Annotated in this window: 45 protein-coding genes (2 of these 45 cut by a window edge); 22 read left to right on the top strand and 23 right to left on the bottom strand. The window is 65.9% G+C overall.

The genetic code is table 11. The features are described from left to right. From ACYOEI_RS34130 to ACYOEI_RS34070, 13 genes are all read right to left on the bottom strand, one after another. Positions 1-377 carry the 5' portion of a sigma-70 family RNA polymerase sigma factor gene (locus tag ACYOEI_RS34130; RefSeq protein ID WP_462854622.1) on the bottom strand. The gene continues 256 nt to the left of window position 1, outside the view, so the window shows 377 of its 633 coding nt (coding positions 1-377); its start codon is at positions 375-377; its stop codon lies off the left edge, out of view. After that, entirely contained in the window at positions 374-1,354 is a 981-nt protein-coding gene (locus ACYOEI_RS34125; protein WP_462854621.1) for a ParB N-terminal domain-containing protein, read from the bottom strand. Before ACYOEI_RS34125 ends, ACYOEI_RS34130 begins: the two co-directional genes overlap by 4 nt. Positions 1,355-1,460: 106 nt before the next feature. Beyond that, the gene (locus tag ACYOEI_RS34120) at positions 1,461-1,709 is read right to left on the bottom strand and encodes a hypothetical protein (RefSeq protein WP_462854620.1); all 249 of its coding nucleotides are present in this window, start codon (positions 1,707-1,709) and stop codon (positions 1,461-1,463) included. Positions 1,710-2,350: 641 nt separating this feature from the next. Continuing rightward, entirely contained in the window at positions 2,351-2,584 is a 234-nt protein-coding gene (locus ACYOEI_RS34115; protein WP_462854619.1) for a prepilin-type N-terminal cleavage/methylation domain-containing protein, read from the bottom strand. Between the two features lie 425 nt (positions 2,585-3,009). Then, positions 3,010-4,929, bottom strand: a complete 1,920-nt coding sequence (locus tag ACYOEI_RS34110; protein WP_462854616.1) for a hypothetical protein — start codon at positions 4,927-4,929, stop codon at positions 3,010-3,012. Between the two features lie 628 nt (positions 4,930-5,557). Continuing rightward, the gene (locus tag ACYOEI_RS34105; RefSeq protein ID WP_462854614.1) at positions 5,558-6,724 is read right to left on the bottom strand and encodes an Mrp/NBP35 family ATP-binding protein; all 1,167 of its coding nucleotides are present in this window, start codon (positions 6,722-6,724) and stop codon (positions 5,558-5,560) included. Between the two features lie 114 nt (positions 6,725-6,838). After that, positions 6,839-7,333, bottom strand: a complete 495-nt coding sequence (locus tag ACYOEI_RS34100; protein ID WP_462854613.1) for a hypothetical protein — start codon at positions 7,331-7,333, stop codon at positions 6,839-6,841. Positions 7,334-7,504: 171 nt separating this feature from the next. After that, entirely contained in the window at positions 7,505-9,415 is a 1,911-nt protein-coding gene (locus ACYOEI_RS34095; RefSeq protein ID WP_462854612.1) for a hybrid sensor histidine kinase/response regulator, read from the bottom strand. 1 nt (position 9,416) lies between these two features. Beyond that, positions 9,417-11,579 (bottom strand): ATP-binding response regulator, encoded by a 2,163-nt coding sequence (locus ACYOEI_RS34090; protein ID WP_462854611.1) that lies wholly within the window; start codon positions 11,577-11,579, stop codon positions 9,417-9,419. Next, a complete protein-coding gene (locus tag ACYOEI_RS34085) occupies positions 11,576-12,616 on the bottom strand; it encodes a SpoIIE family protein phosphatase (RefSeq protein WP_462854610.1) in 1,041 nt (346 codons plus the stop codon). The genes ACYOEI_RS34090 and ACYOEI_RS34085 overlap by 4 nt, the downstream gene beginning before the upstream one ends. Then, a complete protein-coding gene (locus ACYOEI_RS34080; RefSeq protein ID WP_462854608.1) occupies positions 12,607-13,011 on the bottom strand; it encodes an anti-sigma regulatory factor in 405 nt (134 codons plus the stop codon). The genes ACYOEI_RS34085 and ACYOEI_RS34080 overlap by 10 nt, the downstream gene beginning before the upstream one ends. Further along, positions 12,992-13,387, bottom strand: a complete 396-nt coding sequence (locus ACYOEI_RS34075; RefSeq protein WP_462854607.1) for an STAS domain-containing protein — start codon at positions 13,385-13,387, stop codon at positions 12,992-12,994. Before ACYOEI_RS34075 ends, ACYOEI_RS34080 begins: the two co-directional genes overlap by 20 nt. An 11-nt stretch (positions 13,388-13,398) precedes the next feature. Beyond that, on the bottom strand, positions 13,399-14,268 hold the full coding sequence (locus ACYOEI_RS34070) for an STAS domain-containing protein (RefSeq protein WP_462854605.1): 870 nt from the start codon (positions 14,266-14,268) through the stop codon (positions 13,399-13,401). Positions 14,269-15,017: 749 nt separating this feature from the next. Between ACYOEI_RS34070 and ACYOEI_RS34065 the strand changes: the two genes are divergently transcribed. The 5 genes from ACYOEI_RS34065 (at position 15,018) to yidD (ending at position 17,308) form a co-directional block, all read left to right on the top strand. Further along, positions 15,018-16,013, top strand: coding sequence for a DnaJ C-terminal domain-containing protein (locus ACYOEI_RS34065; RefSeq protein ID WP_462854603.1), 996 nt, complete (start codon positions 15,018-15,020; stop codon positions 16,011-16,013). Between the two features lie 87 nt (positions 16,014-16,100). After that, complete coding sequence (locus ACYOEI_RS34060; RefSeq protein ID WP_462854602.1) at positions 16,101-16,412, top strand: chaperone modulator CbpM; 312 nt, start codon at positions 16,101-16,103, stop codon at positions 16,410-16,412. Continuing rightward, entirely contained in the window at positions 16,405-16,683 is a 279-nt protein-coding gene (locus ACYOEI_RS34055) for a hypothetical protein (RefSeq protein WP_462854600.1), read from the top strand. Before ACYOEI_RS34060 ends, ACYOEI_RS34055 begins: the two co-directional genes overlap by 8 nt. Next, positions 16,680-17,057, top strand: a complete 378-nt coding sequence (gene rnpA / locus ACYOEI_RS34050) for a ribonuclease P protein component (protein ID WP_462854599.1) — start codon at positions 16,680-16,682, stop codon at positions 17,055-17,057. Before ACYOEI_RS34055 ends, rnpA begins: the two co-directional genes overlap by 4 nt. Beyond that, positions 17,054-17,308: a membrane protein insertion efficiency factor YidD gene (yidD, locus tag ACYOEI_RS34045; RefSeq protein WP_462854597.1), complete on the top strand. Its 255-nt coding sequence runs from the start codon at positions 17,054-17,056 to the stop codon at positions 17,306-17,308. Before rnpA ends, yidD begins: the two co-directional genes overlap by 4 nt. A 57-nt stretch (positions 17,309-17,365) precedes the next feature. Here yidD and ACYOEI_RS34040 read toward each other — a convergent pair whose 3' ends face one another. Both ACYOEI_RS34040 and ACYOEI_RS34035 read right to left on the bottom strand, forming a co-directional pair. Further along, on the bottom strand, positions 17,366-17,950 hold the full coding sequence (locus tag ACYOEI_RS34040; protein ID WP_462854595.1) for a peroxiredoxin family protein: 585 nt from the start codon (positions 17,948-17,950) through the stop codon (positions 17,366-17,368). Positions 17,951-18,293: 343 nt separating this feature from the next. After that, on the bottom strand, positions 18,294-19,130 hold the full coding sequence (locus tag ACYOEI_RS34035; protein ID WP_462854593.1) for a spondin domain-containing protein: 837 nt from the start codon (positions 19,128-19,130) through the stop codon (positions 18,294-18,296). 782 nt (positions 19,131-19,912) lie between these two features. Between ACYOEI_RS34035 and ACYOEI_RS34030 the strand changes: the two genes are divergently transcribed. From ACYOEI_RS34030 to ACYOEI_RS34015, 4 genes are all read left to right on the top strand, one after another. Continuing rightward, complete coding sequence (locus ACYOEI_RS34030) at positions 19,913-20,551, top strand: sigma-70 family RNA polymerase sigma factor (protein ID WP_462854591.1); 639 nt, start codon at positions 19,913-19,915, stop codon at positions 20,549-20,551. A gap of 3 nt (positions 20,552-20,554) precedes the next feature. Then, positions 20,555-20,911 carry a hypothetical protein gene (locus ACYOEI_RS34025; RefSeq protein ID WP_462854590.1) on the top strand — a complete coding sequence of 119 codons (357 nt, stop codon included), beginning with the start codon at positions 20,555-20,557 and terminating at the stop codon, positions 20,909-20,911. Positions 20,912-21,130: 219 nt separating this feature from the next. Beyond that, positions 21,131-22,822: a hypothetical protein gene (locus ACYOEI_RS34020; protein ID WP_462854588.1), complete on the top strand. Its 1,692-nt coding sequence runs from the start codon at positions 21,131-21,133 to the stop codon at positions 22,820-22,822. Positions 22,823-22,904: 82 nt separating this feature from the next. Then, on the top strand, positions 22,905-24,470 hold the full coding sequence (locus tag ACYOEI_RS34015; RefSeq protein WP_462854587.1) for a hypothetical protein: 1,566 nt from the start codon (positions 22,905-22,907) through the stop codon (positions 24,468-24,470). Between the two features lie 584 nt (positions 24,471-25,054). Here ACYOEI_RS34015 and ACYOEI_RS34010 read toward each other — a convergent pair. After that, positions 25,055-26,578: a DUF1501 domain-containing protein gene (locus ACYOEI_RS34010; protein ID WP_462854586.1), complete on the bottom strand. Its 1,524-nt coding sequence runs from the start codon at positions 26,576-26,578 to the stop codon at positions 25,055-25,057. Between the two features lie 51 nt (positions 26,579-26,629). Beyond that, positions 26,630-29,425, bottom strand: a complete 2,796-nt coding sequence (locus tag ACYOEI_RS34005; RefSeq protein WP_462854585.1) for a PSD1 and planctomycete cytochrome C domain-containing protein — start codon at positions 29,423-29,425, stop codon at positions 26,630-26,632. 444 nt (positions 29,426-29,869) lie between these two features. Between ACYOEI_RS34005 and ACYOEI_RS34000 the strand changes: the two genes are divergently transcribed. The 3 genes from ACYOEI_RS34000 (at position 29,870) to ACYOEI_RS33990 (ending at position 32,089) form a co-directional block, all read left to right on the top strand. Further along, positions 29,870-30,610 (top strand): RNA ligase family protein, encoded by a 741-nt coding sequence (locus tag ACYOEI_RS34000; RefSeq protein ID WP_462854584.1) that lies wholly within the window; start codon positions 29,870-29,872, stop codon positions 30,608-30,610. Further along, positions 30,607-31,719: an AAA family ATPase gene (locus tag ACYOEI_RS33995; protein ID WP_462854582.1), complete on the top strand. Its 1,113-nt coding sequence runs from the start codon at positions 30,607-30,609 to the stop codon at positions 31,717-31,719. The genes ACYOEI_RS34000 and ACYOEI_RS33995 overlap by 4 nt, the downstream gene beginning before the upstream one ends. A 115-nt stretch (positions 31,720-31,834) precedes the next feature. Next, positions 31,835-32,089 (top strand): acyl carrier protein, encoded by a 255-nt coding sequence (locus ACYOEI_RS33990; protein ID WP_462854579.1) that lies wholly within the window; start codon positions 31,835-31,837, stop codon positions 32,087-32,089. A 94-nt stretch (positions 32,090-32,183) separates the two neighbouring features. Here ACYOEI_RS33990 and ACYOEI_RS33985 read toward each other — a convergent pair whose 3' ends face one another. From ACYOEI_RS33985 to ACYOEI_RS33975, 3 genes are all read right to left on the bottom strand, one after another. Then, positions 32,184-33,860 (bottom strand): TolC family protein, encoded by a 1,677-nt coding sequence (locus ACYOEI_RS33985; protein ID WP_462854577.1) that lies wholly within the window; start codon positions 33,858-33,860, stop codon positions 32,184-32,186. A 370-nt stretch (positions 33,861-34,230) separates the two neighbouring features. Next, positions 34,231-34,455 carry a hypothetical protein gene (locus ACYOEI_RS33980; protein WP_462854575.1) on the bottom strand — a complete coding sequence of 75 codons (225 nt, stop codon included), beginning with the start codon at positions 34,453-34,455 and terminating at the stop codon, positions 34,231-34,233. 295 nt (positions 34,456-34,750) lie between these two features. Next, positions 34,751-37,735, bottom strand: coding sequence for a sigma-70 family RNA polymerase sigma factor (locus tag ACYOEI_RS33975; RefSeq protein WP_462854573.1), 2,985 nt, complete (start codon positions 37,733-37,735; stop codon positions 34,751-34,753). 314 nt (positions 37,736-38,049) lie between these two features. Here ACYOEI_RS33975 and ACYOEI_RS33970 point away from each other — a divergent pair, with 314 nt between their 5' ends. The 3 genes from ACYOEI_RS33970 to ACYOEI_RS33960 all read left to right on the top strand — a co-directional run bounded on the left by ACYOEI_RS33970 (position 38,050) and on the right by ACYOEI_RS33960 (position 39,944). Then, on the top strand, positions 38,050-38,280 hold the full coding sequence (locus ACYOEI_RS33970; protein ID WP_462854571.1) for a type II toxin-antitoxin system Phd/YefM family antitoxin: 231 nt from the start codon (positions 38,050-38,052) through the stop codon (positions 38,278-38,280). A gap of 182 nt (positions 38,281-38,462) precedes the next feature. Next, positions 38,463-38,807: a type II toxin-antitoxin system VapC family toxin gene (locus ACYOEI_RS33965; RefSeq protein ID WP_462854569.1), complete on the top strand. Its 345-nt coding sequence runs from the start codon at positions 38,463-38,465 to the stop codon at positions 38,805-38,807. Between the two features lie 213 nt (positions 38,808-39,020). Next, positions 39,021-39,944: an alpha/beta fold hydrolase gene (locus tag ACYOEI_RS33960; RefSeq protein ID WP_462854568.1), complete on the top strand. Its 924-nt coding sequence runs from the start codon at positions 39,021-39,023 to the stop codon at positions 39,942-39,944. A 213-nt stretch (positions 39,945-40,157) separates the two neighbouring features. On the opposite strand, the gene ACYOEI_RS33955 is transcribed toward ACYOEI_RS33960, so the two are convergent. Together ACYOEI_RS33955 and ACYOEI_RS33950 are read right to left on the bottom strand one after the other, a co-directional pair. Continuing rightward, a complete protein-coding gene (locus ACYOEI_RS33955; RefSeq protein ID WP_462854564.1) occupies positions 40,158-40,523 on the bottom strand; it encodes an RNA polymerase sigma factor in 366 nt (121 codons plus the stop codon). 161 nt (positions 40,524-40,684) lie between these two features. Further along, complete coding sequence (locus ACYOEI_RS33950; protein WP_462854562.1) at positions 40,685-42,733, bottom strand: ABC transporter permease subunit; 2,049 nt, start codon at positions 42,731-42,733, stop codon at positions 40,685-40,687. 445 nt (positions 42,734-43,178) lie between these two features. Between ACYOEI_RS33950 and ACYOEI_RS33945 the strand changes: the two genes are divergently transcribed. The 4 genes from ACYOEI_RS33945 (at position 43,179) to ACYOEI_RS33930 (ending at position 49,819) form a co-directional block, all read left to right on the top strand. After that, entirely contained in the window at positions 43,179-43,544 is a 366-nt protein-coding gene (locus ACYOEI_RS33945; RefSeq protein ID WP_462854561.1) for an ankyrin repeat domain-containing protein, read from the top strand. A 179-nt stretch (positions 43,545-43,723) separates the two neighbouring features. Continuing rightward, on the top strand, positions 43,724-44,281 hold the full coding sequence (locus tag ACYOEI_RS33940; RefSeq protein WP_462854559.1) for a hypothetical protein: 558 nt from the start codon (positions 43,724-43,726) through the stop codon (positions 44,279-44,281). A 284-nt stretch (positions 44,282-44,565) separates the two neighbouring features. Beyond that, a complete protein-coding gene (locus ACYOEI_RS33935; protein ID WP_462854557.1) occupies positions 44,566-45,435 on the top strand; it encodes an alpha/beta hydrolase in 870 nt (289 codons plus the stop codon). A 361-nt stretch (positions 45,436-45,796) separates the two neighbouring features. Continuing rightward, the gene (locus ACYOEI_RS33930; RefSeq protein ID WP_462854556.1) at positions 45,797-49,819 is read left to right on the top strand and encodes a PAS domain S-box protein; all 4,023 of its coding nucleotides are present in this window, start codon (positions 45,797-45,799) and stop codon (positions 49,817-49,819) included. 77 nt (positions 49,820-49,896) lie between these two features. On the opposite strand, the gene ACYOEI_RS33925 is transcribed toward ACYOEI_RS33930, so the two are convergent. Continuing rightward, complete coding sequence (locus ACYOEI_RS33925; RefSeq protein WP_462854555.1) at positions 49,897-50,685, bottom strand: hypothetical protein; 789 nt, start codon at positions 50,683-50,685, stop codon at positions 49,897-49,899. An 852-nt stretch (positions 50,686-51,537) separates the two neighbouring features. On the opposite strand from ACYOEI_RS33925, the gene ACYOEI_RS33920 reads away from it, so the two are divergent. The 3 genes from ACYOEI_RS33920 to ACYOEI_RS33910 all read left to right on the top strand — a co-directional run. Beyond that, entirely contained in the window at positions 51,538-52,104 is a 567-nt protein-coding gene (locus ACYOEI_RS33920) for a sigma-70 family RNA polymerase sigma factor (protein WP_462854553.1), read from the top strand. Next, the gene (locus ACYOEI_RS33915) at positions 52,091-55,570 is read left to right on the top strand and encodes a protein kinase domain-containing protein (RefSeq protein ID WP_462854552.1); all 3,480 of its coding nucleotides are present in this window, start codon (positions 52,091-52,093) and stop codon (positions 55,568-55,570) included. Before ACYOEI_RS33920 ends, ACYOEI_RS33915 begins: the two co-directional genes overlap by 14 nt. Positions 55,571-55,927: 357 nt before the next feature. Next, positions 55,928-57,671 carry the 5' portion of a sigma-70 family RNA polymerase sigma factor gene (locus tag ACYOEI_RS33910; RefSeq protein ID WP_462854551.1) on the top strand. Its footprint extends 1,298 nt past the window's final position, so only the first 1,744 of its 3,042 coding nucleotides appear in the window; it begins with the start codon at positions 55,928-55,930; its stop codon lies beyond the right edge, outside the window.

Genomic DNA, 57,671 nt, shown 5'->3' with positions numbered 1-57,671 from the left:
GGATCGGTGTCGTCCTCGGGGATAGCGGCCGTCGTCACTTCGTCGCTGACGTACGACGCATTGCGAACAGCCAAGGCATCGGCGACGCGGAGCCGTGACCCCTTGGGGACTCCAAGGTCATCACATGCGGCTTCGACGGATACCGTTTGGCCCACGGTCGAGGCGAGCTCGCGAGAGCGGCGGGCGACCCGGTTCACAAGCTCAAGGGTCTTCCGAGGGATGCGCATGGTCCCCCCGGACTGGGCCACCTCCTCGTAGAGGTGCCTCGTAATCCAAGGGACCGCGTACGTGCTGAAGCGGTACCCTCGCGACGGGTCGAATCTCCGAGCCGCCTCGAGCAACCCCATCGCCCCGGCTTGGTGGAGGTCGTCGATCAAGCCCCCTTACAGTCACCGCAGACGATCCAGCGGCTTGGGTCGCGGCGGCCGATGTAATGGAGGTGGCGGGACATCCAGGGGCCGATATGGCCTCTGCCATCCTTCTTCGCCTTGTTCGTGATAGGGCGGCAGGCGGCGGCGAACTTGAGGCGATGGGGGGTCACTGCCCGGAACGCCAGGGCATCCAGATCGAACCGAGAGCGGCAGGAGTCGGAGAGGTGGGATCGGGCCGGGAGGGTGGCGAGCCAGTCCTCATCGGAGAGGGGAGCCTCGTCCTCGGCCGCGTCGCCTTCGACGTCACCGAGACCGAGGGCCTCAGGTTCGCCACCGACATGCTCGACCGTGACCTCGACGCCAGCCGGTATGGTCCCCTTGTCGGCGGTCGCGGTCTCGTCCTCATCGGCGTCCGGAGCGTTTTCCGAGGCGGCCGCATCGTCAGGCGAGGCTGGCGAGGGCGTGGACCGCTTTCCGATGTTGGCCGTGTCGATCCGCCGACCGTCGGCACCTAGGCGAATGGTGCTGGGCTCTCCACTGTCCGCGCGGACAGTCGCTCGGAGCGTCCCGACGAACCCCGCCGAGACCCCCACGTGCTTTGCGATGGCCCGGTCGCTCATTGCCGCCCACCCCTCGTCGGCCAGGAGGGTGGTGACGATCTTCTTCTTGTCGGCCGCCGAGCGTGGCAACCCATGCGCCTGGTTAGTACCGAGGCTGTAGAACAGGGCATCCCGTTCCGTTCCTTCGTGGACTTCGGCAAGGATCTCGGTTCGACCCACCTGCCTGGCGGCTCCACGACGATGGAATCCTCCGGCAAGCACGTTCCTCCCATCCGGGGTCCTGAACACGACAACGGGCGGGAATTCGACTCCTTCGGCCATCGCCTCGGCGTAGTCGGCGATAGTCGCTTCGTTGATCTCGGCGCGACTGTTGAGGTGATCGGATTCCTCAATGTCCTCCAAGCGGAGCATTTCGTTCTGCATGGTTGCTCTCGATCCTTGAGTTGATGTGGCTGGCGGCGTTGCCAGCATGGGGCGGGAAGGGCAAAGACGCGAGGTGGGGCGGGCCGATGACGGGCCGCCCTTGGGGTTATGCGGAGGCGGCGGCCGAGACGGGAACGGTCGACTGCCGAGCCAGAGCAGCCTCCTCGGCTTCCTTGGCGATCTGGGCAACGAGGGCATCGACATCCGGAATCGAGTACCTCATCGGGACGCCGGGCAGCATGAGTGTGCGAACCCGACCAGCGGCGACGTACTTGAGGAGCGTGTAGCCGGACACCTTCAGCTTCCGCATGGCCACGCTCTGCGGGCACCAATCTTGATCGATAGCTTTCACCATCTGGCGATCTCCTCTAAACACGGCTCACGTTTGGCCATCATCCCAATCATACGTTTGTACAGTTGCGGCGATAACGCGACTAATCCTAAAACAAGCGTACCCAGTACGATGACATAGGGACGACAGCGATCTGCGCCCTATAAAACGAGGCATGCCACGAAACTATGGAAATCGAAGAGGCGCTCACTCGAAAACGCACACGCTCGCGCAAGTGCCGTTGCCAAAACCCCTTAAATCCAAGTTGGAGGGGCGTGAGAGGGTTTTCGATACGCTTGGTTTAGGACTAATGCTCGGAATTCCTATGGTGACCACAACGGACCCGCCAGACATGCCAAGACGTGACACCCGTGGGTGTCATCCTGGGTTGGCGGTGAATCGAGGGAGTTGGGATGGTGTGGGCCGAGGCGGATCGGCGGAGTCGAAGCGGAGGGCGCAGAGGGGTTCCGAGGATGGGTTGACCGCGACTGGAAACGGGGCTAGAACAAATCAACGAACCTTGGCCGCGATGCCACCAAGGCCGCTACCAAGCGGCGTCTATTCGTGGGCGCAATTGGCCAAAAAGGCTCGTTTGTTCAGGCAGATTTTAGGACCGTCGCCGCCAAAAAGTCGCACCGTCAGACGGTGCAACCTGCAACGTCGCATTAGGTTCGGTCGCGACATATGGTCACATCAAGGCCGGAAACGCGCGTGTTGCTCTTGAAATCCGCCAAGGCTTGGCCGAGCGCAGTGATTTCGGCCGAGACGCTGGCTTCGCGTGCGGTCCTCACGGCTCCGTTGATGGCCGGGAGAAGGAGGGCCAGGAGCAGAGCCAGGATCACGATCACGACGAGCAATTCGACTAGTGTGAACGCTCGTCTCCTCGTCGGGCGCCGCATGGCGGAGTTCCTCCACAGTCGTTGGATTCTTCGCCCGATCCGATGCGGGTCGGCGAGGAAGTCTCTTGTTTCTTGCTAAACCGATTGTAAGTGACGGACGGCCAGGATTGCAAAAGGCCGCCTTGAGAATGGCGACCGTCGTGCAGGCACGGAAGACCTCGAGGTGAGTCCAGCGATCTTAGGACCTTCCTCCACGGAGACCTCGTCCTTCGCGAGCCGCAAGCGAACGAATGGAGGTCGAGATGGAGAAGGGTTTTTGCCCGCTTGAATACGCCCACCGTATCATCTCGTGACATGGGCGGCAAGAATCGGATCCATCTTGCAGATCCTGTGGTCCCGGTCCCGTAAGGTCGGCACACCCTTAACATTGGCGGAAGGAACGCCAGGAAGGCGACGGCCGCCCTACGGGACTTGTGGGTGGCGGGTCATCGCGGCAGGGTTGTGGATGCCGTCTCGATCTTGCCTACGAGCGTCTCGACGGCGGATCGGAGCGAGGCAGCCTCGGCGTCGCGGCCCTTGGCGGCGTAGAGGTAGCCGAGCTTCAGGGTGTCCTGCAGTCGGCTCGAGTGGTCGGCTTCCAGTTGGGCCACGGCCGCGTCGAGGCCGCCACTCCGACGCAGGGTCGTCGCATAACGCTCGCCGACCCACCAGTCGCGGGACCAGGCGTCGGTGGCGACGGACTGTTGCCGGTGGCACGTCCGGCAATCCTTCTCCTGGAGTGCTTTGACTCCCTGGTCGAGCACGAGGCTGTATTGCTCGGCGGCCGCACGATCGTCGCCCAGGGCCTCGAGGGCTCGGCCCCAGGCTCGGTAGACACGCTGGGCGTCGCACGTACCCTGGGGCACCAAAACGTGGACTTGCCTCAGGAGCGCCGCCGCGGCCTCGCCTTCGGCACGCGCCTCGGCGTCGAAGCCCAGATCTTTGAGAAGGCTCGCCAACCGCGCACGGACCTGGGCCGGCTCTTCATTCCAGACCATGCCACCCGGATTCCAGCCCATGACATCGGGCGTGGGCGTCGTCTTCACCTTCTCGCTCGTGCAGACGGCGGACCTTAGGTCGGTCACGAAGTCGGCCATGAGGAGCCGACGGCAGGTCTGCTTGACCTGTTCGTCTCGGCTCGATTTCAGGACGCGGCGAAGGATCGGCTCGACGTAGCGGCCCTGGGTTCTGAGGGCGTTGAAGGCCGCGAGACGTCGCGCCGGGTCGGTCGAGGCGAGGTCGCGCACGGCGCCCTCGGCGAGTTGCTCGCGCTCGGGTGTGAGGAGTTCGAGGCGGCCGACCATCACCCGCACGAGGTCCTTCGGCTTCGGCGTGATCGTCAAGGGGATGAAGGCGTCGGTCCAGCGCCGCGGGAGGACGAAGAGGGAACGCACGCCTTCGGTCTTGAAGTAGCTCGACTTCCAGGTCTCGACCATCGCCCGCGCCTCCTTGGCGTACAGGCCGCTCTCGACGAGGCGGCCGGCGAGGTCATCGGCGAGCTTGGCCGCGAATTGGTCGAGCGGCAGGGCGCCGTCCATCGAGGGGATGACCCCGGCGGCCGTCTCGCCGGGCTCGAGGGCGGGCCGATAGGCATAGGCCGCCTTGCCCCCTTCGACGCGGAGGACGAAGACGTGACGGATACCCTCGGCCTCGCTGCGGTCGGCCGAGAGGGTCCCGCCCGATTCCGAAGCCATCCGGACGGGCAAGGTCGCAGTCCCCAGGCCTCGGTAGAAGAGGTAACGCTCGGTCTCGAGGCCCTTGGATCCTCCGGTTTGGACATAAGCCGCGTCGACGTCCCTGGCGAAGTTCCAGAGCGCGTCGGCCGAGGTCTCGGGCAAAGTCGGCGCGGGATCCGCCCCCGAGGCGGGGATCAGTCCGGCGCTCCAGACGATCCGGCCGTCCCGCAGGAACGACTCCGACGTCGTCCGACTCGAGAACGTCGGCCCGACGAACGCCGCCTGGGGATACCACTGGGTCCAGAGGCCCCGAGGGAACTTGACCTCGACGCGGACGTGTCGCTTCGTGGGCGTGTAGAAGTAGATGACGGGGGTCTCCCCTTTGAGGAAGACCGACCGTTGGTGGAGTTGGTCACGGCTCCGGGCGTGGACGAACCCGGGGAGCGCGTGCTCCTCGTGATACATCCCGTCGAGCGAGGCTCCGTCCGAGCCGCTCATCGACAGGAACGTCCCCCACTCGTGCACCGTCAGGTCCTCGGCCACCTTCACCGGCGGCTCGGGCGCGACCGCCCGAGGCTGGGAAACCCCGTTCTTCTGGTTCGATGGCGGCTCGGGAGTCCTGGCCAGCCCCACGGTCATCCCCACGCCGATCGCGACGATCGAGACCAGCCCTGCGGTCATCCGACGCATCGTCATGCCTCCCTTGAGATCGCCCCCGCTCGCAACCGGGCGAGGATGGTCTTCGACTACGACATGGCCCACTCGGGCCGGTCGATCGATGGTCGATCCAAGGGAAAAGGGCGGATTGCCGGGCCGGACGGAGCGCACTCCTCGAGGTGCGTTGAGAAAGGTGAGAGCAGCCCGACGGACGTGTACATCCAAAGGTTGCCATCAGCCGACCAGAATCGTGGTCTTGAGAAGCCGCGGTTGGAACAAGCGGGGTCGCGTAGCGACAAGAGGCCGGCAGCCAGTCGCCGAGTTCGGAAGTGGAGAGGGCAGACACGGAACTCAAGCCGGTCCGTGCCGGTTTGGTCGATCCAGAGATGGCGTCGGTGTCGAAGTCGGTGAGGTCGTGCGAGGGAACAACCTCATTGCGATTCAGGCGAGTGGGTATCTGATCTCGGGAGTTTTGCGCGACACGCCCCTTGTCGCTTCGCGACCCCGGTTGTCCCAACCGGAGCCACCCGGAACATCATTTCACATCGGCATTAACAAAACAAAAATCAGCATCCCGAAATGGGCTGGGAATGGTGAACAGGCCGCGGGTCGGAGATCTATGCCTCCGACCCACAGCCCGATTCGGGATTGAGATTTCGGCTCAGTTCAGGATTTCGAGCTTGGGCATCTTGGGTGTCTTGATGTTCTGGATGCTGATCTGCGCGGCGAGTTGTTCGACGACGCCGAGGAGGTAGGGGCGGGAGGCGGAGCCGGGGGCGAGGGCGTCCTTGAGCTTGCCTTCGTCGCCGCGTTCGCGGACGTTGACGTTGAGGGGGACTTCGCCGAGGAACGGGACGCCGAGCTGCTCGGCCTTGCGCCTGGCGCCGCCGCGGCCGAAGAGGTAGGCACGCTCGTCGCCGGGGGCTTCGAACAGGCCGGCCCCTGAGAGCAAGGAGCGGACCCGGTCGCCGCCGCGTTCCTGGAGATAGGCCTGGACGTCGAAGAAGCTCATGTTCTCGACCATCCCGAGGATCGGGACCTTGAGCTGGCGGAACATCGAGACGGCCCGGACGGCGTCGATGAGCGCAACCTCCTGGGGAGTGCAGACGACGACCGCCCCGGTCAGGGGGAGGCTCTGCGCCAGGGTCAGCGGGATGTCGCCGGTGCCGGGGGGGAGGTCGATCACGAGGTAGTCGAGGTTGCCCCACTCGACCTGGTGGAGGAACTGCTGCATGATCCCGTGGAGCATCGGCCCGCGCATGACCACGGCGCGTTCGGGCTCGAGGAGGAAGCCCATCGACATCAGGCGAAGGCCGGCGACCTCGATCGGCTGGATCCGCTCGCCCCGGGCCATCGGCCGCCCCGAGGCGCCGACGAGGTGGGGGATCGACGGGCCGTAGACGTCGGCGTCCATCAGGCCGACCGTCGAGCCGTAAGCCTGGAGGCCGAAGGCGATCGAGGCGGCGATCGTCGACTTGCCCACGCCCCCCTTGCCCGAGCCGACGGCGATGACGTTCTTGACCCCGGGGATATCCCCGGTTTCGGAAATCCCCTTGCCGCGGACCTCGGCCCCCATCGTGACGGCGAACGTCCAGTCGCTCCCGAGTCTGGCGGCGAGCGCCTCGCGGACGTCGCCCTCGATCTTCGCCTTCATCGGGCAGGCGGGGGTCGTCAGCTTGACCGTCAGCGCGACGTTGCCGTCGCCGATCCGGATGTCCTTGATCATGCCGAGGTCGACGAGGTCGCGGTGGAGGTCGGGGTCCTTGACGCCCTTCAAGGCGTCGAGCACGTCTTGCTCGGTCAGGCTGGAGCTCTTCTTGCCGAACATCGCGGAAGTTCCTCGGGCGAGCGTGTCTTCGCGTTCGCGTGGGGGTCAAGGGGAGGGGGCCGCCCGTCCGACCGATCGAAGGCGGCCCATTGATGGTGGTCGATCGTCCGCCCGTCAGGGTCGCGGGGTTCGGCCAGGTCCGGGCCGGTCGGCGACGAGGTGGGGGGCCAGCCAGTTCCAGGGCTCGGACTCGGGCTCGGGCTTCCGGGCGATCGACCAGCCGTCGGCCTCGGCCCGTCGCAGGGCCAGCGGGATCCATCGGGCGACCAACCGCGCGACGGCCGGGGGGGTGGCGACTCCGGAGAGCACCAGCGTGGCGCCAAGCTCCCGGGCCAGGGGGGCCACCCCTTCGTGGTCGCCCGGGTCGAGCACCAATGCCAGCGCCCGGGGCGAAGCCCGCATGGCACGGTCGAGGTCTTCGAGCCCCGCCCGAGGTCGGCGCGCCAGGTCGAACACCACGATCGGGAACGCCGTCCCCGCCAGGGCCCCTTCCAGGTCCGCCGTCGACCGCGACTCGACCACCCGGATCGGCCACGCCGAGAGCCTGGGCCGCAACTGCCGGGCCCAGTTCCCCAACCGCTCGTGAATGATCAGCGGCTGGCTCGTCAAGGGAAAGCCGACGCCCCCAAGGTCCGTAGGAAAAAGGCCGCGCCACACGTCCGGGCAACCTCAAACGATTTTAGCATCCCCGTCCATCGTCGGCGAGTGCCGGCACCGGCGGTGGCCCTGTCGCCGCCCTGACGATGATCGAAGAAGGGCGAGCCCAGCCCGAGACGGGTCTCAATCGTGCCGGTTCGCCCGAGGGTCGTCGAGGACGCGCTTCAGCAGGTCGAGGTCCACGGGCTTGACCAGGTGGAGGTCGAACCCGGCCTCGCGGGACCGACGTTGGTCTTCCTCCTGGCCGTAGCCGGTCAGGGCGACGAGCACCGGCTCTTCGTCTCCGGACTGCGGACGGGCCCGCAAGGCCTCGGCAACCTGGAAGCCGTCCATTCCCGGGAGCCCGATGTCGAGGAGGATCACATCGAAGGCGCTCGCGCACGCCTCCTCGATCGCCGAGGGGCCATCGTGGCGGACGGTGGTCTGATGACCCCAAAGCCGCAGGACCCGAGAGAGGCTGAGCGCCGAGTCTCTGTGGTCGTCGACCACGAGCACGTGCCTCGAGCAGGGCGGCGAGGCGGGGGCTGACATGGACGGAGGAGCGATCGTCAAGGGCTCGGCGGGCAGGGGGAGCCGCACGATGAACTCGCTGCCTTTTCCTAGCCCTTCGCTCCGGACCGAGACGCGCCCGCCGTGCATCTCGACGAGGCTGCGCACCAGGGTCAGGCCGATCCCAAGGCCCCCTTGCGCGCGGTCGAGGGAGAGGTCGGCCTGGGAGAAGAGGTCGAAGACTCGGGCGAGCATCTCGGGGGTGAGGCCGACGCCGGTGTCCCGGACGCGGAGCACGACCTCACCCTCCTCGAGGCTGACCGTCAGGGTGATCCGCCCCCCCCGCTCGGTGTACTTGGCGGCGTTGTTGAGGAGATTGGAGACGACCTGCTCGAGCCGGGTCGGGTCGCCGATCAGGTGGATCGGCTCGTTGGGGAGCGAGACCTCGAGGTGGTGGCCCCCCGACTCGATGACCGGCCGGGCGGTCTCGACGGCGTGGGAAACGACCGCGGCGATCTCGACCGGCCCGCTGCGGAGCTGGATCTTGCCCTTGGTGAACCGGGCGACGTCGAGGAGGTCGTCGAGGAGCCGGGACATGTGCCGAACCTGTCGGCCGGCGATGTCGAGCGCCTGCCCGATCGGCGGCGTGTCGCTCCCCTCGAGGCGGATCTCCTCCAGGGAATTCATGATCGGCGCCAGGGGGTTGCGCAGCTCGTGGGCGAGCATCGCGAGGAACTCATCCTTGCGACGATCCGCGACCGCGAGCTCGTCGGCACGGAGCCGGAGCTCCTGTTCAAGCCTCCGGCGGTCGGTGATGTCGGAGACGATGCAGAGCGCCCCGCTGACGACGCTATCCCCGCCCCGGACCGGGTCGACGGCGACGTGGAGCCAGCGGTCCCCGCGCAACAGCTCGACGACCTCGCGGGCGTGGGACCCGAGCATCCTCGCGAACGGAGAGCCTTCGCGGTCGGAGACGATCTCGAAGAGGTCGTGAAAGGTCCTCCCGACGACCTCGTTCCAGGAGACGCCGAGCATCCGCTCCATCGCCTGGTTGATCTGGAGGACGCTCTCGCGACGGTCGAGCAGGAGCACTCCGTCGCTGACGGCGTCGAACGTGACCTGCCACTGCTTGGCCGTGAGCTGAGCGGCCTCCTCGGCCCTCCGGGCGCGGAGCAGGGCGTTCACGGTGGCGATCAGCTCGAGCGGCTCGAGGACGTCGGTCAGGTAGCCGTCCGCCCCCCCTTCGAGTCCGTGGACCTTGTCCTCGATCTCCACGAACGTGGTCGAGAGGTGGAGCACGGGGATCGTGGCGGTCGCGGGGTCCGCCTTGATCCGACGGCATACCTCGAAACCGCTGATGTCCGGAAGCTTGACGTCGAGGATGATCAGGTCGGGCTTCTCGGCCGCGCGCACCAGCGCCTCGGCGCCCGTAGCCACCTCGCGGACCTGGAACTTGGCCCGCTTGAGGATCTTCGCCACGGAGTAACGCTTCCCTTCGTCGTCGTCCACGAGAAGGATGGTGGTGATTGGCAATGACTCGTGCATATCACAACTCCGCCCCCGGCAAGGCCGGGCTCAGGCCGGCCTTCACCAGGGCTTCGCGGACCCTTGCGAACCTTTCTTCTTGCGTGCCAGCTCCTTTGGAGAGGATCGCCGCCGAGTCCGCGTGGAGCCGGCCGAGTTCGCCGTCCTCGAGAGTCTTCGACGAGTTGATGATGACGGGGATATCCTTGGTAACCGGGTCGGACTTTAGCCGCTCCAGGACCTCGAAACCGGTCATGTCGGGCATGACGAGGTCGAGGAAGATCACGCCGGGATGGGCCTCGCGCGCGAGATCCAGGCCCTGACGGCCGTCGGATGCTTCGATGATGTCAAACCGTCCTTGACGGGACAAGAGTTCCCTGAGCACGTATCGTTGTCCCTCCTCGTCGTCGACAATCAGGACTGTCTCGACGGGGCCGCGGCCCTCGAGCGTCTCGAGCTTCTCGAGGAGCCAGGCGGGGTCGATGGGCTTGAGGCAGAATTCGTCGGCCCCGAGGGCCAAGGCTCGCTCCTCTCCATCGACCGATGTGAGCACGAGCACCGGGATATCCTTCAACGCGTCCGAGCACTTCATCTCGGTGAGCAGCGTCCAGCCGCTCTCGGCCTCGAGGATAATGTCCAGGACGACGGCCACCGGCCTGAACTTCCTCAGCATAAGGCGGGCCTGGTCGAGGGTCCGGGCGGGGAGGACCTGAAAGCCCGAGCCCTCCAGGCCTTTCTCGTAGAGCAAGAGGTCCATGGGATCGTCCTCGACCACTAGCACCGGGGAGCGTGCCGGGTCGAGCGACTCGGGACCTTCGGGCGAAGGCTCGCCTTCCTGGTCGGGGCGGAAGTGGCGTGGGAGGAGGACGAAGAACGTCGAGCCGACGCCGGGCTCGCTCCGGAGGGAGACCGTCCCCCCGAGCAGCTCGGCGAGCTTGCGGGAGAGGGGGAGGCCGAGGCCCGTTCCCTTGATGCGACCCTGGATCGGCCCCTCGACCTGCCCGAACTCCTCGAAGACCCGGGCCCGGTCCTCCGGGGCGATCCCGATCCCGGTGTCGGTCACGGAGAAGATGACCGTGTCGCCGGCCCCGGTGGTCGCAGAGACGCGGATCTCCCCCCGCTCGGTGTATTTCACCGCGTTGGAGAGGAAGTTCCGGAGGATCTGGGTCAATTTCGCCTCGTCGGTGCGGAGCGTCGAGAAGCCGACGGGGTCTTCGAAAATGAGCGTGATCGGCCTCTGGGCGAGCAACGGTCGGGTCGTCCCGCGGAGGACGTCGAAGAGCGTGGCGACCTCGAACGACTCGGGCCGGACGACGGCCTTTCCGGCCTCGACCTTCGCCAGGTCGAGCAGGTCGTTGACCAGCCCCGCGAGGCTCTCGGCCGCCTTGCGGATGAAGTAGACCTGCTTCTCCTGCTCGGCCGTCAGCTCGCCGTCGACCCGATCGATGAGGAACCCGCTGAGGCTGAGGATCGTGTTGAGCGGCGAGCGGAACTCGTGGCTCATGTTCGAGAGGAAGCGGGACTTCAGGTCCGAGATCCGCTTCAGAGCCTTCGCGTTGTCATCGAGCTCGGTATAGAGGGCCACCACGCCACGATTCGTCTCCTCGAGCTCACGGGTGTGGAGGTGGGCGATTTCCGCCTGGCTTTCGCGGAGCTCCTGCAAGGTCCGGAGGAGCTCCTGATTTTGCTGCTGGAGTTCCTCGAGGAGTCCCCGGGGCGCCTGCTTCGCGAGCTCGTCGGAGATCCGGGACAATTCCTTCGCAGTAAGCGGGGCCATCCGCTTTGGCAGCCGCTTCATCATCGAGACCACGGCCCCGCCCGACATCGACGAGCTCTGGATGTCGAACTGGTCCATCAACCGCTTCGTGACGAGGGCGGCCTGGCCGGACCCCGGCGACGATCCGTACGCCCCGCCCGGGAGCATTTCGAGCCCCTTGACCCCGGGACCCCGCTCGCGGACGCGGATCAAGAGGCCGGCAGGCGGCCCGGATTCGACCTGGAACTCAACTTTCCCCCCGCCCGCAAACTCGAAGGCGTTGCGGACGGTCTCCGAGACCGCGGTGGCGATTCGAGTCTGGTCGAGGGCGGGAAAGCCAAGAAGTCCCGCGATCTGGCGTGCCCGCTGTCGAGCGAGGACGATGTCCGGCTCCAGGCGGACTTCCAGGGTGAGGAGCGGCAAGCTCATGGGGCGTCCGTCCTCTCTCGGGCCACGAGGACCGTGACGTCGTCCCGACCGCGCCGAACGTCCCGGAAGAGGGTCCCCGCGATCAGGCTCGGGTGTCGGGCGACAAGGCCGGGGTAACGATCCAGGCCCCAGTGCGACCCCAGGCCGTCGGAGTGCATGATCAGCACGGAATGCGCGGCCCAGGGGTAGACGAACTCCTGGATCTTGCGAACCGTGTGCCCGACGATCCCGTTCTGGGAAAGCATGTGGGATCCCCGTCCAAGTCCCCCGTCGAGGACGACGCTGGCGATGTTGCCGATGCCGGCGTAGCGGACCTCGCCGCGTCCCCGGTCGACGCGGGCGATCGCCATGGCGGCCCCGCGCGTGCCCCGGAGCGAGGTATGGGCGACGCCAAGGAAGGCGGCCGGGCCGAGGCGGGCATGCTCCTTGAAGGCCTGCACGGCCTCGAGCGACGCCTCGGCGGCCTGGGGGCCGTGCCCCAGGCCGTCGACCACGAGCCATTGGCTGACCTCGGGCTCCTCGGCGACGGCCCAGGAATCGCCGCAGACTTCCTCCCCGGGCATCGGGACGCTGACGACGCCCGATTCCATCACCGAAGAGGGCGAGGTCCCGGCTGGCGAGCCCGGCCAGAGCCGGGCCATCAGGGCCGTGCCGACCCCGGGCCGCGAGTCGATCTCGAAGGCCGAAGCAACGCGGGCGAGGGCGCCCAGGCCCGTCCCCGAGGAGCCGGCCGTCGAGTACCCGTCGGCCTGGCAACGCCCGACGTCGGCCATCCCCGGGCCCCGATCGAGGCCCAGGACCTCGAAGCCGCAGGCCCCCTCCCGCTCGAGGCCCTGCAAGATCAGCATCCCCTCGCGAGCATGCTTGACCAGGTTCGACGCGACCTCGGTCGTGACGAGTGCGGCCTTGCCGCGCCACGTCTCGTCGAAGCCGAGCCTCCCGGCCAACGTCATCGCGGCACGCCTCGCCTCGCCGACCTGCGAGGGGTCATCGAAGGACAGGACGACGGGCTGGCCGACGATCGGAGTCACTTCCACCTCGTAATCGTCACGCGGGTGCCCTCGCCGACACGGGAGTCGATCGAGAACTCGTTGACGAGGCGCCTCGAGCCGCTCAGCCCCATCCCCATCCCCTTGCCCGACGTGTAGCCGTCGGTGAGCGCCAGGTCGATATCTGCAATTCCCGGGCCCTGGTCCTCGAAGCTGAGCCGAAGTCCCTTGCGGGGGCTCTCCTCAAGGATCTCCATCCGCACGATACCCCCCTTGCCGTAGTCGACCGTGTTCCTCGCCAGCTCGCTCGCGGCGGTGATCATCTTGGTCTGGTCGACCAGGCTGAAGCCCAATTCCGTGGTCCATTTCCGCACCGCCTGGCGCACGAGCACGACGTCGCTGGAGGCCCGGATCTCGAGGGTGTCACTCTTCGACACGCCCATCGTCGCCCTCCTGCACCCGCCGTCGCATCGCGGCCCGGAGGAGGTCCATCCCCTTCTCGACGTCCAGCGCCGTGCGCACGCCCGACAGGGTCAGGCCGAGCTCGACCAGGGTGATCGCGACCGCCGGCTGCATGCCCACGACGACCGTCTCGGCGTCGAGGATCCGGGACATGGCGGCGATGTTGCTGATCATCCGCCCGATGAACGAGTCGACCATGTCGAGCGTCGAGATGTCGATCAGCACGCCGCGGGCGCCCGTCTCGGAGATCCGGTTCGTCAGGTCGTCTTGGAGGGTCATCGCGAGCCGATCGTGCATGTCCACCTGAATGCTCACGATCAGGAATTCGCCCATCCGCAGGATCGGGATGCGTTCCAAGGGAGATCCTTTCAGTTCCGGGCCGTCGCTCGGACGATCGTGCGCCCCGTCCGGTCGAGGGCGATCGAGAACGCATCGGCCAGCGTAGCCTTCGTGATGACCCCCCCGAGCTCGACCCCCAGGTGGACGATCGTCTGGGCGATCTGCGGGCGGATGCCGCTGATGATGCACTCGGCCCCCATCAGGCGGGCGGCGGTCACGGTCTTGAGCAAGTGCTGAGCGGTGAGGGTGTCGACCGTCGGCACGCCCGTGATGTCGATGATCGCGATCCCCGAGCCGGTCTCCACGATCTTCTGCAAGAGGCTCTCCATCACGACCTGGGTGCGGGCGCTATCGAGCGTCCCGATCATCGGTAGGGCGAGGATCCCCTCCCAAAGCTTGACGACCGGCGTCGACAGCTCGAGCATCTCCTGCTGCTGTCGGACGATGACCTCCTCGCGCGCCTTTTGATAGACCTCGGTCGTGTAGAGTCCGAGCCTGTCGAAGAGGCCCGAGACGATCAGGATCGCGTCCAGCAAGCCCTGGCTGTCCTTGGCCAATTCCTCCCGGAGTTTGGAGAGGAGGGGGGGCTTGAACGAAAAGACGAACGACGCCGTCTCCGAGGGGCTGTAGCCCTGGAGCCCCCTCGACCGCGAGAGGGCCGCGAGCATCTCCCGGACGCCCGACCACTGCGGGCCCTGGATGTCCTCGAAATTCCCCTGCTGCACGGCCGTCCGCAAGAGGCCGAGGAACTCCTTGCACTGGTCCCGAAGCTCGGCATCCTGGAGCGAGCCCAACCGGCGGACGTTCGCGTTCTTCTGTTCCCGGATCCACTCGCCGAGGAGGTCCGGCTCGTGCTTCGTGAGGATCTCCGCGAGGCCGTTCTTGACGTTGACGCTCATGTCGATCGATTCCTAGTGATGGCGGGCGCCGTCATCGATTGAAGTCGGGGCAGCTCGTTCTCGTCATGTTTTCAAAAGCCGAGTTCGCGGGAAGGGGGAGGGATCGTGACATCCCGGTGCCGAGGCCCATCATCGTCTCGTCTCATCCTCGGAGTCTAGCCCCACGCCATCCCCAATCTCCGGCCGGGGCGATTCGATCCCCACTGACACAGGAAGTCCAGGCCGCGAGCCTCGAGGCCGACACCGCGACACCTCCCCAGGCGTCAAGTCGCGACGACCTTGAGTCTACTCCGGCCGACGAACCAGCCCCGCCTCGATCTTCACAAATGGGCCGCAATGCCCTGTCGGTCGGCCGCCCCATCGAGGCCGATGGAACCCAGCTTTTCCCCGTGTCGGCCGGCAAGACCTCGAGTCAAGGCCGCGACCGATGACAACTCCCTTTAGAGGTAAAATATTATAACGGAATCAAGGAGGAGGCACTAGATGTTGCCTCAAAGCGACCTCGCTCGGCCTCCCCAGCGGCCGATCATGGCCAGGGAGCGTCGAACCCCGGTATCCCGGCGATCGCCCCTAGAGATCTCAACCACATTCCCGTTCCATGAGCTTAACCGTCCGAAGTCGGTACCGGCCTCGCTTGAAAGACATCGAGGTCTAGGTAGAATAACGCTAACCAAGGGAATGCCCGGGATGTTGCCGACCGCGTCCATCCTGTCGAGTTGAGTGCGAGCACGAGAGGCCCGTCGACGCCCATGCCCGACCGCGACTATTACGAAGTGCTTGGGGTGGCCCGCGACGCTTCGGCCGACGCGATCAAGAAGGCCTATCGGGCCCTGGCGAGGAAGCACCACCCGGATGTCAACCCGGGGGACAAGACGGCAGAAGCGAAGTTCAAGGAAGCCCAGCAAGCCTACGACATCCTCTCCGAGCCCGAGAAACGGTCGCTCTACGACCGCTTCGGCCACGCCGCCTTCGAAGGAGGCGCGGCGGCCGGTCCCCGCGCCGGGGCCTCGGAGTGGGCGGCCCGCCAGGCGGGACCCGGTGGCTACGAGAACTTCGACTTCAGCGAGTTCTTCGGGTCCGGCGGAGGGGCGGGCGTTTCGGAAGGGGTCGGCGGCGGTGGGCTCTTCGAAGACCTGATCGGTCGGATGCGAGGGGGCGGTCCCGGTCCCCGAGCACGCCAGCGCCCCGCCGGGCCGAGGCCCGGCCAGAACGTCGAGGCCGAGCTCTCCATCCCCTTCCTCACCGCCATCCGGGGCGGTGAGACCAAGATCGACGTCGAACGCGAGGACGACCGTCGCGAGACCCTGGTGGTCAAGATCCCACCGGGCATCGAGTCCGGGGCCAAGCTCCGGCTCCGAGGCCAGGGCGAGCCGGGAGAGAAGGGGGGCCCGCGCGGGGACCTGACCATCCTCGTCGAGGTCGAGCCGCATCCCTACTTCACCAGGGACGGCCGGAACCTGTCCGTCGAGACGCCGATCAGCGTCTCCGAGGCGATCCTGGGGGCCAAGGTCGAGGTCCCCACGCTCGACGGGTTGAAGTCGCTGACGATCCCCCCCGGCAGCTCGAGCGGCCAGAAGCTCAGGCTCAAAGGGCAGGGGGTCCCCGCCTCCGGCGGGAAGCCCGAAGGCGATCTGTTCCTGGTCCTCAAGGTCGTCGTGCCCAAGTCCATCGACGACGAGAGCCGGGAACTGATCACTCAGTTTGCCGAACGCAACCCGCTCAACCCCCGCGCGGGGATCTGGTAACACCCCTGGGGTGGTGCCTTCCTGACGAGATGGGACGAATCGAGTCGAGTGCAATCGAGTCGAGGCAATCGGGGCGTTTGACCGCCGATGACAGAACCGATCATCCCCCGCGACCAGGTCGCCGAGAACCTGAGGATTTCCACCCGGGTCCTCGTACGCTACGAAACCCACGGCCTGATCCGGTCCGTCCAGGAGGGGTCCGTGGAAGGCTATCGGCCCGCCGAGGTCCGGAGGATCTGGACCATCCTCTGCTTCCAGCGCGACCTGGGGATCAACCTGGCCGGCGTCGAGGCCATCCTGAAACTCCGCGACCACCTCTCGCAGGTTCACCAGCAACTCGACGGGCTCGCACGGGAGCTCCGCGAGGCGCTGGAGGCCGAAGCCGAGCACGATGCCTGAACCTCGCAAGAGCAAGCTGAGTCAGATCCTCAAAGAGCATCCGGACGAGCGGCCGAGGATCGCCCGCGCCGTCGCGAGCTTGGTCGGCATCGGCCTCGTTTCCCTGACAACCCTGGGCCTGCTCGTGATCTGGCACGTGCATCGCCGGGCGAGGTTGATCCGCGAGCGTCTCAACCCGCCCCGGATCGTGCGCCTCCCCGACCTCGGCCCCGAGCCCGACTCCGGGACCGACTCGACCGAATTCGTTTCTCGAGGCCCCGAATCTTCATGACGTCTCCCGCGACCTTCCGCCCCCACGAACGGATCAACGACCCCAAGGACTTCCGTCGTGCCTTCGACCGGAAGCGCTCGGCGTCCGATCCGTCGATCATCGTCTACGGGGCCGAGAACGGTCGCGACTACGCCAGGCTGGGCATCTCGGTCGGCCGCAAGAAGATCCGATCCGCCGCGGCGCGGAACCGGGTCAAGCGTCTCCTCCGCGAGGCATTCCGCCTGAACAAGGCCGAGCTCCCCGCGGGCGTCGACCTGATCGTCGTCCCCCGGGGCCCGAACCTCACCTTCGCCGAGGCCAACCACGCCCTCCCCAGCCTGGCCCAGGCCGTCGCCCGCCGGCTCGGCATCCGCGCGGCGAAGGCCTCGACGTGAGCCCGGCGTCCTTGTGGGCCTGGCCCTCCCGGGCCCTCATCGGCCTCCTGATCCTGGCGATCCGGATCTACCAGGTGACCCTCAGCCCGCTCCTCGCCCTCTTCGGCCCCGTCTGCCGGTTCGAGCCCAGTTGCAGCCGATACATGATCGGCGCCTTACAAAAATACGGCCTGATCCGAGGCACTACCAAGGGCGTCGCCCGAGTCCTCCGCTGCCACCCCTGGCACCCGGGGGGCTATGACCCCCCTTGAACCCGGCACTCGCGGCCCCCGCCGAGTCGGAGCCGCGGAGGAACCCCGGGCCATCGGTCATCTCGTCAGTGCTTCGATGACCTCGCTCGCTTTCGAACGACCACCGTGGGACCGGCTGATCTTCGCGAAGCGAACCTCCCGATCCGTGCCGATCACGAAGGTCGACGGATAAGCGGTCTCTCGCGGCTCATCCCAGCGCAGCCCGTATCGATCGGTGACCGTGTAGTCGGGATCGATAAGGAGATGAAAATTCTCCGGCATCGTTTTTCCACGGACAAACTCCGAGGCGTGCTGCTTGAGGGCGTCGGACGGGCCGGGGTAGATCAGGACCACGTTCGCCTTCGCCGCCTGGAATTCTCGGGCCCTTCCCAGGAACTCACCGACCTGACCGTTGCAAATCGGGCACTGATACCCCGGGTAACCGCGCAGGACGATCATGACGACGGGCCCCCGAAGGGCCAGCTTCGACAACCGGACCTTTTCTCCCGCGACGGAGCTCAGCTCGAAGTCCGGCGCCGTTTCGCCGACCTTGGGGGCCGGGGCCGCCTCGACGATCCGCCCAGGAATCACCATCGCCACACCGATCGCGGCAGTCAGGCCGAGGATCCCGGCCGCGAACCGCAAAGCATGACGTATTTTCATGTTACCATTTCCTGTTTCGAACATAAAAAAGGAATCGAGTCTTGACCACGACAAAGACTCCCCAACGATTCCTGATCCCGATTCATCCTAAGCGAAGCGCATGCCAACCCGTCGTCGCGAGCCCGACCACCGGCCCTAACGGGCGGCGATCAAAGGATTTAGACATCGACCACGCGGCCCGTCGAGCGGCCGGGTCGCCACGTCGGAACAAGGGCCGTGGCCCACGAGATTTCGCGGGGGGCATCAAACCTCGTGGGCGGAGGAGAATCCGCCGTGGATCTCCCCTTGGAGTCGCCGATCTCGGGGTGGCAAGGGCGATGCGCGGGCCGCCGGGAGGGGGCCTTCATTTCATGGTGGAAGGGGGGGTGATGCCCAGACGGTTTCTTGAGGTCTTATGCAAGAGAGCAACGACCCCGATCCCGAACAAAACGAAGGTCGAGGGTTCGGGGACTCTGGTGATCGTTATGGTGGCGATGAGGTCGTCCGGTGAGATGACGTGCCCGATGTCGTAACCGGCCGGAGTGGCCTTCCCATGGATGCTGTTGAGATAGGCTGTCAAGTCGGTGGGGCCGCCGAACACCGGCGTGATGACGCCGCTGGCCGCCACGTGATCGCTGGCGTTCTCTCCGGCGATGAACGCGGCCCCGAACTGGATGTTGTCGACCTCCGTCCCCGCGTCCCAGGCGTTGTGCCCGAAGACCTGGATCGTGGTAGGTCCGACGAATTGCCCGCTCGCGTCGAACAGTCGAAAGCCCTTCGGATCGGCGTTTCCGAAGAAGAAATCGTTCGAGGGGACGACCATGGCGGCAAAATTGAGATAGGGGTGACTCGCCGGGTCGGCCACGTCGAGGATCGTTGAGGCTGAGGCGCCCGGCGTCAGTGGCGTCGTACCCGCGACTCCCTGAGGCCCCCGGCCGTCGAATGCGGTCGCCAGCTTCGAGGAATCCCCCAATTCGGCGAGCGCCTGGAGGGATGCCGAGGCGGCCACGGAGGGCGTGAACGTCGATGTGCCACCGCTCTGCACACCAAACCAAACGGGCGAGATGGCGAACCCGCCCGAGGGTTGGTCGTTCGTCACCGAAATCCGGATGGAATCGGCGGACGCAGGCGCCTCGATCACGAACGCCATCAGGAAGGCGAAGGTCATCGATCGAATCCCTGCGCGGTTGAGACGATTCATCTTGGCTGACTCCTTTCGGGCAGTTTTGGGCGTCGCCCCGAAGGGGCGTCGACAAGGGCGGCCGATTCCCGGCCATCACCGCGAGATTGGTCGTCCGAACCGTCTCGATCTATCAAAAATCCCGGGGAATTCGCGGTCGTTCCCGCGCGATGCCGGCCTCGTGGGATGCGGGCGACAGGTCCAAGGATGGCCCGGGCCGCTCCCTTCAGAACCCACGATTCGTCGTGGCCGCCACGACGAATCGTGGCGACTCCTTCCCGAGGCCGGGGAGAACGGCCCGCGTTCCGCCGGCCGAGCAAAACGCAAGACACTCGGGCTAGAGGGGTCACGTCGACCGAAAGACCGGCTCGCGAGGCGCGGCACGGCAATCGCGTTGAAGTTGAGAGCGGTTCCCGGATGTATCGCCACCGATGCGGTGCAGGAGTACCCCGCTTACCGGCGGCTCGCGGGGTTCGCAGGGTAGGTGGAGCACTCTTGCCCCGCCGGGATGAGAAGGGAACGGCGAGTCCCCACTTCGCCAAGCCCGTATGCCAGTCAACCGCGAAGCGCTCCAAAGTGCCTTGCCCCTTCGAGCTCGGGCCATGCCCCTCTCCATCTTTCCGAGCGATTCCCAGAAACGCCGGGAGATTTCCCTGTCAGGCCAGCCCGAGGAACGCGACTGATCGTGTAGGGCAAGGGAATCTCTCGACTCGCCCTCGAATAAACCGGCGGGATGAAACGTCAAGCGGTGAAGTGATCTCTAACCGCCGATTCCGATCACGATCGAGGATGATTCACAAGTGATGAAAAGCCGATCGGAACTCGAACCGGAGGCCTGGGTCGAGCGACATGGGGACAGCCTCTATCGGTTCGCGATCCTGCGCGTTCGCGACCCGGAGGCCGCTTCGGACCTCGTGCAGGAGGCCTTCCTCGAGGCGCTCCGGGCCCGCGCCTCGTTCACGGGACGGTCGTCGGTCCGCACATGGCTCATCGCCATACTCAAACATAAAATTGCCGATCGACATCGGGAGCTGGCCCGCGAGCGACGTTCCCGAGCGGGCGATCCCCCGGCGGAGGGCGAGGGGGGGATGTTCGACCGGCGTGGCCGTTGGCGCACGCCTCCGCTGGCCTGGAAGGGCGACCCGCTCCGGGAATACGAGCGTCTGGAATTCTGGGAGGTTCTGGGGACGTGCCTTTCCAACATGCCTCCCCGCCTGGCCGACGTCTTTCTCGGCCTGGAGGTGGAAGGCCTGAGCCGGGAAGCGATCTGTCGCGATGGGGAGATCTCTCCCGAGAACCTCTCGGTTCGGCTCTATCGCGCCCGGCTCCTCCTCAGGCATTGCCTCGAGATTCATTGGTTTCGGGGCCGGACCGCGAAGTCCGAAAGCCCGGCGTCGCATGCCTGGGCCACGCCCGCTCGCCGCGTGACCGAAAGGATCTGAGCCATGGACAATCCCAAGAATCGCGGTCGGAGAGAGCGGGCTATCCATGCCCTCTCCTGGATTTGGGCCTCGTGCGAACAAGTCGCGCGATCCGAGGTGGAATCGCTGGAAGTGCAACGACCGCTTTGGGAAGTCTGGTCGGTCAATGCCCACCAGCTCTATTGCCCGGGATGCAGACGATTCCGCAGACAATCGCGTTCGCTCGCGGCGATCCTGCGTCGACTCCGTGCGCGCGGAGAAGGGAGCGAGAAGCTCGCCCCGTTCTTCCTTCCGACGGACGTCCGCCATCGCATCGAAGCCGCCCTCGAGAGCGAGATTGACCCCGGCGGCTCCGGGCCCTCGAACGCCCCGTCCGCCTGAGGATCGGCCCATCCCGCTTCCGTTGAGCGAAACGTAGCCGGCCCAGGGCTTCGGCCGCTCACCCTGCGCGCCGATCAGAGGCCCCTCGTAATCACGAGGCTGGCCGAAGGGGACGTACACCCCCTCGAAAACCCGACCGCTCGGGCCATAGACGTGCTCGCGCGGACGCGCCGGCGTTTCTATCCACAATTTCTCATTATTTCAAGGAGTTTCGTCGTGATGAAATACGGGCGACGAGGGCGACTCCGCGCCCTCGGCTTGCTGTGCGGCCTGGGGCTTGCTCATCCGGGGTCGCGGGCTGAGACACCCGCCCCCCCCTTGTCACTTCAGTTGACCCAATTGGGACGCCAAGCCCTGTTGGCTCGGAGCGTGGAGGACGCCGAGCGTTTCTTCCGCAAGGCCATCGAGCTCGACCCCGAGGGCCTCGAGGCCCGGCGGGGCCTCGAGGCCCTCGGGGCATCGCGCCTGGCGTTGCTCCGAGCCGAGGAGGAGCTGCCCCACGACTCGCGACGGGGTCATGCCACGATCGAAGAAGCGGACAGGATCCAGAGGGTGATGGGGCAGCAGTTGACGGCCGACATCCGCCAGCGCGAGCAAGCCGCGCGTGACCTCGTCGAGGCCGGCCGGCCCGAGGCGGCCCTGAGCACGCTCCGCCTCGCCCTGTCGCTTGTCCGCTCGACGACCGACTTCACCGACGAGGTCCGCAACTCGCTCGACCGCGAGATCCAGGCCCAGCTCCTCTCGACCGTCCGGGCCGAGGAGCGGATCGTCGCCCAGCAGGCCGAGCGGCTCCGGCTCGAGGCCGCCGCCGAGCAGCACGCCCGCGCCCTCGACCTCCTGGCTCGCGATGACCAGACCGTCTCGACCCTGATGATCCAGTTCGACAGCCTGATGGCCCAGGGGCAGTACAACGTCCTCTACAAAGGCGGCACCGGCGACATCGTCGCGACGACCGCCGCGTTCTACGACGCCCGCCTCCTCGCCCAGAAGGCCCGCGCCCTCGTCCCCAACGATGCGGCCCCCCGCGCAGGCGTGTTCGTCTCCCAGACCACGGGCTTCCTCGCCCAGGAGCGGGCCTACGAGCAGCTCAAGGAGTTCCGCTTCATGCAGTCGTTCCAGGATGTCGACCGCGCCGCGGTCCCGTTCCCGGACACGATCACGATCGAGTATCCCGACGCCGATCTCTGGCGGAAGATCTCGGAAGACCGCATCAAGAAGTACGGCAAGGCCGTCGACCTCCTCGACCGCGACCCGAAGACGAAGGCGATCCTCGAGAAGCTCAACGAGCCCATCTCGATGGCCTTCCCCAACGAGACGCCGCTCGAGGACGTCCTCAAGTACATCAAGTCGGCGACCCAGGGCGCGAACGACTCGGGCATCCCGATCTACGTCGACCCCGTCGGCCTGCAAGAGGCCGAGAAGACGATGACCTCGCCGATCACCCTCGACCTCGAAGGCGTCCCCCTCAAGACGACCCTCAAGCTGATCCTCAAGCAGCTCGGCCTGACCTACACGGTCAAGGACGGCCTGATGACGATCACCTACGAGAACTCCGGGGACGTCCCGAGCGAAATCCGCGTCTACCCGGTCGCCGACCTGGCCATCATCCCCATCTCCCTGATCAGCGGCGGCCGGGGAGGAGGCGGGGGCGGCGGGGCCCTCGGTGGAGGCGGTGGCGGCTTCGGGGGCGGCGGACAGGGTGGAGGGTTGGGAGGCGGTGGCGGCGGTCTTGGCGGTTTCCAGTCCGTGTCTCCGAGACGGCCTGCTCCGCTCCCTCTCCTAACGTTCGATCGCGAGCGGGAGGAGGATCAATACACGCCCGAGGACACTCGCAGCCCTCGAGGGAAAAACCAGGGAGATCCGGATGATTCGGCGTGGGATTCCGTGCGGTCGATAAGCCTGGCTCCTTGAGCCACGGCGACGTTCTTCGGCCCCGCAACCTTTGATGAATGAGAGGTGTCTTGTGCGTCGATGGCTCACGCGAAGGATTGGCATGGTCGGCTTGAGTTTCGTCCTGGCCGCGTTCGTACCGGTAAAGCCGGTGGCGGCTTCTGAACCCGGGAAGGGGGCGGCGAAGCGGTCTCCCGCGGCGGTCGACCTGTTCGATGGCCTCAGCCGGGGAACCCTCGCGGTCGTGGCGGAAGGCTCGGGAGAAGGGCAAATGGTCCTTTCGGTCACGAACCGCTCGCCACGTGCGCTCCGCGTCGTCTTGCCCCCCGGCTTGATCGCCTCGGGAGCGAGCGGCCAGTTCGGCGGTGGTGGGTTTGGAGGACTTGGAGGGGGCGGCTTCGGCGGGGGAGGTGGCATCGGTGGAGGTGGCCTTGGGGGTGGCGGTCAGGGCGGGGGAGGGATTGGAGGCGGAGGGTTTGGCGGGGGCGGGAACGGTAGTTCGGGAGGCGGGGCGGGTACGCTGCCCGCCTCGGCCGGCATGCTCATGCTGGGGCGATTGATCATGGGCCTCGTGGGGGATCGCGACAGTTGGGATTTCCAATCGCTCAACTCGTCCGGTGCGCTCGGGGGCGTGGGCGGTGGCCCTGGGGGCGGTGGCCCTGGGGGGGGTGGGGCCGCTGGCGGATTCGGAGGCGGATTCCGGTCCGTTCCTTCGGCCGGGCCGGCCTTCGCGGTCATCGGGCCGGGACAGACCCGACACCTGCCCACGCCCCTTGTTCGCATCTCCGGCCCTGACTCGAGCTCCGGGCTCGCGATGCCCCGGAAGGGGGAGCCGCTCAAGGTCTCGGACGTCGACACGGCCGAGGGGCTCACCCCTGGATTCCGCCAGCTTATCAAGCAGCTGGCCGGAGCAAAAACCCCGGAGACCGTCGCCCAACTCGTCCTTTGGAATGCAGGTCAGGGCCTCGACTGGTCGAGGTTGGAGGCGCTCGCCGCAACCTGGACCAACCGTCGCGAACTGGCCCTCGCGCAACGGCTCGCCGAACGTCTCGGCTCCCGAGACAGCTCGGGCCAACCGGCGGAAGCGAGTGTTCTTTCCTTCGAAATATCCGCGACCACGCCCGAGGATCAAAGGCTGGCCATGGACCTTCGAAAAATCCTGGAGGGAAAGACGATCCTGGGACTAACGCCCCGCGAAGGCGTGCCCGCCAAGCCGACGGGACCTGCGCTCGCCACACGGGTCCTGATTCGCAAATCCGCGGTCTCGGTGCATGTCCTCGCCTCGGATGAGGCGGGGGTCGCTTGGGTTGACCTCGGTCAAGCCTCGATCCCGCGATTCTCCAGCCCGGAAGCCCCGCGCAGCCCTGCCGAGATCGTGGACGCCTGGGCAGAAAGCATGCTCGCCCGAATCATACATGTGCGATTCGCACGTCACGGGGAAAGCAACCATCACTTTTTCATTCGGATTGAGAATCGGAGCCCGTTTGTGCTGAAGGGGCTCTCGGTGGACGGACCTGGGACCGATTCGGGATCGTCCCCATCGACGCTGGTTGGCATCAGCCTCCCACCGGGGAAAAAGATGACCGTCCCGGCGAGCCCCAAGGCGGTGCAGCGACTTCGGCTCAAGCAAGGCATCCACGCTACCGCAGCAAACTTCGACACGCTCTAACCGGCCGAATCGTCCTCCCCGCCCCGTGAGGGGCGGCCGAGGATGGATCGTCGGCCCCGATCAGGAAGCGAACCCTTCGACCTCCTCAGCAAGAGAGGCCGCCCCCTTTCGGGTCGCAATCCCCCTCTCGAAGACCACTTCACACCGAATGCACAAACCGCCGACTGGAGGCGAGGGAAAAGCCCAGTAGCGCACCAAGGCCACTCGCAATCAAGGCCAGGAGACAATGCCCGAGCAAGAGGGATAATCGACGAGGCGGGAAGGGTGGTCACTATTTTCATAGGTGATGGAGCAGACGCCGTCCTCGACGCGGAAGATCAGGCCTATCTGCTGGAGTGCGAGGGGCAAGGTCCTCCTCAGGGCCACGCATCGCGTACGTCAGGAGATAGAACGATGCGGCCCAGATTTCGGAATCCGAGCGGCGTGCTGTGAGCCCAAGCGAGGTGATAAGGACAAGGCCCATCAACCCGGCGATCGAGTAACGAGGATAGATTCTCATGGATCCCTTCCCCCCTCTCCCGAAGCCGAGAGCGCGCTTGTGACCTACCTTCGAGGCTTTGTCGCTCGCCAACGACCTACCACCCTCAGGCCAGGATCCCGCGGATCGGCCGGCCGTAGTCGATCTCGAGGCGTTTGCGGCCGGGGATGTCGAGGCGGTGGGGGTCGAGGCCGAGGAGGTGGAGGAGGGTCGCGTGGATGTCGGTCACGTAGTGGGGGTCTTCGACGGCGTGGAAGCCGAGCTCGTCGGTCGCTCCCTGGACGTGGCCGGCTTTGATCCCGGCGCCGGAGAACCAGACGGTGAAGCCGTGCGGGTGATGGTCGCGGCCCATGGCGCCGGCCTTGGTACCGAGGGGGATCTCCAGGCCGGGGGTGCGGCCGAACTCGGTGCAGCAGACGACGACGGTGTCTTCGGTCAGGCCGCGCTGCTTGAGGTCTTTGAGCAGGCCGGCGATCGGCAGGTCGACGCGGGCGCACGACTTGGAGTGGAGGCTGCGGAGTTGGGTGTGCGAGTCCCACTCGCCGTAGTCGCTCAGGTAGACCAGGCTGAATCGGACCCCACGCTCGACCAGGCGTCGGGCCGCGAGGAGGCGACGGCCGTAGACGGCGGTGGCCTCGTTGTCGATCCCGTAGAGCGACTGGGTCGCGGGCGACTCCTCGGCCAGATTCAGCACCTCCGGGACCGAAGCCTGCATCCGGAAGGCGAGCTCGTAGGCGCGGATCCGCGCCCGGAGCGCGTCGTCGTCGGGGTATTCGACGGCGGCGAGTCGGTTCAGGGCCCCGACGAACTCGAACTCGCTGCGCTGCTCGTCGGCGAGGACGTCGCCGGGACGCGTGCCGAACGGCAGCGGGTTCTTGGGGTCGAGGGACAGCTCGATCCCGCCGTAACGGGGGCCGAGATAGTCGGCCGAGAAGTTCTCCTTGACCCGGCCGTCTTTGTATTGGCCGAGGAAGACGAACTGGGGCAGGTTCTCATTCAGCGTGCCCAGCCCGTAGTTGATCCACGAGCCGATCACCGGCTGCTTCTCGTCGAGCTTGTGCCGCCCGTGGTGCATCTGGAATTCGGCGGCGTGGTCGTTGTCGGTCGTGTACATCGAGCGGACGAAAGAGATGTCGTCGACGCAGGACGCCAGGTGCGGCCACCAGTCGCTGATCTCGATGCCCGACTGCCCGTGCTTCTTGAACCCGACCTGGAGCGGGAAGATCTCGGCGTGCCGACGCTCGCCCCCGACGACCGCTCGAGATCGCTCGCGGAATTCGGGCAGGGTCAGTGGGTTGGGCTGGCCGGTCTGGTCGTAGGTCTTGCCGGCGTGCCGGTTGAGCGCCGGCTTCGGGTCCCAGGTCTCCATGTGGCTCACGCCGCCGGAGAGGAAGATCCAGATCACGTTCTTCGCCCGAGGCGCGAAGTGGGGTCGGCCGTCGGGCGGCGACCCCGAACTTTCCGCACCCGCGCCGGCGTCGGCCCGGGCTACGCCGTCGCGATGGAGCATCGACCCGAGCGCCAGGCCCGTGAAGCCGAGGCCGATGTCGGAGAGGAACGCTCGGCGATGGATCCGCCCGCAAGGAGGGCCGGGACGCTCGCGACGCGATTCGGGGCGTTGTCGGGCCATGGCGCACGGTCTCCGGCGGACGGCAAAGCCAAAAGGGGGAGAGAAGCAAGGTCAGCGAATCGTCACGAACTCATTGTGGCTGAAGAGCGCGTGGATGAAGTCGCGACGCGCCCGAGAGGGGCCTGAAGCATCCTTGGCCGACTCGAGCATCCGGGCCTGGCGGCGGAGGAAGTCGGCGGAGAGGTCCCGCTCGGGGGGGGACGGTGACCGCGCCAGGACTTGCTCGAACGCGGCCGTGATGAACGCCCCCTCGACGGCCGGGTCGGGGCTAGCGGTCGCAGAGCCTTGCGCTTCGGACCAGAGCCGCTCGGCCAGGGACTTGCTGAGGGAGAGGAGCCACTCGTTGTTGGTCAGGGCGAGGGCCTGCTGGGGGACGACCGAGGTCGTCCGGCGGTAACATTCGACGGCGTCGGCCGCGTCGAAGAGCTCGAGGAACGGCATCCGAGCCTCGCCGTGGTGGGTGAAGTAGAGGCTCCGACGCCTCGAGGTCAGCCCCTGGGCGAAGTCGATGTCCGCGCCTCCGACCGCCGGGTCGAGCGCGCCGGCGACGTGCAGGAGGCTGTCGCGGACCACCTCGGCCTCCATGCGGGCCGGGGGGAACCGCCAGTAAGCGAGGTCTTGTGGGTCCGCCGCGCGGGCGGCCTGGCTCGTCGAATCGCCCCCGCCCGAGGCGAGGCGGTAGGTCGCGCTCGTGACAATCAAACGATGCAGATGCTTCAACGACCACGGGGGCACGCCCGTCGTCGGCTCCATCAGCTCGACCGCGAGCCAGTCGAGCAGCTCGGGGTGGGTGGGGGCCTTCCCGTTGCGCCCGAGGTCGTGGGTCGTGGCCGCGATCGGCCGGCCGAAGTGCCAGTTCCAGAGGTGGTTCACGGCGACCCGGGCCGCCAAGGGGTTCTTCCGGTCAGTGATCCAGCGGGCCAGGGCCAGCCGGCGCCCGGTGCTCTTTGCGGGGAACACGGGGCCGAAGGAAGCATACTCCGTCGACTCCTTCGCCAGGGCCGAACGTGCGGCGTCGAGGGCCTTGCGCGCCTCGGTGATCTGCGCGTCGGCCTTGGCCACCTCGTCCCGGGCCTTCGGGTTGGTTCGAGCTTTCCGGCTCGCCTGGAGTCTTGCCTTATCGGCCGAGGCGAGGCTCGCCGACGCCTGCGCGGCGGCGGACAGCCGTTCCGCTTGCGACGCCTCGCGCGCTCGGGCCTGGGGATCGCCGGGCGTTCTGCCGTAGCGTACGTCGTCGGCAGCGACCCGAACCTGGACGGCGCCCAGCTTGGCGCGAGCCGCCGCGAGTTGGGCTTCGTCGGCCCGGAGGTTGATCCAGGCGACTTCCAGGTCGTCGAACGCCTTGGAGGCGTCGATCTTCGAGCCGCCGAAATGAAGGGCTGTGGCTCGACGGCCGAAGGTCGAGATCGCCGTCTTCGCTGAGGCGAGGAACGGACCGCGCGACTTATCCCAGGCTTGAATCGCCGACGAGACAGCGGCCTCTTCGCGGGCGATCGCCTCGCGCTGGGCCGAGGGGAGGAACCCCGGATAATACGACTCGACCGGGAGGCTGACGGGCTCGATCGGGAGGTCGGCCCCGCCGAGGAACGCCGGCGCACCGGGCGGGATCGGCGGTCGGCCCGCCACAACGTTGCGCGACTCGCCTCGGGTGTAGAGGAACGTCTTGGCGTCGAGCGTCTCGTCGAACACCCGGACCATCCCCGAGGTGATCGGCGGGTAGGACTTGCCGTAGTCGTACTTCGGGAACTGGCCCGGGTCGGGCTCGCCCGGGACCTTCTCGTGACGCAGCTCGAGCGGCTCGAAGCAGGCGCGGATCCGGAAGTAATCTTCCTGGGTGATCGGGTCGTACTTGTGGTCGTGGCAGTGGGCGCAGTTGACCGTCAGGCCGAGGAACGCCTTCGCCGTGTGCTCGACGTTGTCCTTCATCCAGGAGTTATAATTCCAGCGATACCAATTGCGGACGACGAAGCCCGTGGCCACGAGGTTCTCAGGGTCGCCGGGCGACAGCTCGTCGGCGGCGAGCATCTCCTGGACCATGCGGTCATAGCCCTTGTCGGCGTTCAGCGAGCGGACGATCCAGTCGCGCCAACGCCAGATCTGGGCATAGCTGTTGGTCACGTCCGGGACCGAGCGGCGGCCGTACCAATCGCTGTACCGCCAGACATCCATCCAGTGCCTCGCCCAGCGCTCGCCGTATTGCGGGCTGCCCAGGAGCCGGTCGACGACCTTCGCATAAGCGACGTCCGAAGGATCACGGAGGAACTCGAGCAGTTCCTCACGGCTCGGGGGCAGTCCGACGAGGTCGAGGTACACCCGGCGCAGCAACGCCTGGGGGTTCGCGGGGGCCAGTGGGGTGAGTCCTCGCCGTTCGTGCTCCCGCGCGACGAAGCGGTCGATCGGGTTCCGCGCCCAGTCCTTCCCGGCCTCCGCGGGGGGTGTCGGTCGGGTCGGGGGCAGGAAGGCCCAATGCCGACGCGGGTCGGCCTCGGGGACCTCGCCCGCTGGCGAAGCGGCCCCCTGTTCGATCCAGGCCCGCAAGGACGCGACTTGCTCCGCGGTCAGGGGCGACCCTTCGGGAGGCATCCGGAGCTTGGGGTCGGTCTCCACAACGCGCTCGAGCAACGGGCTCTCCTCGAGCTCGCCCGCGACCGCGGCCGGCCCGCTGTCACCCCCTTGGCGGATGGCTTCACCGGTGTCGAGCCGCAGGCCGGCCTTCTGCTTGAGCGCCCCGTGGCACGCCTGGCAACGTTCCTTCAAGACCGGCTTGACCTGCCGGAGATAGTCGACGGGCTCCGCCGCACCAAGCCACCCCCGTGAGGAGACAGCAAAGGCGACGAAGCACCACATCGTTCTTAAATGAAAGAGACGAAACGATCGTCGGGGCTGGTGCCGCCGAGTAGGGCAGGGAGTCGGGGTCCGTGCGGTCATGCTGGCCATCCCTCCGGCGAGCAGGGCGAGGCGGGGCGGAGAGCCGGGTCCGAGGTCCTTTCGATTCAACAAAGATACAATGTCGGAGCCGAGAAGGCATCACCTCTCGGGGTCCTATTTTTTCGACGAACCGAGATCGGGGAACGATCCATTGGGGCATGAAGCAAATCGATCCTCAGATGACGCAGATCGACGCAGATGAAAACGCTGAAATTTTAATTTCATCTGCGTCGATCTGCGGATCGATCTTCAACCTCCTCTTCTCAAGCCTGATATCGGGTTCTCGTGAACCTCACGACGAGGAGGGATGTCTCTCACCGATCGTACGGTCATGGATTCGTGGTTCGGGTCGGGGCAGCGGTCATGGGGCGGTCATACGGCGAGTTCGTGAAGTATCCGAGGACGCCCCACCTCTTCGGCTCGAGGGGGACCGACGACGACAAGCACCTCGACGACGCCGAGTCGGCCCGGTTCCTCGGCGACGATTCGCTGATCGTCGAGGAGAAGATCGACGGCACGAACGTCGGCATCCACTTCTCGGCCGACGGGGCCTTGAATCTCCAGTCGCGAGGCCACCTGATCACCGAGGGGATGCACCCGCAATACGACCTCCTCAAGCAGTGGGCCGCCGTGAAGCGTCCGACCCTGGAGGCGATGCTGGAGGATCGATACATCCTCTTCGGCGAATGGGTCTATGCGAAGCACTCGGTCCTCTACAACCGCCTGCCGCACTACTTCTTCGAGTTCGACCTGTACGACAAGGCGACCGGCACGTTCCTGGATCTGGAAAGTCGGCTGATGTTGCTGGAAGGGACCGGGCTCCCGACCGTGCCGGTAATCCATCGGGGGGCGTTGGACCGGGAGCAACTCGCGGGCTTGATCGGTCCGTCCCGATTCGAGTCCGAGTTCGAGAACCCGATCACGGGACGGACCGACGCCCTGATGGAGGGTCTTTACCTGCGGACCGAGGCCGGGGGCGTCGTCACGGCGCGGGCCAAGGTCGTGCGGCCCGAGTTCGTGGAGAAGATCAAGCAGAGCGAGCACTGGCAACACCGGGCGATGATCCCCAACCGCCTGGACGATTCGGCGGACATCTGGTCATGAACTGGCGTGAAATCCAAACATCCTCGCACGAGTACATCCTGACGTGGGCCGTCGACCAACCTTGGGCCCTGGCGATGGCCGCCTGCGTCCAGGACGAGGGCTGGCACGCCGAGGGGGACGTGTGGACCCATACGAAGATGGTCTGCGACCAACTCCCGCGGCTGGAAGAATGGCCGTTGCTGGGCGACCACGACCGAATCGTCCTCCTCTTCACGGCCCTCTTGCACGACGCCGGCAAGGCGCTCACCTCGCAGGTCGACCCGGCGACCGGGCGAGTCGTCTCGCCCAAGCACGCCGTGAAGGGAGAGCACCTGGCCCGTTCGGTACTCCGGAATCTCGGCTGCGACCTGGCGACTCGCGAAGAAATCGCCCGGATGGTCCGCTTCCACGGCCGACCGGCGTTCTTGCTGGAGAAGCCCGAGCCGGCGCATGAGGTCGCCTCGCTGTCGTGGTTCGTGAGCAACCGACTCCTCTACCTGTTCGCCCTCGCCGACACCCGAGGCCGCACCACCGCCGAGACGACCCGGCCGGAGGAGAACCTCCAACTCTTCCGCCTGGCCGCCGAGGAAAACGGCTGCTTCGACCGCCCATATCCGTTTGCCAACGACCACGCCCGGTTCCTGTTCCACCGCCAGGAAAGCCCAAGCCTGCACTACGTCCCTCACGAGGACTACCGCTGCACCGTGACCATGCTCTCGGGCCTCCCGGGCGCCGGCAAGGACTCATGGCTCGCCGCCCATCGGCCGGACCTGCCCGTCGTCTCGCTCGATGAGCTGCGAAGAGAGATGGACGTCGAACCGACCGACGACCAGGGAGCCGTGAGTCAGGCGGGCCGCGAACAATGCCGAGTCCATCTGCGGGCGGGACGGCCGTTCGCGTTCAACGCCACGAACCTCCTCCGACAGACGCGCCGGGGCTGGCTCGAACTGTTCAGCGACTACGGCACCCGCATCGAAATGGTCTACATCGAGCCGCCGCTCCCCCTGATCCTTTCCCGCAACGCCCGACGATCGAGCCCCGTCCCCGAACGGGTCATCCTCCGCCTCGCCGAGAAACTCGAGCCACCGACGCTCGTCGAGGCCCACGGACTCCTCGTCACCGACGGGTAGGGCATCACAGGTCTCCGCGACTCCTGCACCGCGGTAGACGTTTCTGCTATGATCCAAAATCCATTCGAACCGCCGAGACTTGTGAGCGTGGACGCTTGGCAAGGGGGAGGCACCGATGATTCCATTCATCGTGATCGTCGCCGTGTTCCTGATCCTCGCTGCGATTGTGATCGTGGAACGAGGCGAACGATCAAAGTTTGAGGACCGGTTCCCACCGATCTCGGACGACGAGTTCGTCGCCCGATGCGGTCCCGGGACCAACCGCGAAATCGCCTTGAAGGTCAGAAGGATCGTGTCCGACCAGCTCGGTGTCGAATACGAGCGAATCCATCCGTCGGCTAGCTTCGTGAACGACCTGGGAGCGGATTGAGTCCGAGACCACAGATGGCGTAGACGAAAGATCGAATTAAAAATCCTCATGATTTTCATCTGTGTCAATCTGCGTCATCTGCGGATAGATCTCCCTATTTTTGCCGAGTCGATTCGCCTCGGATGAGAGAGAAAGAACCCCGGATGCGGATCGGGCGAGATTCGCCGATCAGGACGTCGAAATTCAGGGTCGTCGGCGTCGAAGCGGGTCTGGGGACCAGGTCGGGTAAGGGGGCAGGGGCCGTCGTCTCTCCGCTCGTCTTCAAGACATCGGCGTCGACACTCCGTGCGGGGCGGGAAAACGGCGTTTCCTCGGCGAGCCTGGTCCTGGTCTCTCGCGGGACCCGAGGCTCCGAAACCGGGGAGTCGACGACCGTGACGTTGTCGAACGCCAGCAACGTCCCTTGCGCCTCCTCGAGCTCGACACGGGCGACCTGGGACTCGGCCCGGGCCTGCTCCACGGCCGCGAGCGCGTTGGTGGACTCGCAGACGGCGTCGAGGTAGCCGTCGATCGTGAGACGGGCCTGTTCATACAAGACGCGTTGGGACTCGAAGTGACGGGCGGCTTCGGCCGAGGACTCCGAGGCCGCCCTCGACCGCTCGGTGACGGCGTCGAGATCTCGATGGAACCGCCTCAGATTCTGCTCGGACCGCCGAACGACCTGCTGGAGATATCCATACTGTCTTAAGTAGGCATACTGGGCCTGCCGGTAGTTCGCCGATCGCTGCCTCCCGGAGACGGCCGGAGGGTCCGAAGAGGGGTCGAGGGCTGACGCGAGACGGCTTGCCCCTCGAGCGGCCAGGGTCCGCAAGCTCTCCACGACCATGCGCAGCCGGAATTGGGCGAGTTCCATACCGATCGCGACGAACCTCGAGGCCGCAATCCACGGCAAGGAGGGAACCTCCACGTCCGGGAGTAGGAGGACGAGCCGGAGTTGGACAAGGCCAGGGTGATAGGCGAAGAGTCGGAGGGCGGCGGCGCGGGTGTTGGCGCGTTGACGAAGGACGTCGGGCTGGTTTGCGAGCATCGCCGCGAGGCAATTGTCCCAACGAAGCCCGGCCGCGGTCTCGTTCGGCCTGGAAGCGGGGACGATCCGTCGGTCGTCGGCCGTCGAAAGCCCGAGGACCACGCGCAGGCGACGCTCGGCCGCCATCACCTCCGAGAATCGCGCCGCCCGGTCGAGGCGGATCGTCTCGAGCCTCCGTCGAATCGCGGCCACGTCCCCGGGGACCGACTGACGAATCTCGAGACGGGCCTCCTGGAGGCGGAGGATCTCAACGACCCGTTTGATTGCCCGTTCGCGGGCGCGGAAACCGGCGTAATTTCCGGCCAACGCCCAGTACTGCTGCTCGACCGAGCGGAGGTGTGCCATGACCTCAGCACGGAATTGCCGCGGGGAGGAGTCGGGGCGATCGTCGGCAAGGCTGATCGCGACGGCCTTACCTCGAAAACCAACGCGAGGCGAGGCCCCTGCCGGGAGATCTCCCGGACGAGGTCGCACGCGCAAGGCCTCGCAATTCTCGAGCCCGATCCGGACCGCCTCCTCCAGGGTGAGCGGCCACTCCGCACGCCCTTCCCAGGCCTGCGAAACCGGCTTCCTCGGCGGAGGAAGCGTTCCAGTGGTTTCCACAACCTCGAACGGGACAACTCCGGATCGGCCGACGTCGACGGCCATCTGGAACGGCGGAAACGCCTCGCCTGACGTTCTCGGGACAGGAGGGGCCTCGAACCCGATCACGGCCAGCGCGAGCAGACTCATGACGGCGTTCATGACCACCTCCTCCTTGAGGGACCGAGCCCGGATCTGCCCCAGGTCCGACAAGTCAACGGGACGTGAGCCCCGCCGAACTTCCCTTCGTCACGCCCCAGGGAGAACGCCTCGCCGTTTCATCGATCCACCCTTTACTCACTCTGCGTCTCTGCGTCTCTGCGTCTCTGCGTCTCTGCGAAAGGTTAGCATTCCGATCTCGCAAGTCGCGCCGCGTGATGTCTCACGCAGGGGCACAAAGACGCAGAGGGGAGAAGGGAGAACGATCACAAGCCCAAAAACGCAAACGAGTTAACGATCTCCGATTTTTTCCATCCAATATCGCTCGCTGGCGATTCGGGTCCGTAACGACGGGCTGCAGCAGTTCGATCGCTCAATGTGAGTGGACAACGCTCGGAGGCGCCTTGCTTGCGCCTTCGGCGTGGGCGACCTTCCCATGCTCGAACAAGGTACAGCCGCTCGCGCCCGAGACTCGAAGACGATAGGTTTCGAGCTCGTGCACGATGCACAGCCCCATCGTCCTGTCACCGGCCCTGGCGCCGGGCTCGATCTCAAAATACTTGCAACCCTTGCATTCGCCCCAGTTTTTGTCCGCCATGAGATCTCTCCCTCCCTCTCGAAGTGGAGTGGTGGTGGCTCGCGTTGCGGAATCGGTGGCGTTCGACTGTCCCACCACCGATTTCGCTGCGTGAGCCATCGTGGTTATCGCATGGCAGGCTATGATCGCAACTCATGGACCAAAACCTGCTGAAACCCTGTCTCAACTGAGGAAGGGGAGAATCAATCCACAGATGACGTAGATCGGCGCACATGAAAACCTGCATCTTCTTCTGAATGATTTCCACCTGCGCCGATCTGCATCATCTGTGGATTATTTCTCTTCCAGTCCGGACTCAATGGTCGGAGGGAGGCTCGACCCGGACGTGGGTCTGGAGAGAGGACACGTCCCAGGTCATCGCCGTGGCGTCGTCGCTCGCCGAGATGAGGGACCGACCATCGGGCGAGAATGCGACGGCGTTCACCGGCCCGCGATGCCGCTCGAACCGGCCGACCTCCCGGCCGGTGGCCAGGTCCCAGAGACGCACCGTCGGGTCGTTCGTTGTGAAGTTGTGGCCGCCGCCTCCCGACGCGAGGTAGCGGCCGTCGGGCGAGAACGCGAGGTCCCTCGTCGTCTCCTTGTGGTCACGAAGCGTTACGACCTCTTTGCCCGAGGCAAGCTCCCAAACGCGGATCGGCTCATCCCTCGGTTTCTCGGGGGAGGGATCAAAAACCCCACCCGTCGCCATCAACCGACCGTCCGGAGAAATCATCGCCGCGGGATCGTGCGGAATTTCGGCACGGACGACCTGGCCGATCCCCTTGCCGGAGGCAATGTCCCACAGATAAACCCCGTCGCGTTCGATGGTGATGATCCGAGAACTATCGGGGGAATAGAAGATCGGGAGGTCACCCGCGGACTGGACTCTCTGTGCGTCACTGTGCCGGAATTGGACGAGCACTCGGCCCGACTTGACGTCCCAGACCCGCAACCCCGAGGCGACCGTCTTGCCATCGGGCGAGAAGGCGACGTGCCGGACCGAAATTCGCGCATTGGCAAGGGGAAGGCGAATCAACTCACGACGCTCGGCCACACTCCAGAGGCCGAGCTTCCCCTCCCGCTGTGCGGTCCCGAGGACCAATGTCTTCCCATCGGGCGACAGAGCGAGCTCATTAACGGGCGCGTTGATCGTCGCAATGACGTTGAGCTCGCGGCCTTCGACCGGGTCCCAATGCCGCACGGTGCCGTCGTAGCCGCCGGTGAACACGGTGCCGTCCGCCCGAGATACCGCCAGGGACCGGACGTACGAACGGTGGCCCGACTGCGAGATCGCCTCGCGCCCCGTGGCGACGTCCCAGAACCGAATCACCGACTCTGCCCCCGAGGACGCAATCGTCTTGCCGTCGGGCGAAAATGAGATGGAACCGACCCATTGCTGGTGCGCGGGGATCGTCCGGATCTCCTGCCCCTGGGCGACGTCCCAGAGGCGGATTGCGGCAAGGCTGAAGGGTGACGATTCGTCCTCGGTCCCATCTCGGCCCGCGGCGAGGATCGAGCCGTCGGGTGAGAAAGCCAGGCTCCTCATGGCTCCGGTGCCGTTCCTGAGGAGGCCGAACACATCTTCCTCGGGCTGCTGGAGGACGGGTTGCACGCTCGAACCGAGCCTGGGTTCATGCTCACGGCCGGTGGACAGGTCGTAGATGCGGAGCGTCCGGTCGGTCACACTCGCCGCCAACCACTTGCCGTCGGGCGAGAAGGCAACCGACTGGACCTGGAAGCCCTCGACCGGGAAGCGTCGGAGCTCTTGCCCGGTCGCGACGTCCCAGAGCCGCGTCGAGCCCGACCTCGGCGTGTTCCTCTGGGCGTTGGGGCGGGCGTCGAGACTCGCCGAGGCGAGGGTCCGGCCGTCGGGAGAGAAACGCAGGTCGTTGATCACGTCCCAATCGCCGCCGAACCATCGACGCTCGCCGAGAGTGGCCGTGTGGAAGGTCCCGATCCCCATCTTGGTCGTCCGGGACGCGGCATCAAAGCGGCCGATGCTCGAAGCCAGAGTCTTGCCATCGGGAGAGAAAACCACGTGCAGGATCCCATGCTGCCCCTGTGATTGCCGGGGCAGCTTGCGGCCCGTGGCCAGGTCCCGGAGCCGGAGTCCGCCGGGCGTTTCGATCGTGGCCAGAGTCTTGCCATCGGGCGACAGGGCGACCTCGTGGACGTTGATTGCCGGGTCGCCGATGTCCCGGAGGACCGTCCCCATCCGGAGGTCCCAGACCCGGAGGACGTCGCGACCTTGCGAGACAAGGGTCCGGCCGTCGGGGGAGTAGATCACCCGATCGACGATGTCGCCGTTGTGGAACGGGAGGGTGCCCATCAGGGCCCGCTCCCGCTTCGGCAGCGGTTCCCCCGCCCACTCGGCCGCGGCCGGCTGCGGCCTGGCCCCGGCGCCCGGAACGGGCACCGAACTGCGATCATTCGGGGCCTGGCCGATCGCCAACAGGGTCCCCCCCGAAACCACTAGCACGACGCCCATAATCGCCGACGCGACTGTCGCCAGCGTGGTGATGAACAAGCCCCGGATGACGACGCGAGACAGGTCGCGGATCTCCGCCGCGACCGGCAGGCCTCGGGCCGCAATCCCGACCGTCGCCTCCCTCAGCGCCGTGGGAATCTCCGCCCTCGCCTCCGGCGATTCGAGGGCCCCGGCGGCCAACCAGCCGGCCGGCGCCAACCCTCGCCGCACGAGTCGGGACCGCAGCAGGTCGCGGCCTCGCGACAGATGCCCGCGCACCGTCCCCACCGGACAGCCGAGTTCTCGCGCCGCCTCTTCGTGCGTCTTCCCCTCGAAATAACAGAGCATCACCGCCGTGCGGTACCTCGACGGCAGCCGGCCGACCTCCTGGTGGACACTCGGCCCGACCTCATCGAGATCGGGGCCGGGGACGGAGTCGAGTCGTTCCAGAGGACTCCCCTCGGCGACCCTCGCCAAACGCGAGCGGCGTCGAGCCTCCCTCGACCGCACCTTCAACGCCGTCCGACGGGCGACCCCGTGAAGCCAGGGGCCGAGCGATCCCCGAATCCAGAGCCCTCCCGACCGACGCACCAGGACCAGGAACGTCGCCTGGAACGCATCCTCCGCCTCGTGCCGGTCTCCGAGCAAGTCCCGGCAGACCCTCAGGACCATCGGTCCATGCCGCGTCACCAACCCCTCGAACGCCGCCTCCGCACCGGACCCATCGGCCACGAACCGGGCCAAGAGCTCCGCGTCGGAGAGTCCCGACACCGTGCCGCCGTCATAAAGTCGTTCGATCTGCTGCAAGACGGCGCCCGCGTGCGCGTCGGTCATGGCAAGTCGCCCCTCGAGTGCGAATCGGCTCCTCTCAAGGGTAATGCCCGCCGGTGCTCGGACCAATGCGCGAAAATCGAGGACCTCCACTTCGGCCCCTCGTCGAACAGTTCTCGACCGTACCAAGATTTCAGTTGCGGGATAGAATAGGATCGGTGGGACCACGACGCACACGCGGCGCATCTCGATGCCTTCCCAGCACGAACCGGTCTCTGTACGAAACCCGCTTTTCTCCTCAGAATTGGGTTTCCCTGGGAGTCGGTGACGCCATCTCCGAGTGGCTCCGCTGGAACTGAAGCCGAAGAGGAATCGCCATGACGGTCATCACGGTGGAAGAGGCCCGGGCCAAGCTCTCAGAACTGCTGCAACACCTTGCCCCCGGCGAAGAGATCCTCATTATGGAGGGTCAGCGGACCCTGGCGAAACTCGTCGGGCAGGGCATCGTGTCCCGAAAGCCTCGGCAGCCGGGAAGTGCCAAGGGGAAGTTGATCATCCTGGAGGAGGATGATGAGCACTTGAAGGACTTCGAGGAGTTCATGGGGTGAGGCGACTTCTCGACACCCACACCTTCCTCTGGTTTCTGTTGGACGACCCTCGGTTGAGCACCACTGCCAGGGCGGTCATCGTAGACCCGCTCAACGATGTCGAGCTTACAGCGGTTCCCAGCCGCATCGCACACAACAGATTAGCCTGAAAGCCTTGGATTTCGGGCGTAACCGTTCACCTCGTGCGATATGCCTGCGTTAACCGCTGTAGCCCGGCAAGCTACTGGGAAATCGCCATCAAGATCCGTCTCCAGAAGTACGCCCTCCCCGAACCCTACCTGGTCTTCATGGAGCGTGAGATCGCGGCCAACGACCTTCACATCCTGGCGATCGAACCCCGATACGCGGCGATCTTGACGACGATGCCATTCCATCACAAGGATCCGTTCGACCGACTCCAAATCGCACAGGCTCTCGCCGAGAGCATCCCGATCGTCGGGGCTGATGTGATCTTCGACAACTGCGGGATCAACCGGATCTGGCAATCAACGATCTCGACCAACCAGAATAATTTTACCAAAATTTGATTTTGACTTTCAAATATTTACATTTTAATATTTAAAGTTCGTCTGCGTGACAAAAAACGCTGAACAGGCAAACTCTCATCGAGAAAGTTCAACGGCAGGGTCGCCCTCGCCCGTCACGTGTTCTCGGGAATCATTCAACTTCCTGCCTAACGCTTGTGTAAGTCTGGTGGTGCCCGACGAATGAGTCCTTGCCAGGAAAAGGGGCTGAGTCTTATGCGATCGGCGTGCTTACTCCTTCTGGGTGCGGCGATTCTTTCATCTGGCTCGACCAGAGGGCAAGAAACCCCACCGAGCGACAAATCGCGGTCCGAGCTCAAAAGCGGGAAAGCGGAGAGCCCCGAGGAGCCGCTCCCGTACGGCTCGAATCCGAGAGCGGGCCACATCCTGGAACGCGGGGGCGTCAAGCTCTACTACGAGACGTATGGCGAGGGCGGTCGACCGCTCGTCCTGCTTCACGGCGGCTTGTACGGCTATATCGATGAGTTCGCCGCGCTCATCGATAGCATGAAGAAAGATCGACGAGTGATCGCAATCGCGACGCGAGGACACGGCCTTGCAGAACTGGGCGGCGAGCCGTTCTCCTACTCCCTGTTCGCCGAGGACGCGGCCCACGTGATCCAACAGGAGACGAAGGAGAAGGTCGACGTACTCGGTTTCAGCCAGGGAGCCATCACGTCGCTCGTGTTGGCGGCCGCACATCCTGATTTGGTGCATCGGCTCATCGTGATCGGCGGCTCCCTCACCCCCGCCGGCGCGACCAAGCCGGCGATGGAAGAGATGCTGCACCAAAGCGGGTCGGACATGGCGAAAGCATTGCCAACCGGATTCGTCGCGCAGCGCAAAGGGATGATGAAGTCGCCCGAGAGGTGGGGCGAATTCCTCGAGCGTCTCGCCAAGCTTTGGGCAACCCCCGTTTACGTCACGCCCGAGCAAGTCCGATCCATCACCTGCCCAACCCTCATCGTCGCGGGCGACAAAGACCCTTACACACGCGGCGACCATGTGTTGGAAATCGGCCGACTCCTGCGAAAAGGTCAACTCGCACTCATTCCCGGATGCGGACACGTGGTTTTCGCTTGTAAGCCCGAGTTGATGATCTCCATTGCGAAGACGTTCCTTGGCGAAGCTGATCGGTGAGCCGGATCATCGCGACGGTTTCGAGGAAGCGACCTTCCTGCGGTGGGCGGCCTGGAGGAAGCGGACCGGGGACGTCGCAAAGCCGATAGACAGACTATCTCATGTCACTCCGGGGCTCCTCAGTGAATGCTCCAGCTCATTAGGCCTTGGACACATCCCTGTCGTGCGCCGATCCAACGCAAACCTCCTTCGGGAAAGCTCGCCCTGCGAAAGCTACCCCGCTTCCGAGGAAGGCCGTGCCCGGATTGCCCGCTTCGAAACCCGGCGGCTCACCCCGTAAAGCCAACGGCCCAGCGAGTCGTCGACCCGCACAACAGGTGCCTTGCGGACGAGGATCAAGAACGTCGCCTGGAATGCGTCGGCCGCGTCGTTCGGGTCGGTCAAGGCACGGCGGCAGACGCCCCAGACCATCGGGCCGTGGCGGTCGACCAGGGCCGAGAACGCCGCCTCCGCACCCACGTCTCGCCTGGCGCAGAACCGTTCGAGGGGTTCCGCGTCGGTCAGACCGCCCACCGCCCCCGCGCCGAAGAGGGTCGCCACGTCGCGCGAGACGGTCGACGGGTCGTGTCCGGTCATCATGGCCGTTCGGCTCCTCGGGTGTCAGTTCCCCACCCTCACCATGCAAGGCCCCGCGAGAACTTTCCAAGTTTTTCGAAAATCGGCGCAAGCCCGCCCTCGGGCGGAGAACCTTGGCCTCTCCGCAAGGCGGAAGACTCGAGGTCCGGGACCGGCCCGTACGTTTACGAGATCCGGGGCCGGTCGAGCCAGAGGTCGAACTTGCCGACGACGCGCTGGGTCAGCAAGGCCGCGACGGAGACGTCGAAGAGGAAGATGGGCAGTCCGAGCAGGACGGGGGCGGAGGGTAGGGCGAAGAGGCCGTAGAGGCCCTCGCTCCACACTCGGCCGAACTCGCCGTAGGAGACCAACGGGGCGGCCACGAACTTCGGGAGGACTCCCAGCAGGCTGAAGGACGAGTCCCACCAGAGGGACCCCGAGAACCACAGGAGCAGCAGGATGGGATAGCCGTTGAGGACGCCGAGGGTCACGATCGTCGACGACAGGGCCTTCGAGGTGCTCTTGGTCCGCATCGAGGCGTGGATCCCGATGGCGGCGACGAGCCAGGTGAGCAGGGCCAACACGGCGATCGAGAGGAGCACCCCGAGCGGGTGGACGGCCCCGGTCAGGAGGCCGAACGCCCAGAGCCCGATCAACACCGCGCCGAAGCCTCGCTGGTTCCAGATCGCCCCCAGCAGCTTGCCGCGGACGATCTGCCAACCGGTCAGCGGTGTCGTCGTCAGGCTGACCCAGGTGTCCTCCTCGCGCTCGATCGTGATGCTCGACGCCGCGGACCCGGCGACCGCCAGCAGCCAGAAGGCGGAGTACCAACCACAATCGAGCCTCAAGGCCCAGAGGAAGCCCTCTCCCAGGCCGGGCCAGTCGAAGATGCCGCGCCGCCAGAGCTCGACGAAGCCCGAACCGATCCTCCCTTCGACCTCGGTGAGCAGTGCGAGGGGGAGGGTCACGATGATCACCGCGGGGAGCAACGCGAGCTTGGTGAAGAGATCGGCGGGAGCAAAGTACCGTTCTTTCCACGCCACGGCGTCGTCGCCGCAGCTCGGTCGGGCGTGCCAGCGACGCGTGCGAGTGTCCGACGGCTTCGCGGTCTTGAACCAGGCCCTCCTCGCAGGGGGACCTCCGTGCCTACGACGCACTCGTCGGAGCAGCAAGACGGACGTCAAGAAGAGCAGGGCCGCCCCCCCAACCTGCAGCTCAAGCTTCCACTCGATTCGATCCCAGGCGAAGGGGAGGGTCACGATGATGACCGCCAGCAGGAAGCCGAGCTTTGTGAAGAGGTCGACGGGCGCAGAACGCCGTTCCTTCCGCGCAATCGCGCCGTCGTCGCGGCTCGGCCGAGCCTCTGAAGGCTTCGCGGGCTTGAACCAGGTCCGCCGCGCCGGGGTCCCCTCGTGCCGACGAAACACCGGGCGGAGCAGCAAGACGGACAGCAAGAGGAGCAGGGCCGCCCCCCCGAGCTGGAGCTCGACCATCCATTCGACTCGATCCCAGACGATGTTCATCCTCGAAAGGCCCGCCCATCGCCCGAACCAAAGAGCGAACCAGACTCCGATCGGGCTCGAGTCTTTCATCCCATCGACGATGTATTGGATGTTGGGGTAGGACGTGGCGAACAAGGTGATGCCGAAGGCCGCGACCATCGTCGGGAGGAAGAGCCAGGCCAGGAGCGCGACGTAGGCAATCAACAACGCCTGGCGAACCCTCCTTGCGAGGGTCGAGACCAACATCGTCAGGGCCACCGCAAACGCCGCCGTCGAGAAGGTCCCAAGATAGGCCACCACGATGTAGTCCGCCGCGACCCCCCCGAAGAGGGCGAGCAGGCTCGTGATCGGCAACCCGATCAGCAGGAAGACCGCCAGGTTCGCGGCCCTCCCGAGCATCTTGTCGAGGATGATCTCGCCGCCCGAGAGTTGGCTCGCCATCAAGTAATGCAGCGTCTTCCGTTGCTTCTCATCCGCGATCGCCCCGGCGAACAGGGGAGGGATCAGGACGAGTACAGTCGCCAGTTGCACGGTCGCGAACGTCACGAACGTCACCAGGCCGAACTGGGCCAAGGTCCGGATCGTCGCCTCGTTGGCACCGTGAAAGGTCCCCTCGTAGCCGGTCCAGACCAGCACCAACAACAGGACACCATAAAGCGCCCTCAAGACATAATATCGCGTGCGACGGCCGGTCCGGAGCAGCTCGGCGCGGAAGACGGGTCCTAGCAGCATATCGTCGAAGCCCTTCAGAGCAACTTCGCACTCGGGGTCTGATGGCAAGCCCCGATCGTCTTTATCACCTCCGGCCGGCGCCGCGTGATTCTCGAGCGATCTTATCGCGGGACCCTTCCGAAGCAAACGACATTTGTCGCAAGCCGTTGGTTTTCGCCACAAGAAGTGGAGGCTCAAGATGATCCGCGGATGGCGCGGATTGGCACAGATAAAATGGAAAACGTTCGATTATTTTATCTGTGCCAATCCGCGCCATCCGCGGATCGCCCTCTTTTAGCCCAGCCTCAAAACATTGCCAATTTTACAAACATTAAATATATTAAACTGTCGCCAGATGACGGATTATTTTTAATCATCGAGGGGCAAGAGCGAATATAAGGATCAGATTAGAGGCGCCGAAATGGGCTGTAGAATGGATCTGTGGTGACGACTGAGGACAGGCTTGGTGAGCAAAGAATTTCAACAGCTACTTCTGGAATCGCAGAACGGCCACCTTGAAGCCGTCCGCTCGCTGCTTGATCAAGGCGTCGACCCGAATGAGGATCCTGGCGCCCCGAAGGGATGGTCGCCTTTGATGACGGCCGCCTTCCATGGCCGGTTGGCTGTCGTCAAACTCCTCGTCGAGCGAGGGGCGAGACTGGACGCGATCGAGATTGATGGCTGGTTGACGGCCCTCGACCTCGCGGAGCACGCCCACCGGACCAGGGTCGCTGGCTACTTGCGGCAGGTCGGCGCGATGAAGGGGGACCGGGTCCCGAACCGATTTCGCAAGGGCAAGTTAGGTGGCTGGGGGCCCGATGGCGAGGTTTAGCCTCGACCGGCGAATCCATCGGGACGAGAGGCCATCAGGAGTCCTCCGTGGATCGGCCGAGCTCGTACCCATTCGCCATGGCCGGACGTGGACACAATAAATCCGCGCCGTCGACGAAAATCCTTTGTTCATGGTTCATGACCCCCGATCTGGCCTCTCACTCATCCGGGATCGGTGCAATGCAGGGAAAACTGTCGCCGCTGGGCTGGTACCGATTCACGTTCCCCGCCCAGGTCCTACCGGACGCCTTCCCGCGGATTGAAACCGCGATCCGAAACGCGTGCGTCGGATGGAACAGTCTCGACCTTCGCGTCGCCAAGGGAAGCTCAACCTGGACCGTGACGGCCTACCGAGGCTGGACCGGAGGCTGTCGGGTCGAGTTCACCCCCAAGGACGTCGCATTTGGGCCCGGCGAGGTCGAGGTCTCGACATTCCGATGGTCTCGGATGACGCAAATGGCCCTTTACGTTTCGGTCGCCGCCTGCATCGTCGCAGGAACCGCAGTCTGGCTGGGGTTCGTCTCGACCCTGAAAGAGCTCTCGGTCCTGGGGCTACCTTTCTCCGTGGTCCTCGCGGGCGTCTTCTTCGCGTGCCTCGGCGGGGCCGCGTCCTGCGCGTTGATGTATGCCGGCGGTGGTCGGCTATCCGACGCGGAGCTAGTCGCCATCGGCGAGACCATCGCCGAGGAGTTGATCGGGGCCAATCCGCCATGCTCGGGCAGCGGTGCTCTTCGATAGCCTAACCAGTTTGACGGACGTCCATCCTTCAGACCCCCTCTTATCGCGAGTACCCATTCACCACATTTAAACTCACAAATCCATCAAACAGGCAATGCCTTTCATTTCCTCAATCGCAGTTCTTGTCTTATGCACGACCAATCCGATCGCGTTTGGCGGCGTATGTGCCATATTTGGTGAATGGGGCGTGAGGAACGCAACACGACAACTTCTGGAGCGACCCGAGTTGGCCCGGGCCATCAACCCGACGAACAGCCCATACTCGTGACGACCGGGGAGCGAAAATGACGAAGCACTTCGGGCTTGGCCTTGTTCTGATTCCTCTACTGACAGGCGCCGGCCCGGAGGCGCCCCCCGCGGGCGAACCCTCTGTGTACAAGACGGCGGACGGGCAGACGTTGAAGCTTTGGGTCGTCAAGCCGGAGGGTTGGAAGGCGACCGATCATCGGCCGGGGGTGGTCCTCTTTCACGGGGGCGGCTGGATTTCGGGGCACCCCGGCCAATTCGACAAACAGGCCCGCTACTTCGCCAGCCGGGGGATGGTCTCGGTGTTGGTGGAGTATCGGTTGCTGGGCAAGGGGGAACCCGGGAAAGGCGCCAATCCGCCCGTGAGCTGTTGCCGGGACGCCAAGTCGGCGATGAGGTGGGTCCGTTCCCATTCCGGCGAACTCGGCGTGGACCCCGCGCGGATCGCGGCGGGAGGCGGGTCGGCCGGCGGCCACCTGGCGGCCTTCACCGGCATGGTGGAAGGACTGGATGACCCGGCCGACGACGTCTCGGTCTCGGCCCGGCCAGACGCGTTGATCCTCTTCAACCCCGTCGTGGATAACGGCCCGGGTGGGTGGGGGAACGGCCGGGTCAAAGACCGGTACAAGGAGTTCTCGCCCGCCCACAACATCAGCAAGGACGATCCGCCTTCGATCGTCTTCCTCGGCTCCAAGGATCGACTGATCCCGGTCAAGACCCTCGAAGACTTCCAGGCCAACCTCCGGAAGGAGGGCGTGCGTTGCGAGGTATTCGTCTACGACGACCAGGCGCACGGCTTCTTCAATCAGGAGCCCTGGACCTCGAAGACCCTGATCGAGGCGGACCGATTCCTCGAGTCGCTAGGCTGGCTCAGCGGTCCCCCGCCCCTCAAGGATCCCGAAAAATGACGGGGAGGCGATCCTTCGAGATGGGCCAGACGCGGCATTGCGATCGACGGCGAGGGGCGATAGCGTAGTCAATAGCGACGCACTCTGCGGAAGCCCACCCCGCCGGCCTCGAACCAGGCCGACTCGGGGGAGGGTTCCCCCTCGACTCACGACCCAAGCCCCCGAATCCGAGCCACCAATCACCACGCCGAGGAGCTCCAGGGCCCCGCGGCGAGCCGGTCGGTGTCGTGGGATTTGGGCACGGCGAAGCCCCCGACCGAACGAACGAATTCCCTGACCACGCATGATGAAGCCGAGCGGATCGCCTATCAGCGGCCAACAGGACGCGCCAGTCGACCTCCTCGCGGTCGAGGACGCGCCCATGGAATCGGCTTCGATCGGCCGGCTCCTCGCGGGGATCGAGGCCAAAATCCTCAGTGTCCGGCGCGTCGAGGAGGCGCTCGAGCCGCTCGACGAGACTGAATTCGCCCTCATCCTGATCGACGTCCGTTCGCTTGGCGATTGTGCGATTAAGGCCGCGAGGATGATCCGAGGCCGAAACCGGTCCAAGGACACGCCGATCCTCTTCCTTGCCGAGCGTGACAACACACCAGACTTCTCGGTCAGGGACGCTCATGCCCTCGGCGCGGTCGACTGCATGATCGGGCCGGTCGACCCGGAAATCCTCCGGTCGAAGGTGCGGATGTTCCTCGACCTGTTCTGGCGGACTCGGGCCGCCGTCCATTCGGCCTGGGACGCTCGCGAGCGGCTCGAGGACGTCCTCTCGACCGTCAACGACATGTTCCTCATCCTCGACCGCGACCTTCGCTACCTGTACGTCAACGACAGGATGGTCCGGTCGAGCGGGATCCCCAGGGACAGGCTGCTCGGCCGGACGCTCTCGGAGGTCTTCCCGGACATGGCCGGGAGCCGCCTCGAGCATGAGCTCCGGCGTTCGATCGCGGAGCAGGTCCCCGTCCGCTTCGAGTTCTACGACACCTCGTCCGACCGCTGGTACGACAACCGCACGTATCCTTCCGGCAAAGGGCTCGTGCTCGTCACGACGGAGATCACCGACGCGAAGCGGGCCGAGCAGGCGACGCGGCGCCAGGTCGGGATGCTCGACGCCGTCCTGAGCACGTCGGTCGACCACATCTACCTCTTCGACCGCGAAGGGCGCTACGTCCTCACGAGCGAGGGGGCCGCCCGCTTCCTCGGGCTGTCCCGCGAGGAGATCGTCGGCAGGTCGTGGAGAGAGCTGGGGCTGCCGGCCGACGTCATGGACTCCGTCGACCGGCAGCGGGAGCGGGTCCTCGCCTCGGGACGTTCGGAGCTCCACGAGGTCAGCTACCCCGGCGCGGGGGGCGTCCGGCATTTCGAGTACTTCGTGACCCCGGTGCGGGACGACCGGGGCGAGAACGCCTGGGCGGTCATCGTCTCGCGCGACATCACGGACCGGAAGCGGGCCCAGGTCGAGCTCGAGGAGCGTGAGGAGCGGCTCCGGCTCGCCCAGTCTTCGGCGAACATCGGCACCTGGGATTGGGACCTACGGACGGGCAACTTCGCCTGCTCCGAGGCCGTCTTCACCCTCCTCGACCTCGACCCGGGAGAGGTCAGTGACGACGGCCCGGCGTGGCTGGGACTCATCCATCCCGAGGACCTGGCCGAGACGCTCTGCCGGATCGACGCGGCCGTCACGGGCGGCGGTGAGTTCTCCGCCGAGTTCCGAGCCGCCCGCCGCGACGGCTCGTACCGCTGGATCGCCTCGAAGGGGACGGTCTATCTCGGCGACGACGGCAAGCCCGCTCGGTTCCTCGGGGTCAGCTCCGACGTCACCGAACGGAGGCGTGCCGAGGACCGACTTCGTGAGAGCGAAGGCCGGTTCCGACTGACTGCCGACCACGCGCCGGTGCTCATCTGGACCTCGGGCCCGGACAAGCGCTGCACGTGGTTCAACAAGCCCTGGCTCGAGTTCACCGGCCGCACCATGGAGCAAGAGCTCGGGGACGGCTGGGCCGAGGGGATCCACCCGGACGACCTCGCGCGGTGCCTGGAGGTCTACACGACCCGCTTCGACGCGCGGGCCCCGTTCACGATGGAGTACCGCCTGAGGCATCGGGGCGGCGAGCATCGCTGGATCATCCACAACGGGATCCCGCTCTACGGCGCCGTCGGCGAATTCGCGGGCTACATCGGCTCCTGCCTCGACATCCACGACCGAAAGCTCGGCGAAGAGCGACAGAGGCTCCTGGCCGAAGCGGGCCGGATCCTCGGCTCGTCGCTCGACTACGAGGTGACGCTCGCGCAGGTCTCCGAGCTCCTGGTCCCCGACCTCGCGGACTGGTGCGGGCTCGACCTCCTCACCGAGGACGGCGAGCTCCGCCGGCTCATGGTCACGCATCGCGACCCCTCGATGGTATCGCTCGCCAACGAGTACCGGAAACGCTACCCACCTCGTCCCGAGGACCGCACGGGGCTCATGGCCGTCCTGCGGACCGGCGAACCCTCGCTCCGTCGCGAGATCACCGACGACGAGCTCGTCCAAGGCGCCCAGGATGCGGAACACCTGGATCTGCTCCGCGCCATGAACCCAAAGTCGTTGCTCATCGTGCCGATGATCGCCCGGGGTCGGACCCTCGGGACGCTGACCTTGATCGTCTCGGAGTCCTCGCGCCGATTCGGCCAGGACGACCTCCAGCTCGCCCACGAGCTGGCCTCTCGGGTCGCGCTTGCGGTCGACAACGCCAAGCTTTTCTCCGAGGCCGAGCTGGCGGCGCGGAGGCGAGAAGAAGCGCTGAATCTCCACCGGAGCGTCGAGCAGCAACTGACGATCCTCCTCGAGGCCTCCGGCACCTTGAGCGCCTCGCTCGAGCTCCGCTCGGTCCTGGCCGCCGTGCTCGACCTCTCGAGCCGCCTGATCTCGGCCCACGCGTATGCCGTCTGGCGGTACGAGGCTTCCTCCGGGCGCTGGGGGATCGCCCACGGCTCGGGACTATCGAGCCGATACCAGGAGGAGTCGATCCGGGTCCTCGCCGAGACGCCGAAGATGTCCGACTCGCCCATCGTGGCCGAGGACGTCCTGGCCACCCCCGCACTCGGCGACCGCGAGCGGGCCTACGAGCGCGAGGGGATCCGCTCGCTCCTGGCGGTCCCCCTGAAAGTGCGCGGAGAGGTGACCGGAACGCTCGTCTTCTACTATCGCAGCCCGCACAAGTTCTCCGAGGTCGACCTCCGGGTCGCCACGGCGCTCTCGAACCTCGCGGCGTCCGCCATCGGCACGGCCGAGCTCTATGGGACGCTCCAGGTCAACAACCGGCGGAAAGACGAGTTCCTCGCGATGCTCGCCCACGAGCTTCGCAACCCCCTCTCGGCCATCTCCAACGCCGTGCAGGTTGCCCGCCGCACCGACGACCGCGAGGGCCGCGAATGGTCGCAGGAGGTCATCGACCGCCAGGTCCGGCACCTCTCCCGGCTGATGGACGACCTGCTCGACGTCTCCCGGATCACCCGAGGCAAGATCACCCTCAAACGGACGCTCCTCGACGCCGGCCCGGTCCTGAAGACGGCTGCCGAGTCGGTCCGGCCGCTCATCGAGGAGAGGAAGCACGAGCTCACCCTCGACCTTCCTGCGGGGCCGCTCTGGGTCATGGCCGACGCGACCCGGCTCGAGCAGATCGTGGTGAACCTGCTGACGAACGCCGCCAAGTACACCGAGAGCGGCGGCAGCCTTGGCCTCTCGGCCCGCGTCGAGGGAGACCACGTCGTCTTCGTCGTGCATGACAACGGCGTCGGCATCGCCCCCGAGACCCTGCCCGAGATGTTCGAGCTGTTCGCCCAGGGCGACCGGACCCTCGCCCGCAGCGAAGGAGGGCTCGGCATCGGGCTGACCCTGGTCAAATCCCTCGCCGAGCTCCACGGCGGCCGAGTCACCGCCAGGAGCCCGGGGCCAGGCAAGGGGAGCGAGTTCACCGTCCAACTCCCCGCCGCGGCTCCCGCCGCCGAGCCTCGAGGCCCCGCGCAACCCTCGGCCCCCGTCGAACGCCCCACGCGTCGCGTCCTCGTCGTCGACGACAACGAAGACACCGCGCGGGGCATGGCGAGATTCCTGAAGCTCCTCGGCCACGAGGTCCGGACCGCCCACGACGGCCCCGCCGCCGTCGACGCCGCCCAGGCCCAGAAGCCCGACTACATCCTCCTCGACATCGGCCTCCCCGGCATGAGCGGCTACGAGGTCGCCAAGCGACTCCGCGAAGACGACCGGTACCGCGACACCGTCATCATCGCCGTCTCCGGGTACGGCCAGGACGAGGACCGCAAGAAGTCCAAGCAGGCCGGCATCGACCACCACTTCGTCAAGCCGGTCGACCACGACGCCCTGTTGAAGATCCTCGTCGAACACGGATGAGCCCGATCCCACCGCCGACGATCCGGCTCGATGGTCTGCGAGGCGTCAGGTCTCGATTTCGAGCCAGATTCACGTGCCTATTTATACAAAATATGCACAACAAATAGGTCGCCGCCGTCCTTCGGGGGCGTCGAGCCGGAGTATCGGACGTCGACATCCCCCTGACTGAAGAAGCCGGCGTACCCCCTTGATGGCAGGCCGTTGTCGAACCAGACGTCGACGACTTTCTTGATTTTCACGCGAAAGTTCTCCTGCACCCAATCCATGTCGAGGACCGCGATCCCGCTCTCCCCGTCGAGAAACAGTACGCCATGACCGGGCTTTTTCGGCATCTTGTGGCCGAGCGGGAGGTCGCCGCCGGGGGGAGTGTCGCGATGCAAGGCCGAGAAGACGTAGCACGTGAGGGTCACGACCTTCAACTCATTCGCGCGGAACTCCGCAAGCTGCGTCTCGAGGCCGTCGATCTTGGCGATCAATGATTTCGAGTCGGGGGACAGCCCGTTGAGCATGTTGACGACCTCGATCTGTCGACGTCGTTGATCCGTCCCGAGCGCCTCGACATCCTTTCGCGCCGAGGCCACATCCCGGACGAGTTGCTCGAACTCGCGCGAGAGATTCGCCCGATCGGCGTCGAGGAACCTCACCCGGTTCTTCGCCTGGCCGACCCGATCGAGGACCTCCGAAGTGGCGCGGTCGAAATCCTCGAGGCGAGACCATAACGCCTTCGTACGCTCGTCCGCCGACCTCATGACCGCCGCCGCCTCGTGCCTCGCGACCTGCGCGAAATCGCCTGATCGCCAAGATCGAATCTGATACCAAAGTCCTCCCATCACGAGCAGGTTCGCGACGCCCAGGAAGGACAGCATCGAAGCCGATCGCTCGGATCTTCGACGTCCAACCTCGCTGCGATCTCGAGCGGCGTCTGAATCAACGGTCATAACAAACCCATCCTCGTGTCGGCATCGAACCCCACCCCGACGCTGGCGACGAGATCACGCGACCGCCCCGACGCATGACCCGGTGTCGCATCAATCGGCATTCGCACATCCATAGATATTCAATTACACAACACCCATCTACTGCTTAACACTCTTTTATCGCCTAAATAAATTAATATGTTAGAACAAAATGTGGCATCCGGGTGTCCACGCGAATCGAACGTTCCCTCCACCACATCTCCACCAGCATACGCGCCCCTTCCTAGGAGGGTTGCGCCCATAAAAATGATGAGGATTCGACCTGATACAAGGCGACATAGGCATAAAGCTCTCGCAAGAAATCCTCAACAATCCTATCGTCGATCTCAATAGAAAGCTTCATAACATTGCCACTCGACACGCGATATTAAGCACGTTTCTCCCGCGAAAGCCGAAGACCCGTCTTTGCTTGCTCGAGTCTCTTCAAGGGCCTGCCAATTCAGGATATCCCGAGAGCCATGGGCGGCCAAACGAACGGATTCCGGACACATTTTTCCTTTTTCGATCGCCAAGTTTTCTCATAAGATACACTCGGCGGACGAATATCGTTTCGCCGTAACCCCCTAAGCCTCCTAAGACGACCCGGGCAGGCTCGTTGTCGATGCGACTCTCGCGTCCTCGGCGTTCGCATGCTTGAGGTTGGCCTGCCGACCTGGAAAGGGCTTTCTCATGGGAAGCGACTCGCCCACCATCTCTCCCGATAGCTCGGATGTCATTAAGCGACCAACGTTTCCCGCCGAGATGGACGCCGAAACGTTTGGGGTCGCCTTCGAGTCCTGTCGAAACGAGCTTCATCGCGTGGCGGGGGCCGCCCTGGGGAACGATTTGCGGGCCAAGGTCGGCGTCTCGGACGTCGTCCAGGATACATTCCTGGCGGCCTACCATAATATCCAAGGGTTTCGCGGCTCCAACATGGCGACCTTTCGTTCGTGGCTCCGCACGATCCTGCAACGGCGGATCTCCGACGCGGCTTGCCACTTCCGGCGCCGGAGCAAACGACGGATCGACCGCGAGTTCTCGCTCGACGCCAGGTCCCCTATCGCCGACCAGGCCTTCCAGGCAGCCACCACCTCGACCTCGCCCAGCGGCCACGCCGTCAAGGCCGAGGAGCGGCAGGCGGTCCTCGTCGCAGTCAAAAGCCTCCCCGAGAGCTACCGAGACGTCCTCATCTGGCGCTATTGGGACCGACTGGACTTCGACGAGATCGGTTCCAGGCTCGATATCTCCAACGACGCGGCGCGGAAACGGTGGTCGCGGGCGTTGTTGAAGCTCAAGACGGCCCTGGAGACCGATCATGGGCGGGGATGAGTCGACGGGCGAGACTCGCCCGCCGTCTCTCGACTCCGCTCGCTCGCCCTTAAGCCACTCCGGCGCGGTTGTGAACGCATCGCGACGCGACGACCTCTCGGGGTTGATCGACGACTCCGAGGCTCTCCAGGCCCTGCAGTCCGACCTCGATTGGCGTGCCACTTCCGAGCGATACTCGGTTCCGGACCAGGTCGGTCGGTTCGAGATCCGTGGAGAGTTGGGGCGCGGGGGGTTCGGGGTCGTCTATCTCGCGAGAGACCCGGTCGCCGGTCGTTTCGTGGCGTTGAAGGCCCCCAGACCCGAGGTGATCTTCACGCCGGAGATGAGACGTCGATTCGTCCGCGAGGCGAGGGCCGCCGCATCGCTGGACCACCCGAATATCGTCCCGCTGCTCGAGGTGGAGGAGACGGAGCGGGTCGTCTACATGGTCTCGACCTATTGCCCCGGCCCCACCCTCGCCGCCTGGCGACAGGCTCGGGAGCAGCCGGTGCCGTCTCGGCTCGCGGCCCAGCTCGTCGCCGAACTGGCCGAGGCCGTGCACCACGCCCACGACCGTGGGGTCCTGCATCGCGACATCAAGCCGAGCAACGTCATCCTGGTCGACGACGGCGATAAGCTCTTGCCTCGGCTGACGGATTTCGGCCTGGCCAAACTCCTGGGCGTCGACCCGAATGACGACGTGATGGACGCCGAGACCCGCCCCGGCGGTTGGCTCGGCTCTCCTCCCTACATGGCCCCCGAACAGGCCTCGGGGTCTTCGGATGGTGTTGACGTCCGGACCGACGTTTATGCCATCGGAGTCGTCCTCTACGAACTCCTGACCGACCGGCTCCCCTACCAGGGCCGGACCTCGACCGAGACGCTGCGACTGGTCGTCGAAGCCGACCCGGTTCGTCCCCGAATCCTCCGCAATTGGCTGCCCCGAGACCTGGAGACGATCGCTTTGAAGTGCCTGGAGAAGGCACCGGGGCGACGGTATCCCTCCGCGAAGGACGTCGCCGACGAACTCAACCGATACCTGGTCGGCGAGCCGATCCACGCTCGCGCACCCCGCCCCTGGACCAGGGCCCGGAGCTGGTGCCGACGGCACCCCGTCGCCACCGTGGTCGGAATCTTCGGGATGCTCACAGCCTCGTCCTTGCTCAGCCTGGTGCTCTGGTGGGGCTCGTGGATCCGCCACTACAACGGCGTCCTCGAGCGAGAGGTCGCTCGCGCGAACCACGAGTCGCAGGCCGTCCAGGAGCAACGTCGGCTCTCTGACAGGCACCTCTTCGCCGCGAACCTTCGGCTCTCGGGCCAGGCCCTGGCGGCGGGCCAGCCCGAACGAGCCCAAGATATTCTCAACAACGCGGCCACCCTGGGACGGGGCGACGAACCTCGGCGCTTCGCCTGGAAGGTGCTGTACCGGGAAGCAACCCGCGAGGTCGTTCAGCTCTTCGAGTACGACCTGAACATCGACCCGGCGAGCGACGTGAGGCCGAGGATCGGCCCCGATGGCGTCGTCACCATCCCCTGGGACCTCGCTTCCGTCGCGCTCGGACCCAACGGCCGGGTCGCCACCGCCGATCGAGGAGGACGGATCCGGCTCTGGTGCCTGACCGAAAACCGCGTCCTCAGCTTGCTCGCCGAGGACGCGCCCGCCGTCCAACGACTCGTGTTCTCGAACCGAGGCGACCGCCTGTCGGCCATCCACCTCGACCGGTCGGGCAAGGCTCCCCATCTCGTCGTCTCGACGTGGGAAACGTCCACGGGCCGGCGGCTCGTCCGATTCCCGTTCCCCCCCTCCGAGACGTTGCACCCCTTGTCTTGCGAGCCCGACACCTCCTTCTTCGCGGAGGGCCGGCGACTGGGTGCGGTGACGTGGACGCGAGAGGAGGCGATGACGATTCAAGTCTGGGAACTCGACATCCGCGGCCGCCAGATCCGTCGCCTCTGGTCCCTCGACGGCCTGGACGCGGCCGGCTTCGCACCCAACACGGAGACCGCGATCGTCTGCCGCGGCGAGACGCTCTCGGTCCTCGACACGGCGAGCGGGACCGTCATCCGGGCGTTGCGGCTCTCGACGCCCCTGAAAGGTCCGCTCTGCATCGCCCCGGACGGGACGCGAATGGCCGGGGTCGACCCCTCCGAGACCATCCGGTACTGGGACGTCGCGAGGCGCCGCGAGGGGACGCATCGCCCCGGGCGGCCGACCACGGCCATGGCGAGCTCGCCCGACGGGTCGAAGATCGCGGCCATGGATCGTTTCGGCATCCTCGCCCTGCACGAGTTCGACAGGGCAAGGACGGAGTGCCTCGACCCCCGAGTGCCAGGAAAGCCCTGGGAGCTCGAACCCGGAGAGACGCGAATTCGATTCTCGCCCAACGGAGCGGCCGCGGCGCTGGGGGTCAAGAATCAGGTCATCTTGTGGAACCTCGAGGACATCAGGTGGCGATTGAACCCTCCGGTCCGGAAGATCCTGGCCTCCCACTCGGCCCTGGACTTTCTCGAGGATGGCCGTTCACTGCTCGTCTCCAGCGGCGGGTTCTTACGTCGTTGGAATTTCGTGCCCAAACGGGGAGCGTCGATCTCGTTGGCGGGCGACAGTCGCGAGGTCTGGAGTGTGGCCTTCTCGCCCGACGGCCGAATCCTCGCGACGGGCAGCGACGACATGAACACGATCGAAACCATCAAGCTCTGGGACGCGGAGACGGGGCGTAAGCTGAAGGCCTGGAAAGGGCACACCTCGACGGTGAGCGCCTTGGCATATAGCCCGGACGGGCGGACCCTGGCCTCGGGGAGCCTCGCCCGGTCGGACAACATCACGCTGTGGGACGTCGAGACGCGACGTCCCACGATGGCCCCCTGGACCCACGCACGAGGCGTCCGCAGCCTGGCCTTCAGCCCCGACGGCCAGACCATCGCCTCCGGCGGAGTCGACCGGATAGTGCGGCTCTGGGACGTGACCCGAGGGACATCGAAGGGGGAACTCCTGGGGCATTCCGACAAGATCCGGTCGGTGCTCTATTCGCCCGACGGCCGGACGCTCGCGTCGACCTCGGAGGATGCCACCGTGCGTCTCTGGGAGACCGCCACGAACCGCGAGATCGGCAGGCTGCCGCACGGCACAGAGGTCGCCACGGCCGCCTTCTCTCCCGACGGGAGCCTCCTGGCCTCGGGAGACAAACAGGGGTCGATCACGATCTGGAACGTCGCCTCCCGGCGACGAGTCCGCACGATCCTGGGAGATGATTGCGAACTCCGCGGGCTCGCCTTCGCCCCCGACGGCCAGACCATCGCCGCGGCCGGCGTCGGCGGCGTCGTGCGACTCTGGGACGCCGAGACCGGGGATGAGCACCTCAACCTCGGCGCCGGCTCAGGAGCCCCCGTCAACGCCGTCGCCTTCGATCCCCGAGGCTCGAAACTCGCCGTCGGCGACCACTCGGGAGGCATACGCCTCTGGAACGTCTCGGACAATCCTCGCTGATCTCCACCGGGCTCTCACTGCGTGAGGATTTCACCACAAAGGCACAAAGGCGAGGAGCCGGAGAGAACCAATCCGCTTCGGACCCGCTTCGATATTTCTTTTTGTACTTATGTGCATTTGTGGTGAAGCCCTCTTCCGGCAAGGCCTCGGTAGTGATCAGCGACATGTCTCCGAAATCGAATTTCGAAGGAGTGTGGTGGCGGTTCGGGGAGAGGGGTCGGCGTTTTCGGCGGCAGAAACCCGGTGTTGAAGAAAACACCGGGTTTCGAAAGACATCCTCGAGAAAAAAGCGGGAAGGTTTCCTCGGCTTCGTGCAAGTTAGGGTGAGGACGAACCGGGGCGAGGGACCTGAAGGCCATGTCGGGAGGAGAACCATCCGCGGTGTACCGCGACGTCGGTGCGCTCTTTGGGGCGGGGACGGCCGCGGGACTCAGCGACGGCCAGTTGCTCGAACGGTTCCGGAAGGGGCGTGACGCGGCGTCGGAGGCGGCGTTCTCGGCCCTGATGGGTCGGCACGGGCCGATGGTCTGGGGCGTCTGTCGGCGCGCCCTGGACGACCCCAACGACGCGGCCGACGCCTTCCAGGCGACGTTCCTGATCCTCGTCCGCAAGGCCTCCGAGGTCCGGGACGATTCGCTCGGGCGTTGGCTCTACGGCGTGAGCCGGAAGGTCGCCGCGAGGGCCAGGGCGACCTCGGCCCGGCGATCGGCACGCGAAACCGTGGGTGTCGAGGCCGTCGCCGCGACCGCCCCGGAGCCTGACCCGGATCGGGCGGAGCGGCTCGAGGCGATCGACGAGGCGATCGCGCGGCTGCCGGAGAAATACCGCGCGGCGGTCGTGCTCTGCGACCTCGAAGGGATGCCGCATGAGGCTGCCGCCCGGCAACTCGGCTGCGCGCTGGGGACGGTCGAGAGCCGTCTCTCGCGGGGCAGGGCCCGGCTCCGCGATCGCCTGATTCGTCGAGGGTTCGCCCCCTCGTCGGCGCGGGCGGGAGCCTTGCTCTGGGCCGCGACAACCTCGGCGGCCGTGCCGAAGGCGTTGGCCGATTCCACGACCCGGGTCGCCACCCGGGTCGCGGCGGGCGGAGTGGTGGCCGCGGGGGTCACCCCGACGACCGCCGCGCTCACCGAAGGAGTGCTCAGGATGATGTTCCGCACCAGGCTGAACGCGACCATGGCCGCCGTCCTCGCGGTCGGCACGCTCACCTCAGGGCTTGGCATGCTCGCCCATCGGACCGTCGGGGCCCCGGCGCAGGAGGGCAGGGCAGGCGAGATCGCGAAAGAGCCGCCCGCCTCGAAAACGCCAAACGCGGCCGCTCCGGCGACCTCCGAACGGGGTGAGATCCTCGCGTTCGGCGCCGACATCTCGCGCACAGCTCCCCCCGACGCCTCGGCGGGGATGATCGCCATCGATCCGGCGACCGCGAAGTGGCGGCCGATCACGAAGGGGCTCTCGCAAGGGCCCCTCTCGCCCGACGGCCGGTTCCTGGCCTATTCACGCGTCGGCCAAGGGCTCGAGAAGGACGAGGAAGGCATCTGGGTCGATGACCTGAAGGGCCAAACACCCCCGCGACGGGTCTTCGAGCAAAAGGGAGTCGTCTCCTGGTGGCCCGACGGACGACAGGTCGTCATCACCACGCCGGTCGGCGGGCAGTGGACCGAGGGGATTTACGAGAGTTGGCGCATCGCCTTCGATGGCTCCGCAAAGACGAAGCTGCCGATCCCCGACACCGAAATGGTCCTCGACTGCTCTCGAGACGGCTCCTGGCTCGCGACCCGGACCGACCGTGCCTCGACCGGCCATCGCGGCCGGATCACGATCGTCCATCCCGACGGGACCGGCGTTCGACACATCACCGAGGGTTCCGCCAAGGGAGATCTCCTCTCGCTCTGCCGATTCTCTCCCGACGGGCGGACCCTGGCCTACGTCGAGTTCTCGCCGCGGAACCCGCAAGCGAAGCCTCGACTCTATCTGGTGGATATCGAAGGCAAGTCCCGACGAGAGCTCTCACCCCCGTTCGAGTCTGGCGCGATCGTCAACATCGGTTGGTCGCCCGATGGGATTCGGCTAGCCCTGGGATTGATGAGTAACCAGACGAAGC

Source organism: Singulisphaera rosea (assembly GCF_054877945.1).
Note: the sequence above shows the minus strand (reverse complement) of the source record. Positions and strands in the feature narration are given on the sequence as shown.

Coding starts and splice junctions, on each gene's coding strand:
- ACYOEI_RS33940 (WP_462854559.1), top strand. CDS start 43,724: ATGCAGGGAAAACTGTCGCCGCTGGGCTGGTACCGATTCACGTTCCCC.
- ACYOEI_RS33925 (WP_462854555.1), bottom strand. CDS start 50,685: ATGCTGTCCTTCCTGGGCGTCGCGAACCTGCTCGTGATGGGAGGACTT.
- ACYOEI_RS33990 (WP_462854579.1), top strand. CDS start 31,835: ATGATTCCATTCATCGTGATCGTCGCCGTGTTCCTGATCCTCGCTGCG.
- ACYOEI_RS34025 (WP_462854590.1), top strand. CDS start 20,555: ATGGACAATCCCAAGAATCGCGGTCGGAGAGAGCGGGCTATCCATGCC.
- ACYOEI_RS34125 (WP_462854621.1), bottom strand. CDS start 1,354: ATGCAGAACGAAATGCTCCGCTTGGAGGACATTGAGGAATCCGATCAC.
- ACYOEI_RS34060 (WP_462854602.1), top strand. CDS start 16,101: ATGACAGAACCGATCATCCCCCGCGACCAGGTCGCCGAGAACCTGAGG.
- ACYOEI_RS33920 (WP_462854553.1), top strand. CDS start 51,538: ATGGACGCCGAAACGTTTGGGGTCGCCTTCGAGTCCTGTCGAAACGAG.
- ACYOEI_RS34035 (WP_462854593.1), bottom strand. CDS start 19,130: ATGAATCGTCTCAACCGCGCAGGGATTCGATCGATGACCTTCGCCTTC.
- ACYOEI_RS33935 (WP_462854557.1), top strand. CDS start 44,566: ATGACGAAGCACTTCGGGCTTGGCCTTGTTCTGATTCCTCTACTGACA.
- ACYOEI_RS33985 (WP_462854577.1), bottom strand. CDS start 33,860: ATGAACGCCGTCATGAGTCTGCTCGCGCTGGCCGTGATCGGGTTCGAG.
- ACYOEI_RS34040 (WP_462854595.1), bottom strand. CDS start 17,950: ATGAAAATACGTCATGCTTTGCGGTTCGCGGCCGGGATCCTCGGCCTG.
- ACYOEI_RS33970 (WP_462854571.1), top strand. CDS start 38,050: ATGACGGTCATCACGGTGGAAGAGGCCCGGGCCAAGCTCTCAGAACTG.
- ACYOEI_RS33995 (WP_462854582.1), top strand. CDS start 30,607: ATGAACTGGCGTGAAATCCAAACATCCTCGCACGAGTACATCCTGACG.
- ACYOEI_RS33980 (WP_462854575.1), bottom strand. CDS start 34,455: ATGGCGGACAAAAACTGGGGCGAATGCAAGGGTTGCAAGTATTTTGAG.
- ACYOEI_RS33930 (WP_462854556.1), top strand. CDS start 45,797: ATGGAATCGGCTTCGATCGGCCGGCTCCTCGCGGGGATCGAGGCCAAA.
- ACYOEI_RS34105 (WP_462854614.1), bottom strand. CDS start 6,724: ATGTTCGGCAAGAAGAGCTCCAGCCTGACCGAGCAAGACGTGCTCGAC.
- ACYOEI_RS34070 (WP_462854605.1), bottom strand. CDS start 14,268: ATGAGCGTCAACGTCAAGAACGGCCTCGCGGAGATCCTCACGAAGCAC.
- ACYOEI_RS33915 (WP_462854552.1), top strand. CDS start 52,091: ATGGGCGGGGATGAGTCGACGGGCGAGACTCGCCCGCCGTCTCTCGAC.
- ACYOEI_RS34005 (WP_462854585.1), bottom strand. CDS start 29,425: ATGTGGTGCTTCGTCGCCTTTGCTGTCTCCTCACGGGGGTGGCTTGGT.
- ACYOEI_RS34080 (WP_462854608.1), bottom strand. CDS start 13,011: ATGGGCGTGTCGAAGAGTGACACCCTCGAGATCCGGGCCTCCAGCGAC.
- ACYOEI_RS34010 (WP_462854586.1), bottom strand. CDS start 26,578: ATGGCCCGACAACGCCCCGAATCGCGTCGCGAGCGTCCCGGCCCTCCT.
- ACYOEI_RS34110 (WP_462854616.1), bottom strand. CDS start 4,929: ATGCGTCGGATGACCGCAGGGCTGGTCTCGATCGTCGCGATCGGCGTG.
- ACYOEI_RS34120 (WP_462854620.1), bottom strand. CDS start 1,709: ATGGTGAAAGCTATCGATCAAGATTGGTGCCCGCAGAGCGTGGCCATG.
- ACYOEI_RS34000 (WP_462854584.1), top strand. CDS start 29,870: ATGGGGCGGTCATACGGCGAGTTCGTGAAGTATCCGAGGACGCCCCAC.
- ACYOEI_RS34030 (WP_462854591.1), top strand. CDS start 19,913: ATGAAAAGCCGATCGGAACTCGAACCGGAGGCCTGGGTCGAGCGACAT.
- ACYOEI_RS33955 (WP_462854564.1), bottom strand. CDS start 40,523: ATGATGACCGGACACGACCCGTCGACCGTCTCGCGCGACGTGGCGACC.
- ACYOEI_RS33960 (WP_462854568.1), top strand. CDS start 39,021: ATGCGATCGGCGTGCTTACTCCTTCTGGGTGCGGCGATTCTTTCATCT.
- ACYOEI_RS34095 (WP_462854612.1), bottom strand. CDS start 9,415: ATGCACGAGTCATTGCCAATCACCACCATCCTTCTCGTGGACGACGAC.
- ACYOEI_RS34020 (WP_462854588.1), top strand. CDS start 21,131: ATGAAATACGGGCGACGAGGGCGACTCCGCGCCCTCGGCTTGCTGTGC.
- ACYOEI_RS34090 (WP_462854611.1), bottom strand. CDS start 11,579: ATGAGCTTGCCGCTCCTCACCCTGGAAGTCCGCCTGGAGCCGGACATC.
- ACYOEI_RS33950 (WP_462854562.1), bottom strand. CDS start 42,733: ATGCTGCTAGGACCCGTCTTCCGCGCCGAGCTGCTCCGGACCGGCCGT.
- ACYOEI_RS34065 (WP_462854603.1), top strand. CDS start 15,018: ATGCCCGACCGCGACTATTACGAAGTGCTTGGGGTGGCCCGCGACGCT.
- ACYOEI_RS33975 (WP_462854573.1), bottom strand. CDS start 37,735: ATGACCGACGCGCACGCGGGCGCCGTCTTGCAGCAGATCGAACGACTT.
- ACYOEI_RS34015 (WP_462854587.1), top strand. CDS start 22,905: ATGGTCGGCTTGAGTTTCGTCCTGGCCGCGTTCGTACCGGTAAAGCCG.
- ACYOEI_RS34055 (WP_462854600.1), top strand. CDS start 16,405: ATGCCTGAACCTCGCAAGAGCAAGCTGAGTCAGATCCTCAAAGAGCAT.
- ACYOEI_RS34115 (WP_462854619.1), bottom strand. CDS start 2,584: ATGCGGCGCCCGACGAGGAGACGAGCGTTCACACTAGTCGAATTGCTC.
- rnpA (WP_462854599.1), top strand. CDS start 16,680: ATGACGTCTCCCGCGACCTTCCGCCCCCACGAACGGATCAACGACCCC.